Origin of the sequence: Escherichia sp. E2661 (assembly GCF_004745185.1) — a bacterium.
Taxonomy (GTDB): Bacteria; Pseudomonadota; Gammaproteobacteria; order Enterobacterales; family Enterobacteriaceae; genus Escherichia.
Genome location: NZ_PDIG01000033.1, coordinates 1 through 57,671, shown reverse-complemented (window position 1 = coordinate 57,671; position 57,671 = coordinate 1). Strand labels below are relative to the sequence as shown.

The 57,671-nt window shown below is 49.6% G+C and carries 49 protein-coding genes, 1 tRNA gene and 6 pseudogenes (1 of these 56 running past the window's edge); 21 read left to right on the top strand and 35 right to left on the bottom strand.

The window, feature by feature from the left end; all coding sequences use genetic code 11:
• From folC to pdxB, 6 genes are all read right to left on the bottom strand, one after another.
• Nucleotides 1-697: the 5' portion of a bifunctional tetrahydrofolate synthase/dihydrofolate synthase gene (folC, locus tag CRI63_RS16105; RefSeq protein WP_135520090.1), read on the bottom strand. It extends 572 nt beyond the left edge of the window; the window shows 697 of its 1,269 coding nt (coding positions 1-697); its start codon is at nt 695-697; the stop codon falls past the left edge of the window.
• Nucleotides 698-770: 73 nt separating this feature from the next.
• Nucleotides 771-1,685: an acetyl-CoA carboxylase, carboxyltransferase subunit beta gene (accD, locus tag CRI63_RS16100; protein ID WP_064526523.1), complete on the bottom strand. Its 915-nt coding sequence runs from the start codon at nt 1,683-1,685 to the stop codon at nt 771-773.
• 155 nt (nt 1,686-1,840) lie between these two features.
• A complete protein-coding gene (locus CRI63_RS16095) occupies nt 1,841-2,500 on the bottom strand; it encodes a DedA family protein (protein ID WP_000364330.1) in 660 nt (219 codons plus the stop codon).
• 82 nt (nt 2,501-2,582) lie between these two features.
• Nucleotides 2,583-3,395, bottom strand: a complete 813-nt coding sequence (gene truA, locus CRI63_RS16090) for a tRNA pseudouridine(38-40) synthase TruA (RefSeq protein WP_135520088.1) — start codon at nt 3,393-3,395, stop codon at nt 2,583-2,585.
• Complete coding sequence (locus tag CRI63_RS16085; protein ID WP_130207262.1) at nt 3,395-4,408, bottom strand: aspartate-semialdehyde dehydrogenase; 1,014 nt, start codon at nt 4,406-4,408, stop codon at nt 3,395-3,397. Before CRI63_RS16085 ends, truA begins: the two co-directional genes overlap by 1 nt.
• 65 nt (nt 4,409-4,473) lie before the next feature.
• The gene (pdxB, locus tag CRI63_RS16080; protein ID WP_135487474.1) at nt 4,474-5,610 is read right to left on the bottom strand and encodes a 4-phosphoerythronate dehydrogenase PdxB; all 1,137 of its coding nucleotides are present in this window, start codon (nt 5,608-5,610) and stop codon (nt 4,474-4,476) included.
• A gap of 99 nt (nt 5,611-5,709) precedes the next feature.
• On the opposite strand from pdxB, the gene flk reads away from it, so the two are divergent.
• Complete coding sequence (gene flk / locus CRI63_RS16075; protein WP_131162049.1) at nt 5,710-6,702, top strand: flagella biosynthesis regulator Flk; 993 nt, start codon at nt 5,710-5,712, stop codon at nt 6,700-6,702.
• On the opposite strand, the gene CRI63_RS16070 is transcribed toward flk, so the two are convergent.
• Nucleotides 6,699-7,877: an MFS transporter gene (locus CRI63_RS16070; RefSeq protein ID WP_135520086.1), complete on the bottom strand. Its 1,179-nt coding sequence runs from the start codon at nt 7,875-7,877 to the stop codon at nt 6,699-6,701. The genes flk and CRI63_RS16070 overlap by 4 nt on opposite strands.
• 275 nt (nt 7,878-8,152) lie before the next feature.
• The gene (fabB, locus tag CRI63_RS16065; RefSeq protein WP_000817178.1) at nt 8,153-9,373 is read right to left on the bottom strand and encodes a beta-ketoacyl-ACP synthase I; all 1,221 of its coding nucleotides are present in this window, start codon (nt 9,371-9,373) and stop codon (nt 8,153-8,155) included.
• A gap of 158 nt (nt 9,374-9,531) precedes the next feature.
• Here fabB and mnmC point away from each other — a divergent pair, with 158 nt between their 5' ends.
• A complete protein-coding gene (gene mnmC / locus CRI63_RS16060) occupies nt 9,532-11,538 on the top strand; it encodes a bifunctional tRNA (5-methylaminomethyl-2-thiouridine)(34)-methyltransferase MnmD/FAD-dependent 5-carboxymethylaminomethyl-2-thiouridine(34) oxidoreductase MnmC (RefSeq protein WP_135520084.1) in 2,007 nt (668 codons plus the stop codon).
• A gap of 134 nt (nt 11,539-11,672) precedes the next feature.
• Here the strand turns inward: mnmC and CRI63_RS16055 are convergent, their stop codons facing one another.
• The 6 genes from CRI63_RS16055 to prmB are packed head-to-tail and all read right to left on the bottom strand — an operon-like array spanning nt 11,673 to nt 16,219.
• On the bottom strand, nt 11,673-11,948 hold the full coding sequence (locus CRI63_RS16055) for a YfcL family protein (protein ID WP_016262189.1): 276 nt from the start codon (nt 11,946-11,948) through the stop codon (nt 11,673-11,675).
• Nucleotides 11,949-11,981: 33 nt separating this feature from the next.
• A complete protein-coding gene (gene epmC / locus CRI63_RS16050) occupies nt 11,982-12,530 on the bottom strand; it encodes an elongation factor P hydroxylase (protein ID WP_135520082.1) in 549 nt (182 codons plus the stop codon).
• Nucleotides 12,530-13,339, bottom strand: coding sequence for a sulfite exporter TauE/SafE family protein (locus CRI63_RS16045; protein ID WP_064526496.1), 810 nt, complete (start codon nt 13,337-13,339; stop codon nt 12,530-12,532). Before CRI63_RS16045 ends, epmC begins: the two co-directional genes overlap by 1 nt.
• On the bottom strand, nt 13,339-14,163 hold the full coding sequence (mepA, locus tag CRI63_RS16040; protein WP_135520080.1) for a penicillin-insensitive murein endopeptidase: 825 nt from the start codon (nt 14,161-14,163) through the stop codon (nt 13,339-13,341). Before mepA ends, CRI63_RS16045 begins: the two co-directional genes overlap by 1 nt.
• Before the next feature lie 3 nt (nt 14,164-14,166).
• Nucleotides 14,167-15,252, bottom strand: coding sequence for a chorismate synthase (gene aroC, locus CRI63_RS16035; protein ID WP_001353064.1), 1,086 nt, complete (start codon nt 15,250-15,252; stop codon nt 14,167-14,169).
• A 34-nt stretch (nt 15,253-15,286) separates the two neighbouring features.
• Nucleotides 15,287-16,219, bottom strand: coding sequence for a 50S ribosomal protein L3 N(5)-glutamine methyltransferase (gene prmB, locus CRI63_RS16030; protein ID WP_130257452.1), 933 nt, complete (start codon nt 16,217-16,219; stop codon nt 15,287-15,289).
• 165 nt (nt 16,220-16,384) lie between these two features.
• On the opposite strand from prmB, the gene smrB reads away from it, so the two are divergent.
• Nucleotides 16,385-16,936, top strand: a complete 552-nt coding sequence (gene smrB, locus CRI63_RS16025) for an endonuclease SmrB (protein WP_000730806.1) — start codon at nt 16,385-16,387, stop codon at nt 16,934-16,936.
• A gap of 44 nt (nt 16,937-16,980) precedes the next feature.
• Here the strand turns inward: smrB and CRI63_RS16020 are convergent, their stop codons facing one another.
• The 11 genes and pseudogenes from CRI63_RS16020 to CRI63_RS15965 form a co-directional block, all read right to left on the bottom strand.
• On the bottom strand, nt 16,981-17,802 hold the full coding sequence (locus tag CRI63_RS16020; protein WP_135404682.1) for a StfH/YfcO family fimbrial adhesin: 822 nt from the start codon (nt 17,800-17,802) through the stop codon (nt 16,981-16,983).
• 1 nt (nt 17,803) lies between these two features.
• A pseudogene (locus CRI63_RS16015) lies at nt 17,804-18,290 on the bottom strand (fimbrial protein).
• A 41-nt stretch (nt 18,291-18,331) separates the two neighbouring features.
• Entirely contained in the window at nt 18,332-18,811 is a 480-nt protein-coding gene (locus CRI63_RS16010) for a fimbrial protein (RefSeq protein WP_135520078.1), read from the bottom strand.
• Entirely contained in the window at nt 18,808-19,305 is a 498-nt protein-coding gene (locus CRI63_RS16005; protein ID WP_131162052.1) for a fimbrial protein, read from the bottom strand. The genes CRI63_RS16010 and CRI63_RS16005 overlap by 4 nt, the downstream gene beginning before the upstream one ends.
• Nucleotides 19,306-19,320: 15 nt before the next feature.
• Nucleotides 19,321-20,022, bottom strand: coding sequence for a fimbria/pilus periplasmic chaperone (locus CRI63_RS16000; RefSeq protein WP_135387025.1), 702 nt, complete (start codon nt 20,020-20,022; stop codon nt 19,321-19,323).
• A gap of 70 nt (nt 20,023-20,092) precedes the next feature.
• A pseudogene (locus tag CRI63_RS15995) lies at nt 20,093-22,727 on the bottom strand (fimbrial biogenesis outer membrane usher protein).
• A gap of 82 nt (nt 22,728-22,809) precedes the next feature.
• Nucleotides 22,810-23,376, bottom strand: a complete 567-nt coding sequence (locus CRI63_RS15990; RefSeq protein ID WP_130207292.1) for a fimbrial protein — start codon at nt 23,374-23,376, stop codon at nt 22,810-22,812.
• Nucleotides 23,377-24,009: 633 nt separating this feature from the next.
• Nucleotides 24,010-24,495, bottom strand: a complete 486-nt coding sequence (sixA, locus tag CRI63_RS15985) for a phosphohistidine phosphatase SixA (RefSeq protein WP_130216911.1) — start codon at nt 24,493-24,495, stop codon at nt 24,010-24,012.
• Nucleotides 24,496-24,696: 201 nt separating this feature from the next.
• Nucleotides 24,697-26,842 (bottom strand): annotated as a pseudogene (gene fadJ, locus CRI63_RS24435) (fatty acid oxidation complex subunit alpha FadJ).
• Nucleotides 26,842-28,151 (bottom strand): annotated as a pseudogene (fadI, locus tag CRI63_RS15970) (acetyl-CoA C-acyltransferase FadI). The pseudogenes fadJ and fadI overlap by 1 nt, the downstream one beginning before the upstream one ends.
• A 182-nt stretch (nt 28,152-28,333) precedes the next feature.
• Entirely contained in the window at nt 28,334-28,618 is a 285-nt protein-coding gene (locus CRI63_RS15965; RefSeq protein WP_135520076.1) for a YfcZ/YiiS family protein, read from the bottom strand.
• 371 nt (nt 28,619-28,989) lie between these two features.
• On the opposite strand from CRI63_RS15965, the gene fadL reads away from it, so the two are divergent.
• A complete protein-coding gene (gene fadL, locus CRI63_RS15960; protein ID WP_024212665.1) occupies nt 28,990-30,330 on the top strand; it encodes a long-chain fatty acid transporter FadL in 1,341 nt (446 codons plus the stop codon).
• 62 nt (nt 30,331-30,392) lie between these two features.
• Here fadL and mlaA read toward each other — a convergent pair whose 3' ends face one another.
• Nucleotides 30,393-31,148, bottom strand: a complete 756-nt coding sequence (gene mlaA / locus CRI63_RS15955; protein WP_135404678.1) for a phospholipid-binding lipoprotein MlaA — start codon at nt 31,146-31,148, stop codon at nt 30,393-30,395.
• A gap of 293 nt (nt 31,149-31,441) precedes the next feature.
• On the opposite strand from mlaA, the gene CRI63_RS15950 reads away from it, so the two are divergent.
• Both CRI63_RS15950 and CRI63_RS15945 read left to right on the top strand, forming a co-directional pair.
• Nucleotides 31,442-32,374, top strand: a complete 933-nt coding sequence (locus tag CRI63_RS15950; protein WP_130207308.1) for a formate/nitrite transporter family protein — start codon at nt 31,442-31,444, stop codon at nt 32,372-32,374.
• A 75-nt stretch (nt 32,375-32,449) separates the two neighbouring features.
• Nucleotides 32,450-32,524 (top strand) — tRNA-Arg (locus tag CRI63_RS15945).
• Between the two features lie 685 nt (nt 32,525-33,209).
• On the opposite strand, the pseudogene CRI63_RS15935 reads toward CRI63_RS15945, so the two are convergent.
• A pseudogene (locus CRI63_RS15935) lies at nt 33,210-33,871 on the bottom strand (transposase); the annotation flags it as partial.
• A 228-nt stretch (nt 33,872-34,099) separates the two neighbouring features.
• Between CRI63_RS15935 and CRI63_RS15930 the strand changes: the two are divergent.
• The 8 genes from CRI63_RS15930 (at nt 34,100) to CRI63_RS15900 (ending at nt 39,886) form a co-directional block, all read left to right on the top strand.
• Complete coding sequence (locus CRI63_RS15930) at nt 34,100-35,215, top strand: FAD-dependent oxidoreductase (protein ID WP_135520074.1); 1,116 nt, start codon at nt 34,100-34,102, stop codon at nt 35,213-35,215.
• A 5-nt stretch (nt 35,216-35,220) separates the two neighbouring features.
• Entirely contained in the window at nt 35,221-36,258 is a 1,038-nt protein-coding gene (locus CRI63_RS15925) for a glycosyl transferase family 2 (RefSeq protein ID WP_135520072.1), read from the top strand.
• A complete protein-coding gene (locus CRI63_RS15920) occupies nt 36,246-37,013 on the top strand; it encodes an NAD-dependent epimerase/dehydratase family protein (RefSeq protein WP_131162062.1) in 768 nt (255 codons plus the stop codon). The genes CRI63_RS15925 and CRI63_RS15920 overlap by 13 nt, the downstream gene beginning before the upstream one ends.
• A 1-nt stretch (nt 37,014) precedes the next feature.
• Nucleotides 37,015-37,830, top strand: coding sequence for a TIM barrel protein (locus tag CRI63_RS15915; RefSeq protein ID WP_135520070.1), 816 nt, complete (start codon nt 37,015-37,017; stop codon nt 37,828-37,830).
• A 14-nt stretch (nt 37,831-37,844) separates the two neighbouring features.
• Nucleotides 37,845-38,201, top strand: a complete 357-nt coding sequence (locus CRI63_RS15910; protein ID WP_130216894.1) for a multidrug transporter — start codon at nt 37,845-37,847, stop codon at nt 38,199-38,201.
• 5 nt (nt 38,202-38,206) lie between these two features.
• Nucleotides 38,207-38,653: a glycosyltransferase gene (locus CRI63_RS24430; protein ID WP_240782260.1), complete on the top strand. Its 447-nt coding sequence runs from the start codon at nt 38,207-38,209 to the stop codon at nt 38,651-38,653.
• Nucleotides 38,654-38,717: 64 nt separating this feature from the next.
• Nucleotides 38,718-39,026, top strand: a complete 309-nt coding sequence (locus CRI63_RS24425) for a hypothetical protein (protein WP_240782757.1) — start codon at nt 38,718-38,720, stop codon at nt 39,024-39,026.
• A complete protein-coding gene (locus tag CRI63_RS15900) occupies nt 39,023-39,886 on the top strand; it encodes a hypothetical protein (protein ID WP_240782756.1) in 864 nt (287 codons plus the stop codon). Before CRI63_RS24425 ends, CRI63_RS15900 begins: the two co-directional genes overlap by 4 nt.
• Before the next feature lie 1,378 nt (nt 39,887-41,264).
• On the opposite strand, the gene CRI63_RS15895 is transcribed toward CRI63_RS15900, so the two are convergent.
• Nucleotides 41,265-41,507: a YfdY family protein gene (locus CRI63_RS15895; RefSeq protein ID WP_130216891.1), complete on the bottom strand. Its 243-nt coding sequence runs from the start codon at nt 41,505-41,507 to the stop codon at nt 41,265-41,267.
• A gap of 352 nt (nt 41,508-41,859) precedes the next feature.
• On the opposite strand from CRI63_RS15895, the gene lpxP reads away from it, so the two are divergent.
• Both lpxP and ypdK read left to right on the top strand, forming a co-directional pair.
• A complete protein-coding gene (gene lpxP, locus CRI63_RS15890) occupies nt 41,860-42,780 on the top strand; it encodes a kdo(2)-lipid IV(A) palmitoleoyltransferase (RefSeq protein ID WP_064526419.1) in 921 nt (306 codons plus the stop codon).
• A 322-nt stretch (nt 42,781-43,102) separates the two neighbouring features.
• A complete protein-coding gene (ypdK, locus tag CRI63_RS15885) occupies nt 43,103-43,174 on the top strand; it encodes a membrane protein YpdK (protein WP_010723117.1) in 72 nt (23 codons plus the stop codon).
• A 64-nt stretch (nt 43,175-43,238) separates the two neighbouring features.
• On the opposite strand, the gene alaC is transcribed toward ypdK, so the two are convergent.
• Nucleotides 43,239-44,477: an alanine transaminase gene (alaC, locus tag CRI63_RS15880; protein WP_135520069.1), complete on the bottom strand. Its 1,239-nt coding sequence runs from the start codon at nt 44,475-44,477 to the stop codon at nt 43,239-43,241.
• 374 nt (nt 44,478-44,851) lie between these two features.
• Here alaC and ypdA point away from each other — a divergent pair, with 374 nt between their 5' ends.
• From ypdA to CRI63_RS15865, 3 genes are read left to right on the top strand one after another with little or no spacing between them, the layout of a single operon-like run.
• Entirely contained in the window at nt 44,852-46,549 is a 1,698-nt protein-coding gene (gene ypdA / locus CRI63_RS15875; protein ID WP_130207334.1) for a two-component system sensor histidine kinase YpdA, read from the top strand.
• A 14-nt stretch (nt 46,550-46,563) separates the two neighbouring features.
• The gene (gene ypdB, locus CRI63_RS15870) at nt 46,564-47,298 is read left to right on the top strand and encodes a two-component system response regulator YpdB (protein ID WP_135404672.1); all 735 of its coding nucleotides are present in this window, start codon (nt 46,564-46,566) and stop codon (nt 47,296-47,298) included.
• Between the two features lie 12 nt (nt 47,299-47,310).
• Nucleotides 47,311-48,168 (top strand): AraC family transcriptional regulator, encoded by an 858-nt coding sequence (locus CRI63_RS15865; protein WP_130257442.1) that lies wholly within the window; start codon nt 47,311-47,313, stop codon nt 48,166-48,168.
• Between the two features lie 2 nt (nt 48,169-48,170).
• Here the strand turns inward: CRI63_RS15865 and ptsP are convergent, their stop codons facing one another.
• The 6 genes from ptsP to glk form a co-directional block, all read right to left on the bottom strand.
• On the bottom strand, nt 48,171-50,666 hold the full coding sequence (gene ptsP, locus CRI63_RS15860) for a phosphoenolpyruvate--protein phosphotransferase (protein WP_135520067.1): 2,496 nt from the start codon (nt 50,664-50,666) through the stop codon (nt 48,171-48,173).
• A gap of 24 nt (nt 50,667-50,690) precedes the next feature.
• On the bottom strand, nt 50,691-51,728 hold the full coding sequence (gene ypdE, locus CRI63_RS15855) for an aminopeptidase (protein WP_135520065.1): 1,038 nt from the start codon (nt 51,726-51,728) through the stop codon (nt 50,691-50,693).
• On the bottom strand, nt 51,728-52,813 hold the full coding sequence (ypdF, locus tag CRI63_RS15850) for an aminopeptidase (protein ID WP_135520063.1): 1,086 nt from the start codon (nt 52,811-52,813) through the stop codon (nt 51,728-51,730). The genes ypdE and ypdF overlap by 1 nt, the downstream gene beginning before the upstream one ends.
• 15 nt (nt 52,814-52,828) lie before the next feature.
• Nucleotides 52,829-54,076, bottom strand: a complete 1,248-nt coding sequence (locus CRI63_RS15845; RefSeq protein WP_135520061.1) for a PTS fructose transporter subunit IIC — start codon at nt 54,074-54,076, stop codon at nt 52,829-52,831.
• A gap of 21 nt (nt 54,077-54,097) precedes the next feature.
• Nucleotides 54,098-54,424 (bottom strand): PTS fructose transporter subunit IIB, encoded by a 327-nt coding sequence (locus CRI63_RS15840; RefSeq protein ID WP_000038455.1) that lies wholly within the window; start codon nt 54,422-54,424, stop codon nt 54,098-54,100.
• Nucleotides 54,425-54,642: 218 nt separating this feature from the next.
• The gene (gene glk / locus CRI63_RS15835) at nt 54,643-55,608 is read right to left on the bottom strand and encodes a glucokinase (protein WP_130216883.1); all 966 of its coding nucleotides are present in this window, start codon (nt 55,606-55,608) and stop codon (nt 54,643-54,645) included.
• A gap of 204 nt (nt 55,609-55,812) precedes the next feature.
• Here glk and CRI63_RS15830 point away from each other — a divergent pair.
• Together CRI63_RS15830 and ypeC are read left to right on the top strand one after the other, a co-directional pair.
• Nucleotides 55,813-57,071 (top strand): annotated as a pseudogene (locus CRI63_RS15830) (ion channel protein).
• A gap of 114 nt (nt 57,072-57,185) precedes the next feature.
• Entirely contained in the window at nt 57,186-57,512 is a 327-nt protein-coding gene (ypeC, locus tag CRI63_RS15825; protein ID WP_130216879.1) for a DUF2502 domain-containing protein YpeC, read from the top strand.
• Nucleotides 57,513-57,671 lie beyond the last annotated feature (159 nt).

Sequence of the window (57,671 nt, the reverse complement as noted above, 5' to 3'; positions counted from 1 at the left end):
CAGTGACGGAATAATTCCACTCAACGCCACAACGTTGCAACAGTGCGCCTTTCTCCTGTGCTACATCGGCAATGGTGTAAGGCATTTCCGGTTCACCGACGATTGCCGGTTTTTCGCTACGGAAGATCCCCGCTTTCTCACGACCAATGCTTTCACGATCTGGCCCCAGCCAGTCGGTATGATCCAGCGCAATACTAGTCACCACGGCAACATCAGCATCGACAATGTTAGTCGCATCCAGACGACCGCCCAGACCTACTTCCAGAATCACCACATCGAGTTGCGCCTCTTTGAACAACCACAATGCCGACAGCGTACCGTATTCAAAATAAGTCAGAGAAATATCGCCGCGCTCGGCCTCAATCTCGGCAAAAGAAGCCGTATGGGCCGACTCCGCCAGTTCTTTGCCCTGTATACGAACGCGCTCTGTATAACGCACCAGATGCGGCGAGCTGTACACACCCACTTTGTACCCTGCCGCCATCAGAATCGACTCCAGCGTACGGCAGGTCGTGCCTTTACCATTAGTTCCCGCAACGGTAAACACAAACGGTGCAGGTTTAAGGACGCCAAGACGCGCGGCAACCTGGCTGACGCGCTCAAGGCCGAGATCGATAGTTTTACTGTGCAGGTTTTCCAGATAAGAAAGCCACGAAGCCAGAGGCGACGCGGCTTGAAGAGTGCGTTTGATAATCATGGTATCCGCTGATTCGTTACGGGGAGAATAAATAGCAAAAGGGCAGAGCCAGTGGCCCTGCCCTTATCAGTTATCAGGCCTCTGGTTCCTGATCCGGCACCGGTGGCACCACTTCGCCTTCACGCGGCGCATCAGGATTAGGCGCTGGCAGATTCATCAGCTTCGCCAGAATGCTAGCCAGTTTCAGGCGCATTTCCGGTCGACGGACGATCATATCGATGGCGCCTTTCTCGATCAGGAATTCACTGCGCTGGAATCCTGGCGGCAGTTTTTCGCGAACGGTCTGTTCGATAACGCGAGGACCGGCAAAGCCGATTAACGCTTTCGGTTCAGCAATATTGAGATCGCCCAGCATCGCGAAGCTTGCAGAAACACCGCCCATCGTCGGGTCGGTCAGCACGGAGATGTACGGTAACCCGCGCTCCTGCATTTTCGCCAGTGCCGCAGAGGTTTTCGCCATCTGCATCAGCGACATTAACGCTTCCTGCATACGTGCGCCACCAGAAGCGGAGAAGCAGATCAGCGGGCAGTTATCTTCCAGCGCCTGCTCAACGGCACGCACGAAACGAGCGCCAACCACTGAACCCATTGAACCGCCCATAAAGGCGAATTCGAATGCCGCAGCGACAACCGGCATACCGTACAGAGTGCCTTTCATCACCACCAGCGCGTCTTTTTCGCCGGTTTCTTTCTGCGCAGAGGCCAGACGGTCTTTATACTTTTTGGAGTCACGGAACTTCAGCACATCTTTCGGCTCAAGCTCGCTACCCAGCTCCACAAGGCTGCCTTCATCTAACAAGCTATGCAGGCGGTTACGCGCCGACATACGCATGTGATGGTCACACTTCGGACAGACCTCAAGATTACGTTCCAGTTCAGCGCGGTATAAAACCTGACCGCAGCTATCACACTTAGTCCACACACCTTCAGGAATGCTCGCCTTGCGGGTGGGAGTAATGTTGCTTTTAATTCGTTCAATCCAGCTCATTAGGGACCTTTCTGTCTGAACCTGGTTCGATGCCAGTTTTATCTTTGGGGACGCATAATGCCATTTTTGCCCCCAACAGACCATGAATGTTGCACATTAAAACATAACAGCCCGAAACTTTGGATAAAAAAGTGGTCGAACCGCGGAGTTACTTTTTATTTTGCGGCGCGTGCCGCAGCGCGTTTGTGACGAATAAATTCGAAAACCCCAGGCAATATTGAAACAAAAATAATGCCAACAATCATCAGTTTAAGGTTACTCTGAATGAAGGGGAGCGTGCCGAAGAAATAACCTGCGTAGGTAAAAATCAGTACCCACAACAGTGCACCAATCACGTTAAAAGCGGCGAAATGACGATACGACATGTGGCCCATTCCCGCAACGAACGGCGCGAACGTTCTGACGATCGGTACAAAACGGGCGAGAATAATTGTTTTGCCGCCATGTCTCTCGTAAAACTGATGAGTCTTATCAAGATAACTACGACGGAAAATTTTCGAATCCGGATTACTGAACAGTTTGTCACCAAATAACCGCCCAATGGTGTAGTTGACCGCATCACCCACAATTGCAGCAATCAACATCAGTACCACCATCATATGGACGTTGAGATCATTAGTCTCCAGAGATGCCAACGCGCCAGCGACAAACAGCAACGAATCACCAGGCAGGAAAGGCGTTACCACCAGCCCGGTTTCACAGAACAGAATCAAAAACAGAATGGCATAAACCCAGACGCCGTACTCTGCGACCAGCTCCGCCAGATGCACATCAATATGCAAAATAAAATCGATGAGGAAATAAATCAGGTCCATAATTGCCTATGCCTTGTACTCTTCATTTCTCAGGCTGTAACTGCGTTGGCTACAGCCTGAAATTTTTAGAGCATTATTCTCATTAGTCCGCCAGAAACAGCGGGCCCATTGGCGGTTTTGGAAGATCAAATCGGTCAGGGTAATCTACCGCAACCAGATACAGCCCTTCCGCTTTCGCCGTTGCTGCCGCCAACGTTCTGTCCTTTGCCGCTAACAGCTCTGCTATCCAACTCTCTGGCTGGTTGTGGGCGCCTACTTCCATCAGGCTACCGACAATATTCCTCACCATATGATGTACAAAGGCATTCGCTTTGATATCTATCACCACATAAGGACCATGTCGCGTGACGTTAATATGCATAACGTTGCGCCACGGCGTTCGGGACTGGCACTGCACCGCGCGAAATGAGGTGAAATCATTCTCGCCCAACAAGCATTGCGCAGCCCGATGCATCCGTTCGGCATCCAGCGGTTCGTAGAAGTGGGTCACACCTTTACTCAACACCGCCGGGCGCAGCCGATGATTGTAGATGATGTAGCGATAACGGCGAGCCGTGGCGCTAAATCGGGCATGAAAATCATCAGGTACAGCTTTAACCCAACGCACAGCGATGTCACCAGGTAAATTCGCATTTACGCCTAATGTCCACGCGGCGTCTTTGCGCTGCGCGGTGGTTTCGAAATGCACTACCTGCCCGGTGCCGTGTACGCCTGCGTCAGTACGCCCGGCGCAGAAGACGGTGATGGGCTCGTTCGCCACCTGGGAGAGCGCCTTTTCCAGCTTCTCCTGCACACTGCGGACTTCGTTCTGCCGTTGCCAGCCGTAATACCTACTGCCGTCGTACTCAATGCCCAGCGCAATTTTATAAACTGGCGGTTGTTGCTGGTCGGACATTAGTACAGATACTCCTGCACCAGTTTCTCGGCGATTTTCACTGCCATCAGTGCGCCGCCAAAACGGACGTTATCGGCCACCGACCAGAACTGGATTTGCTCTGGAATACCGTAATCATTGCGCACGCAGCCCACAGAAAGATGCGGCGTACCGGAAGCGTCACCCACCTGCGTAGGGAATTCGTTCTCTTCGGAAAGCACAATATCTTCGCCCTGGGTAAAGGCATCACGCGCTTCTTCTGCCGCCAGCGGACGCAGAGCTTCAAAGTTGACCATCTGGGCATGACCGTAAAATACCGGTGCCTGCACGACGCTTGCCGAAATCATCAGCCCTTCGTCCTGCATGATTTTGCGCACTTCATCGACGATACGACGTTCTTCGCGCACGCTACCTTCCCTGTCCGGCAGTAACGGCAGCATGTTGAACGCCAGCTGACGTCCGAAGAAATCTTCTTCGTCAATCGGAATACCGTTGAGCAATTTCGCACTCTGCCCCGCTAACGCATCGACTGCTTTTTTGCCCTGTGCGGAGGCTGAAATCAGGCTGGTAACGCTAATACGCGACAATCCGCCCTGATCGATTAACGGTTTCAGAGAAGCCAGCAGCTGGCTGGTCAGGCTGTCCGGTACGGCGATGACATTACGGTTACGGTAATCAGCAAGTACAAACGGGTTTACTTCCGGCACCACCAGCGGTACGTCGGGTTCGAGAGCGAACAATCCGCTGCTGTCGATAACCAGGCAGCCTGAGTTGGTTGCTTCTTCAACCCAGGTCGCGGTCGCTTCTTTGCCTGCGACAAAAAACGCCAGTTGCGCCTGCGTCCAGTCAAATTCGGCGGCATCCTGCACGGTGATTGTCTTACCACCAAAGCGCAGATGTTCGCCTGCGCTTTCGTTACGTGCCAGTGCATAAATTTCCCCAACCGGGAACTGACGTTCAGCCAGCGTTTCAATCAGGGCTTCGCCCACAGCGCCAGTTGCGCCCAGGACGGCAATGTTCCAGCCTTCAGACATGGTGGTTTACTCCAGAAAATGCAAAGCTCCCTGCCTATGTTACAGCAGAGAGCATGAAGAAGAGATTAACGAGCCGGATGATGAACGGCGTTAAAACCCAGTTTACACAGTAATGCCGCCGCGCTGGCGTCATCACAGATCACATACAGAGACGACCATTCGCGGCGCTCAAGGTAATTTTTGCGCAGTTTATCGAACTCACCCGGTATTCCGGCGACTTTACGCAGCGGTGCGTCGTCGCGGCGCACATCATACACCAAATGCACCAGCCTTTTTAGCGTCGGCTGATCGAGCGGACCATGCAGCGTGATGCGGCCAAACTCCGGCGCGGGCAGTAAAGTATCCAACGCCACGTGCTGTTCATGACCAATAAACTTGCTGTAAGCTTCAAACACTTGCGTTGTGCCGCGAGCTTTACCTTCGAGGGTATAGCCCGCGATATGCGGCGTGCCGATATCCACTTTTTGCAGCAGCTCGACGTTGAGTTCTGGCTCGCCTTCCCAGACATCCAGCACCACGCTTAACTTCTGACCTTCATTCAGGCAGGTCAGCAGTGCGGTATTATCGACAACGGCACCACGGCAGGCGTTAATCAGAATTGCCCCCGGCTTCAGGCTGCGAATCAGTTTTTCATCCGCCAGATGCCGCGTTTTGTACGGACCGTCTTTAAAGAGTGGCGTATGGAAAGTCAGAATGTCTGCTTGCGCGACCAGTTCATCAAGAGGACGGAAATCCCCCTCATCCCCACGATCGGCGCGTGGTGGATCGCAAAGTAATGTTTTGATCCCCCACGCTTCCAGCCGTGCCTGTAACCGTCGCCCGACGTTGCCGACGCCCACGATCCCCACGGTACGCTCGTGCAGTGAAAATCCATCGCGTTCAGCAAGCATCAGCAGTGACGAGAAAACATATTCCACTACCGCAATCGCATTGCAGCCGGGTGCAGCAGAAAACCCAATTCCCGCCTGCTTTAACCACGCTTCATCGACATGGTCCGTCCCCGCGGTCGCGGTGCCAATAAATTTTACCGGTTTTCCTGCCAGCAAAGATTCATTCACTTTCGTGACCGAACGCACCATCAAAGCATCTGCATCATCCAGTTCAGCAACTGGAATTGGACGCCCCGGAACCGCTTTCACCTCCCCCAGACGACTAAATAATTCGCGGGCATAAGGCATATTTTCATCAACAAGGATTTTCACGTTTGTGGTACCTGTATGAGAACGAGAGTTAACCGGACAAGTGTGCCATAATCTCGCGGCCAGGCATACTTGCGATGATTTCAGGTATAAGGATACGTAATGATACAACCAATTTCCGCCCCTCCTGGGCAACCACCGGGTCAGGGGGATAAACTGTCGTCTGGCGCAGGCAATCAGCCTTTATCCAGCTTGCAACGTACAGTGCTGGAAAGTTTGATAACCAAAGTGACTTCGCTGACGCAACAGCAGAGCGCGGAATTGTGGGCTGGTATAAAGCACGACATCGGTCTGCCGGGCGATTCACCGTTACTTTCACGCAATTTCCCCGCCGCAGAACAAAACCTTGCACAACGTTTACTGGCCGCGCAAGAAAGCCATTCTGTCCGCCAGCTTTTGGCGCAATTGAGCGAGTACTTACGGCTGGGGAATAATCGTCAGGCGGTCACAGATTACATTCGTCATAACTTTGGTCAGACGCCGCTGAATCAACTCTCACCGGAGCAATTAAAAACCGTCCTGACGCTGTTACAAGAAGGGAAGATGGTTATCCCGCAGCCGCAACAGCGCCAGGCGACCGATCGCCCTTTGTTACCGGCAGAACACAATACGCTTAAGCAACTGGTGACTAAACTCGCGGCGGCAACAGGAGAACCCAGCAAACAGATTTGGCAATCTATGCTGGAACTTTCTGGGGTAAAAAATGGTGAGTTGATCCCGGCCAAAATGTTTACCCACCTGGTTACCTGGTTGCAGGCACGCCAGGTGTTAAGTCAGCAAAATACACCGACGCTGGAGTCGCTTCAGATGGCGCTAAAACAGCCACTGGATGCCAGCGAGTTGACAGTATTATCGAGCTATGTTGAGCAAAAATATGGCCTTTCTCAGCATTCAGCCCTGACTTCCGCGCAGGCCGAGGATATCCTCAACCAGCTTTATCAACGGCGGGTGAATGGGATTGAACCGCGAGATATTCAACCGTTGCTCAATCCCTTTACGCCATTCATTAACACGATGCAAGAAATGGCCATGCGCCCCAGCCTGTGGATATTGCTGACCGCCATCATCGTGATATTGGTCTGGTTATTGAGTTAACCACGACGAAATGACAGTATCGTCACGATAATCCCCAGCACCGCCGATATCGCCCCGGCAAGGAATACCGACGAGTAGCCAAATGTGGTCGCCAGGACACCTGCCAGTGGCCCGGAAACACCGAGGGCGATATCCTGAAACGCCGCATAACCGCCGAGCGCAGTACCGCGAACCTGAGACGGAACGCGCTTAACCACTTCCACACCAAGCGCCGGGAAGATAAGTGAACACCCTGCCCCGGTTAACGCCGCACCAGCTAACGCCACCCACGCGCCAGGCGCTTGCCAGAGCAGCAACAAACCTACCGTTTCGACAAGCAAAGAGACAATCGCCACTTTCACGCCGCCAAAGCGGTCTGGCATCCAGCCGAACATCACGCGCATCACGACAAATGCGCCGCCAAATGCGGTGAGTGTAAAACCTGCCATCGCCCATCCTTTGCTGGCAAAGTAGAGCGATACAAAGGTTCCGATAACCGCAAAGCCAACGCCCTGAAGCGCCAGACCAAGACCCGGTTTCCAGATAAGTCCGACAACGCTCCACAGCGATGGACGTTCTCCCGCCATTGCCGGTACTTTGCGGACTGTGCCGTTACAAGCCCACGCCAGTAAAGGTAATGCCATTGACGTAAGCGCCAGTGCGGCAAAACCGTAATGGCTATGAATCAACAAACCAAGCGGTGCGCCCACCGCCAGTGCGCCATAAATCGCCATCCCGTTCCACGACATCACTTTGCCTGAGTGTTTCGGCCCGACAATGCCCAATCCCCAGGTCAAAGCGCCCGTCAGCAACTGGCTTTCGCCAAATCCAAGAATCAAACGTCCGACGACCAGCAGGGCAAATTTAATCGGTGCGGAGACAGGCAAAAGCGCCGCCAGCAGCAGCGCGCCGCCAGCCAGACCACAGGCGAACATACCCTGAAGCGCCGAACGTTTTGCACCATATTGATCGGCCAGCCGTCCGGCGTAGCCACGCGTCAGTACCGTAGCCAGAAACTGAATGCCGACGGCAATCCCGACCATGGTGTTGCCATAGCCCAGTTCATGATGAACAAACAGCGGGATAACCGGCAACGGCAGCCCTACGGTCATGTAGGTGAGAAAAACCGCAAAAGCGATGCGGAAGAGCGAAAAATTAGCAGAAGATCGTGTTTCTGTTTGGCTTACAGCAGTCATGCATTACTCCAGAATGCAGCGCAAGGCGAGGAGTCTCCCCGTCTCATCTCTCTGGTTTTCAGGGTTACGGTGCGTTGGCAGGATTTAACGCGTACGTCTTTTCAGAAGGAAATCGACAAAGCCGGAAGTTTGCCTGGAACAGGCGGCGATTGTCAATGATGTGAAAAAGGGAACCATCGGGTTCCCTTATTCTTTAGTGCCGGAGGCAGCATTGGCGCGTAACGTCGGATGCGACGCTGGCGCGTCTTATCCGACCTACTCCGACCTACTCCGAATTAATCTTTCAGCTTACGCATTACCAGCGTGGCGTTGGTGCCGCCGAAGCCGAAGCTGTTAGACATCACGGTGGTCAGTTCGCGATCGGTCGTTTCGGTCACGATGTTCAGACCCGCAGCCTGCTCGTCCAGCTCTTCAATGTTGATGCTCGGGGCGATAAAGCCGTGTTCCAGCATCAGCAGAGAGTAGATAGCTTCCTGTACGCCAGCAGCGCCCAGAGAGTGACCGGTCATTGCTTTGGTTGCAGAAATCGCCGGGCTCTTATCGCCGAACACTTCACGGATAGCCGCCAGCTCTTTCACGTCGCCAACCGGAGTCGAAGTACCGTGGGAGTTCAGGTAGTCGATTGGGGTATCAACACCGTGCATCGCCATCTTCATGCAGCGCACTGCGCCTTCGCCAGACGGAGCAACCATGTCTGCGCCATCAGACGTTGCACCGTAGCCAACGATTTCAGCGTAGATATGAGCACCACGTGCCAACGCGTGTTCCAGTTCTTCAACCACCACCATACCGCCGCCGCCAGCGATAACGAAACCGTCACGGTGAGCGTCATAAGTACGGGAGGCTTTTTCCGGGGTGTCGTTGTATTTGGTAGACAACGCGCCCATTGCGTCGAATTCGCAGGCCATTTCCCAGCACAGCTCTTCGCCGCCGCCAGCAAACACGATGTCTTGTTTGCCCAGTTGGATCTGCTCTACTGCGTTACCGATACAGTGTGCGGAAGTGGCACACGCGGAGCTGATGGAGTAGTTAACGCCGTGGATTTTGAACGGCGTGGCGAGGCAGGCAGAAACGCCAGATGCCATCGCTTTAGTGACCACATACGGGCCAACCGCTTTCAGGCCGCGCGGGCCGCGCATTGCGTCAGCGCCGAACACCTGGAAACGCGGAGAGCCGCCGCCGGAACCTGCAATCAGGCCAACGCGCGGGTTATTCTGGTAAGCTTCCGGGGAGAGGCCAGCATCTGCAATTGCCTGCTCCATAGAAAGGAATGCATAAATGGATGCGTCGCTCATAAAGCGCACAACTTTGCGGTCAATGAGGCCAGTGGTATCCAGTTTTACGTTGCCCCAAACGTGGCTACGCATGCCGGAATCCTTCAGCTCCTGAGAGAAAGTGATCCCTGAGCGTCCTTCACGCAGAGATGCCAGGACTTCCTGCTGGTTATTACCGATGCTGGAAACAATGCCCAGGCCAGTAATCACTGCACGTTTCATTCAATACCTCTGTAAGTCGCACATAGAGTAAGTTTCGAATGCACAATAGCGTACACTTGTACGCCGAACAAGTCCGATCAGCCAATTAATAGAGAAATTTGCGCAGCCTGGCACACATCGCTAAGATCGAGCCACCGCCTGTAAGACGAGTAACTTACGTGAAACACTACTCCATACAACCTGCCAACCTTGAATTTAATGCTGAGGGTACACCTGTTTCCCGAGATTTTGACGATGTCTATTTTTCCAACGATAACGGACTGGAAGAGACGCGTTATGTTTTTCTTGGGGGTAACCAATTAGAGGCACGCTTTCCTGAGCATCCACATCCTCTGTTTGTGGTAGCAGAGAGCGGCTTCGGCACCGGATTAAACTTCCTGACGCTGTGGCAGGCATTTGATCAGTTTCGCGAAGCGCATCCACAGGCGCAGTTAAAGCGCCTCCACTTTATAAGTTTTGAGAAATTTCCCCTCACTCGTGCTGATTTAGCGCTAGCGCACCAACACTGGCCGGAACTTGCGCCGTGGGCGGAACAGCTTCAGACACAGTGGCCTTTTCCCCTGCCCGGTTGCCATCGTTTATTGCTCGATGAAGGCCGCGTAACGCTTGATTTATGGTTTGGCGATATAAACGAACTGACCAGCCAACTGGACGATTCGCTAAATCAAAAAGTAGATGCCTGGTTTCTGGACGGCTTTGCGCCAGCGAAAAACCCGGATATGTGGACGCAAAATCTGTTTAACGCCATGGCACGACTGGCGCGTCCGGGCGGCACGCTGGCGACATTTACGTCTGCCGGTTTTGTCCGCCGCGGTTTGCAGGAAGCCGGATTCACCATGCAAAAGCGTAAGGGCTTTGGGCGCAAACGGGAAATGCTTTGTGGGGTGATGGAACAGACATTACCCCTCCCCTGCTCCACGCCGTGGTTTAATCGTACGGGTAGCCGCAAACGGGAAGCGGCGATTATCGGCGGCGGTATTGCCAGCGCGTTGTTGTCGCTGGCGCTATTACGTCGCGGCTGGCAGGTAACACTTTATTGTGCGGATGAGGCCCCCGCGCTGGGTGCTTCCGGCAATCGTCAGGGGGCGCTGTATCCGCTCTTAAGTAAACACGATGAGGCGCTAAACCGCTTTTTCTCTAATGCGTTTACTTTTGCTCGTCGGCTTTACGACCAATTACCCGTTAAATTTGATCATGCCTGGTGCGGCGTCACACAGTTAGGCTGGGATGAGAAAAGCCAGCATAAAATCGCACAGATGCTGTCGATGGATTTACCCGCAGAGCTGGCTGTAGCCGTTGAGGCTAATGCGGTTGAACAAATTACGGGCGTTGCGACAAATTGCAGGGGTATTACTTATCCGCAAGGTGGCTGGCTGTGTCCAGCAGAACTGACCCGTAATGTGCTGGAACTGGCGCAACAGCAGGGTTTGCAGATCCATTATCAATATCAGTTGCAGGATTTATCCCGTAATGATGATTGTTGGTTGTTGAATTTTGCAGGTGATCAGCAAGCGACGCATAGTGTAGTGGTACTGGCGAATGGGCATCAAATCAGCCGTTTCAGCCAAACGTCGTCTCTGCCAGTATATTCAGTTGCTGGTCAGGTCAGCCATATTCCGACAACGCAGGAACTGGCAAAACTGAAACAGGTGCTGTGCTATGACGGTTATCTCACGCCGCAAAATCCGGCGAATCAACACCATTGTATTGGTGCCAGTTATCACCGTGGTAGCGAAGAGACGGCATACAGTGAGGAAGATCAGCTGCAGAATCGCCAGCGATTGATTGATTGTTTCCCGCAGGCACAATGGGCGAAAGCGGTTGATGTCAGTGATAAAGAGGCGCGCTGCGGTGTGCGTTGTGCCACCCGCGATCATCTGCCAATGGTAGGCAACGTGCCTGATTATGACGCTACACTCGTGGAATATGCGTCGCTGACGGAGCAGAAAGATGAGGCGGTAAGCGCGCCGATTTATGACGATCTCTTTATGCTTGCTGCTTTGGGTTCGCGTGGTTTGTGTTCTGCCCCACTGTGCGCCGAAATTCTGGCGGCACAGATGAGTGAAGAACCGATCCCGATGGATGCCAGTACGCTGGCGGCGTTAAATCCGAATAGGTTATGGGTGCGGAAGTTGTTGAAAGGTAAAGCGGTTAAGGCGGGGTAATCTGCTTTGGCATTGTTTGTCGGATGCGGCGTAAACGCCTTATCCGACCTACGTGTGACTACGTGTGACCTGTAGGCCTGATAAGACGCTGTAAGCGTCGCATCAGGCATGGTGCTCCAGACGCCAACGACTTACTACTGTGACGCCTGCTGAAACAGGTGTTCCCACATATCGGTTACCAGCGCCTGGTCACGCGGCGACAATTCACCAGCACCAATGGCTTTTTCCAGACTCTGGCTAACGGTCGTATGCACCGCCTGAGCGGAGTGGTCATCACCACTTTCCAGTTCTGCGATAGCTAATGTCAGGTGGCCACGCAAATACCCACTGGCAAACAACTCATCATCACTGGCATGGTCAACCATACCGTCGATTAATGCCAGAATGCGTGATTCAAACTCCGCGATCATCTTCTTTCCTCATTGTAAAACGTGGCGCTGGCTTCAGTTGAGCGCTTCCGGCCACGGGAACTGTTCCGCCGTAATTTCCGGCGTGTGATAATAATTTTGTAGTGCTTTAATTAAGCGTGCCGGACGTTCTGGAATACCGTTAGCCAGATAATCCATCACCTGCGCATGTACTCGCCGTTGAAACACCACGCGATCCGGTTCGAAATCCCCTTCCAGATTGTCGCAACTGACGTTAAACGGATATCCCGCCGCCACGCAGAACAACCAGTCCAGCGCCTGCGGCTTCACTTCAACATATTCAAACTGACTTTGCGTTTGGGCATCGCGTCCGTCCGGGCAATACCAGTAGCCGAAATCAACCAGTTCACGGCGTGCTTTCCCGGCAATACACCAGTGCGAAATCTCGTGGATGGCGCTGGCGTAAAAGCCATGAGCGAAGACGATTCGGTTATACGGTACTTCCGCATCAGCAGGAAGATAGATCGGTTCGTCGTCGCCTTTAATCAGACGGGTATTAAATTCATCGGCAAAGCAGCCATTAAAAATTTCAATCAACTGCTCGTAGTGGTGTGTACTGTTCATTAGTTCATCCCCAACCAGTGGAGGATCTCCTGTCCGTGGCTATCATAAAGTAATTTGGCACTCATCACCGCTGAGACGATAACGATCATCGGGCGGATCAGCTTTTGTCCTTTGCTCAACACCAGTCTTGAACCCATACGCGCGCCGAGGAACTGCCCCACCAGCATCACGAATCCTGTCGCCCAAATCACCTTGCCGCCGAGAATAAACAGCAGCAAACCGCCAATGTTCGACGTTGCGTTGAGTAATTTGGCGTGAGCGGTGGCTTTGGCGAGGTTAAAACCGCACAGCGTAACGAAGGCCAGTGCGTAAAACGAACCGGCAGCCGGGCCAAAGAATCCGTCATAAAAACCGACGCAACCACCGGCAATTAACGCGAAAGGAAGGCCGTACATCCGGCGCTGGCGATCTTCTTCACCCAGCTTTGGCATCAGCAAGAAATAGAGGCCGATGCAAATCACGAGGATGGGCAATATCTGCCGTAATATATCGGCCTGAACATATTGCACCAGCAGTGCGCCACTCATTGAGCCGACAAAGGTCATGGCGATATTAAGTTTCTGATCGCTTAAACTAACCACTTTGCGGCGAATAAAGTAGATAGTGGCGGAAATAGAGCCACCGCAGGCTTGCAGTTTATTGGTTGCCAGCGCGTTAGCGGGAGACATCCCCGCCGCCATCAATGCCGGAATGGTGAGTAACCCACCGCCACCGGCAATCGAGTCGATAAATCCCGCCAGCATGGCGACAAAAAAGAGAACTCCCAGCAACAGCGGGGAAACCATAAACAGGCTATTAAACGTTTCCATTAGATCACGTGCTCATCCAGTAGCGCCTGGCAGGAAGGCGGCAACGGAGGCGGTGTCTTCTTCTCAGGCTTTGTTGTTCCCGGTTTTGGAGGTTCAAACCAGCTTTGCAGTTCTGCCCCGCAGCCATCGCCCGGTGGCGGTAAAGGTTGATCTTCACACTCCAGGCTATCGGCAGGACAACGTAATCGTACATGCATATGCGCGCGATGCTGGAACCAGGGTCGCACTTTGCGCAACCAGTCGCGATCGGTGCCCGCATCAAGGCAAAGTTGTTGTTTAATCGCCGGATTAACAAAAATGCGCGTGACGTCTTTGTCCTGGGCGGCGAGTTTGATCAAGCTGAAAATTTCTGGCTTCCACAGCGTGGAGACAACGTGTTTACCGTCGCGGGAAACTAAGTCCAGTGCTTGCGGGCGCAAGAGCTGCGCGGAGGTCCAGCGTGTTTTCGGCAGTTGCAGGAAGATATCGACATCCAGTCCGGTCTGGTGGCTGGCGTGACCGCCGTTGAAACGCCCACCAGCGGGCATCCCCATATCGCCAATCAACACCGTACCCATGCCCAGATTGCTCACCTGGCTACTCAGGCGCTGGATAAACATCACCAGGTCCGGGTGACCGAAATAGCGACGCTGATCGGTACGCATGACCTGATAATGTTCGGACTGTATTGGCAACGTGTCAGCGCCGACGATACAACCATTGGAAAAACTGCCTATCGATTGTGCGCTACCCGGCACAGGTTGGGTTATTTTTTGCCACGGCGTCGCTGCCAGGCAGGCGCTACTGGCAAGCAGGGCCAGCAGCGCAATCGCGGTTTTGTTCATTTTTTACCAGCGTGGAATATCAGTCTTCACATCGGCATTTTGCGCCCGTTGCCGTAACAGGTGATCCATTAAAACGATCGCCAGCATCGCTTCAGCGATCGGCACTGCGCGGATCCCGACACAAGGATCGTGACGACCTTTGGTGATCATCTCAACTTCTTCGCCAAAGCGGTTAATGGTGCGCCCCGGCACGGTAATGCTGGAGGTCGGTTTCAGCGCCATATGGGCAATGATTTGCTGCCCGCTGCTGATACCGCCAAGAATGCCGCCCGCATGGTTGCTCTGGAAACCGTCTTTGGTGATTTCGTCACGGTTCTGGCTGCCGCGCAGCGCCACCACGTCAAAACCATCACCGATTTCCACGCCTTTCACCGCGTTGATGCTCATCAGCGCATGGGCGATGTCGGCATCCAGGCGGTCAAAGACCGGCTCGCCAAGTCCGGCGGGGACGCCACTGGCAACAACGGTGACTTTCGCGCCGATGGAGTCGCCCTCTTTTTTCAGTGCGCGCATCAGTTCATCTAAGGCTTCGATTTTGTCCGGGTCCGGGCAGAAGAACGGATTTTGCTCGACCTGCGACCAGTCTTTGATTTCCAGCGGAATGTCGCCCATCTGGGTCAGGCAGCCGCGGATTTCAATGCCAAATTTCTCGGCGAGATATTTTTTGGCAATAGCCCCTGCCGCCACGCGCATGGCGGTTTCACGGGCGGAAGAGCGTCCACCGCCGCGATAGTCGCGCAAACCGTATTTTTGTTCGTAGGTGTAATCGGCATGGCCTGGACGGAAAACGTCCTTAATTGCGCTGTAATCCTGAGAACGCTGGTCGGTATTTTCTATGAGTAGGCCAATGCTGGTGCCGGTGGTCACACCTTCAAAAACACCGGAGAGAATTTTGACCTGATCCGGCTCGCGGCGCTGGGTGGTATAGCGCGATGTCCCAGGGCGGCGGCGGTCAAGATCGTGTTGCAGATCCGCTTCCGTCAGCGGAATGCCTGGCGGAACACCATCGACGATGCAACCGAGCGCCAGCCCGTGCGATTCGCCGAAGGTGGTTACGCGAAAGAGTTGTCCAATTGTGTTTCCAGCCATCACGGCTCCGTTATTGTTGTGTTTGCGTGTTTATTTAATCTTTATAAATCGCGAAATGTTCACGTGCGGCAATAAGCTGCGCTTTGGTGAGCATAAACACACCGTCGCCGCCGTTATCAAACTCCAGCCAGGTGAACGGAACATCCGGATATTGTTCCATAAGATGTACCATGCTGTTGCCGACTTCACAAATCAGCACACCATCATCAGCAAGATAATCTGCCGCGTTACCGAGAATGCGGCGCGTCAGTTTCAGGCCGTCGGTACCAGACGCCAGGCCCAGTTCCGGCTCGTGACGGTATTCATTTGGCAGGTCGGACATATCTTCCGCATCGACATACGGCGGGTTGGTGACGATCAGGCCGTACTGCACTTTCGGTAAATCACGGAACAGATCGGAACGAATCGGGATGACGTTGTGGATCAGACCGTGTTCTTCGATGTTCTGTTCGGCAACCGCCAGCGCGTCTGGAGAGATGTCCACCGCGTCGACTTCCGCTTCCGGGAAAGCATAAGCGCAAGCAATAGCGATGCAGCCGCTCCCGGTACACATATCTAAAATATGCTGCGGTTGTTTACTGATGAGTCCGGCAAATTTATTGTTGATCAGTTCACCAATCGGCGAGCGCGGCACCAGCACGCGTTCATCGACGTAAAATTCATGGCCGCAGAACCACGCTTTGTTGGTCAGATAAGCCACCGGAATGCGTTCGTTGACGCGGCGGATCACGCGCTCAACAATGCGGTGTTTTTCGCTGGAGGTCAGACGCGCATTGCGCATATCTTCCGGAATATCCAGCGGCAGGTAGAGCGAAGGCAACACCAGCTGTACGGCTTCATCCCACGGGTTATCGGTGCCGTGACCGTACCAGATATTTGCCGCGCTGAAGCGGCTAACCGACCAGCGCAACATGTCCTGAATGGTTTGCAGCTCATTTACTGCTTCATCAACGAAAATTTTATCCACGTATTCCTCCAGGGCATGATCGCAATAATTTCGGCGGCTAGTTTGCCATGAAGATGACGATAAATCAGCATTCACGCGCGGTGAGTGAGGAAAAATACGTTTAAAACGATCGATTGCGCGACGAGTCGGGTAAACTGTAGGGAAATTAGAAATAGAGACACATCAATGAAAAAGAAAACAACACTTAGCGAGGAGGACCAGGCTCTGTTTCGCCAGTTGATGGCGGGTACTCGCAAGATAAAGCAAGATACGATTGTCCATCGACCACAGCGTAAAAAAATCAGCGAAGTGCCGGTTAAGCGGTTGATTCAGGAACAGGCAGATGCCAGCCATTATTTCTCAGATGAGTTTCAGCCGTTATTGAATACCGAAGGCCCGGTGAAATATGTACGCCCGGATGTGAGTCATTTTGAGGCGAAGAAGTTGCGCCGTGGCGATTATTCGCCGGAGCTGTTTTTGGATTTACACGGTCTGACTCAGCTACAAGCCAAACAGGAACTAGGCGCGTTGATTGCCGCCTGCCGCCGTGAACATGTATTTTGTGCCTGCGTGATGCATGGACACGGTAAGCATATTTTGAAGCAACAAACACCACTGTGGCTGGCGCAACATCCGCATGTGATGGCGTTTCACCAGGCACCGAAAGAGTACGGTGGTGATGCGGCGTTGCTGGTGTTGATTGAAGTGGAAGAGTGGCTGCCGCCGGAGTTGCCCTGAATGCTGAACCGGATACGACATAAACGCCGTATCCGGTTTGGTCACTACAACATATTCAGCACATACTGGAATCGGCAAGTGGAATCTATAGGTTGTGGTGTAGTGGTATCGACACGTACCACAATATCGTGCAGTTGCTTGTCAGTTATCGCATGTCGGTTTGGTATGGTTGTCACTTTGTTATCGGTACAACCATATGACGTAAAAGTGATCATTTGCGATACAAAGCGACAATATGCGCCACGATCGTCAAATTGGCTACCATCACACAACTTGCCATCCTTCATCAAAAAGGTGGGGAGTGTATTTTCGATTACCCCTCCAGTGGATTTCAATGATAATAGCTTGCTACGTACTACCGAATTTGGGCTCCATGAAACATCATAAGGGTCTAAAGGAATCGGCGGACATGTGGAGTTAAAAGTCGATGGTCCCATATAAACAACACCACTTCTTCTTGATTGTGATTTGATATTACTGGTCACTATCCAGGGACAGCCACCAGGATCTCCTTCAACGATGATGTCCATGATCACCTTGTTACAAGTAAATTCTCCCGATGCCGGCAGCCCTGGACAATTCGATGGATCAATAGATTCCCCACTTTTCACATTAATTTTGGGGGCTGGCCCTGGCCCATTCCAGGAGATATTCGGAATATCTCCGACCAGAAGAGTATAACCATCCCGGTGATATTCTCCCTGATATACACCTGATGAGGTTTGAACATTAAGTTCATACCAGGTTGAGGTATTAAAGTTACCGGCATAACCCATGTCGGTGTGCATATCACGAAACGTTATTGATGCCATCGCGGTAGGTAACATCAATACAAGTAAGCAAAAAAAATAGCGTAATTTTTTCATTTTAAAGGTACTCAAACGTTGCGGTTAGCTGAGCGGTAAAATTACCGGGAGTCACATCACGACCGCTTTTTGCCTGTAACCAGGCGCGAAAAGTTAGGCTATTGCTGCCATTATTAAGTACAAAGGTCGCACCAGTAGTACTGTTGATGGCGACAGGTGTGCCGTCGTTTTTTTTCCATAACTATACCTACTCCCTGCGCACCCGATGACGCATCCAGCGCCAGAATACCCGGCTGTTCGCTATCTTCTGTGCCGGTCAAGGTTACCTTTACGTTGTATGAGGTTGGCCCCTTACAGTCTTTCAGTTGAAAAACTACAGGCTGGCGGGCCGACTGCCCGGCGACCATTAAATCTTGTGTACTCACCGTAGGAAACTGCACTTCTGCCAGCAATCCTTGTGTCTCTACTGGCGTACAAGTTTTATTCAATAGATTACCGTAAAAATGCAGGTTATCAGCCGCCTGCACCGGCGCTACACAGATCAGCATTAAGCTCCCCAGCAGCGTTGCGAGAACATATTCTTGTGTTTTCATTGGTAATCCACCTGTAGCGTGGCATACGCGGAAAATGCTCCGTCTCCCAACACCGCGCCGCTGGCTTTCACCGGTACCGCCTTGAGTATTGGGGGGCTGGCAGGATCAATACTCAGAGGTTTATCCAGCTCAAACGGACTGCCATTTTGTTGCATTTCAATGCCCAGGTCGGTAACGCTGGTCTGGACTGCCGACGTATTGTAATTGGTGGGAGTCCCCTTCCAGGTCAGAGTCATCTCCCAAACCGCATCACGAACTCCAGAATCACAGGTGATCTCATAGGGTACAGTCTGACGAAAGTTAACACCGTCAATGTCATTAATAAGGATGTCGCCAAAATCCACTTCAATGGTTTTCCCGCCGCTAATGGTACAAACTGGCGGTGATACCAAAGTTCCGTGAAAAGTAATGTCTGGTGTCGCCGCCTGTACCACGCAACAGCAACCACAAATCACAAAAAAAACGAGTCGTTTCATTGGTAATCCACCACCATCGTCATACTGGCGTTAAATTCCGATGCCGCGAGTGATACACCGCTCTCTTTTACTGGCACCGCTTTCAGTTTCGGTTGGCTGTTGATGTTGAAAGGCGTCCAGTTGTTTTCGCCAATCGGAAACAGCGAATTATCAGACGCACTTTCAATTCGAATCCCAAATCCAGAAATTCCTGTACTCAACACTGTTTCGCCATTAATCGTGGTAGTCGTTCCCTTAAACTGCATTTGCAGGTCGTCACTTAGACTTCCCTTACAGTCCAATTTGTACTCAGCATTCATGCGATAGTTGGTGCCATTGATCTTTTTGATGATCACATCACCAAACTCCACAGCACTACCCGTTACTGAACAAGGTGGCGGAGCATCGACCAGCACCCGCAATATCAGATCAACGGATTTCGATTCTCCGCCTGCCGCAGGATGGCTCACCACACCAAAAACCAGCAGTAATTTAACCAGAAACATCTTTCTCATCGGATTCTCCTGGAATCAGCCTTTGCTGCTTAGTTCTTCATCCACCAGGCAGGCACTACCGCTACAGCGGAAAAAGAGCGGCATACGCGCACCATAGTCGTTGACATAGGTCAGCACTGGTGTGCTATCCATTTTCACGTTTAACGGGGCGTTGGTTTTGGGCGGCATGACTAATGGCGAGAAACCCGCCGCTGGATTGCCATTTTTCTGCGTACTGGCGTTGCTGATGATGACGTAATACGCCGTTGGGTTATTGACGGTAAATTCCTGGCCGCTGCGGGTTAGGGTCACTTTATGCTGCCAGGGAGTTTGTGTGCTGCTTTTTTCCAGTGCCTTAGGACGCCAGAAAAGTTTGATACGTGTCTGCAGAGCAATTTGCAGCGTGTTAGCTTTATTCGATTTAGGCGGGATCTCGCGAACGTTAAAGTAGAACATCGTTTCGCGATCGGCAGGCAATTTGTGGATATCTGGCAATCCCTGAATTTTCACCTGACCGTTCATCATCGCATCAATACGCTGTACAGGAGGTAAAACAGCTAATGGTGAACTCACCTTGTTACCCTTTTCATCTTCAATCCAGCTTTGCGCCAGGTAAGGAAGTTTAGGATCGTTATTACGTAGGGTAACACTAATAGATTTGTCACTTTCGTTAAAAATCAAACGGGTACGATCGGGCGTCACTGAAGCCTGTGCGTAAAAACTTGCAGCCGCCGCCATCAACGTCAATGTAGTGACGATCTTTTTTGAAGAGATATGTTTAGACATGGATCATTCCTTAATCACGTTATTAATTCGATGAAACAGACATTGGTGGTTCCATTGGTGTCACCTGTTGTGTCTGCTCCTGAATGACGGGCTGAATATCATGTGATATTGCGGGAGCACTTCCCCCAATTTGCTGGCATGGCAACAGCAAGCCATTGAAGAGATCATCCGGTAGCGGGTCCGGCAGACTGATATCGCAGTGGGATTCTCCCTCCCAGGATACCGTCATGCGTTCACCTGGTTTACGCCCGCCAGATAGACATTACCTTCATCATCAACCAGACCAACTTGCTGTTTATTAACATTTTTCACTTCCGCACCAAATGGCGGATGACTACCATCCTGCAATCGCAATACCGCCATTGCTTTCTGCCCACTGATCACAGCAAATTTACGATAACCAATGGCACCTTCCGTTAGCGTTGCCTGTACCACCGACTGGGTGGCCTCAGCATTTTCTGGTAGGTTATTCAAATCGATATAAGCCTGATTACGGTAATAATCGTTAACATCGGCCACTACGGCTTTACCAAACATGTTGGTATAAACAGCGGCACCGTTGCCTTCTACTGGCACATTGGCAACGCCATCGGCATCAATCAGCAAACGTGTGCCGCCCATGTTTTGCGTGCGATGCAGCGCGCCGCCGTGGGCAGTCAGCGTTGCCCCGCCCTGTAAAGAAATACCCGCGGAAGTGTATTGCCCTTCATGATAGTTGGCACTCAGGTCAACTTTTGCCATCGTGCCATCATGGCTGTAATAGCCATCCACACTGGCGTGGTTTTCACTGGTGCCTGCACTCAGCGTATAGTGGCTGGCATCATCAATTCGATGGTACAAACTCGCCTGACTGCTGTCGGCACCGCTGCCATAGTTGCCGTTGTAACTGATGGTGCTGCTGTCGCCCCACGGCAGGCTTAAGGAAAGATAAATACCTTTATCGGCGTTGTTATCGTATTCATAGCGATAACCGGTCAGAGAAACGCTCATGTTTCTGATACTTCCCATATTGAAATAATGAGAAAGCATCATGTTGTAGTTGGTTTGATCCTCGCGGTCCCAGTAGGTGTGGTGGGAATAGTTGAGATAGACCGAAACACGCGCATCCCTGAAGTTCTGGTTGTAAGTGACCGTATACATCTCTTTGTCGTTACCTGTGCGCGCCCGATCGGCGTTGTTGGCATCCAGGTATTCGCTCATGGTCATGTAGTTTTTTTCAGAGAAGCGATATCCGGCAAAGGTCACACGGCTGTTGAGTTCATCAAAATCTTTGGCATAACTGACACGATAAGAGTTACCATCCAGCGTTTTGTTGCCGTATACGCTGTTGTCGTCAAAACGAGTACGGGAGTGGGTAACGTCAAACGCTAACGCGCCGAACAGTGCCAAATCGCGCCCAAGTCCAATTGCTGCTGATTGATAGTTTTCATCCGCTAACGCGCCGCCGTAAAGTGACCAGCCATTGGCGATCCCCCATGACGCTTCGCCTCCTGAGAAGAAACTCCCTTCGACGTGATGATCCCAGTTTTGCGGGCGCCCCATCGACACTTTATATCGCACCTGACCCGGTCGGGTCAGAAACGGCATGGAAGCCGTGCTGACGTCATATTCCTGCACCTGACCGTTTTGTTCTTCGATGCGGACATGCAGCGTACCAGATACCGAATCACCAATATCCTGAATACGGAACGGGCCTGCGGGGACCTGGGTTTCATAAAGGACGCGTCCCATTTGCGTTACGGTCACTTTCGCAGAGGTATGTGCGACGCCGGAAATATCCGGAGCGTAGCCGCGAAGGTTTGGCGGCAACATTTGATCGTCGGTGCTGATGCTACCGCCAATGTAGCTAAAGCCATCAAAAATATCGGAGTTGAGGTAATCTTCACCCAGCGAAAGTTTGGCTTTTAATGACGGCAAGGCGCGCCAGGCGTAATAACGGCTCCACTCCCAGTTTTTTGCGTGCCGCTATCGTTAGCATCACCATCATCGTTACTGCGGGTATGCTGATAGTCGCTCTGCCAGTCGGCACGCAGACGCCACGGGCCAAGGTTAACGCCAACCGTACCATTACCGCTGATATCGTTAGTATCATCCCCACCCTCTTCATGCCGGGTCTGGGCGTTGATACTGTAATCGGCAATAAGACCGGGAATACCTTCATCCCAGCGTGAAGGCGGATCCCATTCACTATCGGTATATTCAAGATAAGCCTGCGGCAAAGAAATCACGAGAACTGACTGGCTTAAATCACCAGTAATTTCCATGCCATTTAGCGGTTCAGTATTCAGACACTGACCATCACGAATCCATTGCAAATTCTTCGTGATATCTTCTTTAAAGCCTAACTGAGCAACCAGTTCAGGCGGTAAGCAGGCATACGATTTATCAGGATTGTTTTCGACTGCGTACCAGTAGATATCGTATTCATCAGGTAAGGATTGGTTATTTACATGAACCTGTAAATTATATTTACCCGGCTCAACATAACCTTTTTGGGAAAAACGCCCCAAATCAATTTTGGTATTCCCTTTTAACTCCAGAAATCGGGCATCAAACTGAATGGTATCATCTGCCAGGGCATAAAATGGACTTCCGGAAATTGCCAGAGCAATCCACCACGAAAGCCCCCGTAAACGGAGAAAAGAATGTTCGGGCATTTACGTATCCATCCGTAATTATTATATTTTAATTATCTTTTATTTAAAAACCCCATAACTTTACAGTTATGGGGGAATCACATTAGAGATACGTGATCTGGAACGTTGTTAGCGTTTCAAACGGAGCCGGAGTTGGTGTTACCGCAGCAGTTTCACCTACTAACCAGGCTTTAAATTTCAGCGTTTGTTTCTGTTTGCCTTTACCCGTTGAACTGTCCATTGCGATGGCCTGATCGATACCTTTGCCCAGGTCATAGCCTTTACCACGCTGGTCGCCAATCACCAGACTTACGTTTGGAACTTCGGTGCCATTATCCAGGTTAGACAGGGAGTAATTATTTGGATTACCGGAATATGGATTACCGGTAAATGTCGTGGTCATCGTTGTTTCAGTATTGAAATTGCAATCCTGTAAACGAATCTGGAAATCCTTTGGTGTGGTAGTTTTGCCACCCGTTAAAGAACCGGTACCGATGCTCCCCATATCCACTTCCAGCTTATGGTCATCAGGAACAATTGAGCACGGAGAGTCTTCAATTATACCGAAAAATCTCACTGTACCGTTGTTCCCTGCGGCTACGACCGATGCTGAAGTCAGCGCCCCCATAAGCATTGCTGTGGCGACGGCTGCTTTTACAAACTTACTCATTATTTGTCCTTAAATCATAAATAATTAAAATGTCAGCCAACTGACATATTAATACTGAATATAATAACTTTCAGTGTAATTTGCAGTGGCTTATAACCCACCATTGAATAGGATTTCTGAGGTCACGTGAGATGATATTCTTTGGCGTGGCGAGCATGTTGATATTATAGAGCGCGTGACACAATTTAAATTTACTAACAACAATATTTAGAAATATTTAAATGATTAACAAAATAAATAACATTTTGAGAATTTCCCTGGAATTACGTGATAAATGACTAAAATATGGTATAAACACATCATGGAGTGAATGATTAAAGAAGCAAAAAACAACCAACAACAAATAACACGATTGTATTTTTATTTTTTGCCGATACAATATTAAAACACTATAATTAATATAAAATCAAGACCAAAAAATATCTCTTTTCTACTCTCTTATTCTGCGTTCACAGTGGTTAACTATGGAAATAAAATACAAGAAAAGGTAATGAATATTTCTAGATGTAACTTTATGCAAATCGGCGATTAAACGCTAAAAAGATGCCATTTGCATCGTTATTGGGAGAATTTCAATAAGGTATGAACAATTCAGGCCCGATAGCTTGCGCCATCGGGCACTTTACGATCACATCAGATTGCTTTTGCCATTTTCAAATTACACGGGCTCATCTGCCAGTTGAACTCGCCTTTTCCGCTTTCATCAAGCGTTACGCTGGCAATAGCCGAAGTGGTAAACATAGGCGGCGTTTCGCCCGGACATAACTCGGCAACCAGATACCCGACTAACGGTAAGTGGGAGATAACCAGTACCGAAGCAACACCTTCGTTGGTCAGCGCCTGTAAATATGCACTGACCAGCCCTACATCGCCGCAGGGCGTCAACTCCGGCAGAACTTCCACGTTGGAAGGCAGGTTCATACAATCACCTACTTCCTCCAGTGTTTGCTCGGCTCGCAGGAACGGGCTCACCAGAACACGTTCGACTTCCACTTTTTGACCTTTCAACCAGTTCGCCATCAGGCGAGATTCGTCACAACCGTTAGTGGTCAGAGGACGAACCGAATCACTGGCGGCATCGAGGGCTGCGTCGCCGTGACGCATGATAAAAACTTGCATATTGCACCGCTTTTGTTAACCAGATTCACCCGCCCCGTTCATCTGAAACCAGAGAAACAAGGCGGTGGCCGGCATTGTGCCTTATCCATTCACCGAATGAAACGCTGTTTTTTACCTCAATGGCGCAAGTATAGTCAACATGCGTTTACATTTTGACCAACCCTCCGCCATTCAGCGCGGATTCATATAGCTTTGACCCTTTTATTGAGGGTCAGTTGCACTTGTTTTCCAAAAACTTTCCCCGCGCTCGCTCATCTCTAATAAACGCTTGCAAGGGGTAAAACGAGAACCATACTGCGTGGCCAGTCGTTGCATTGTTGCAACGACTTCCCCCGCGCCGAGAGCATCAATATATCGGAACGGGCCACCAAGAAACGGTGGGAAGCCTATTCCAAATACCGCGCCAATATCCCCGTCACGCACACTTCGGATAACCTGCTCGTCCAGACAACGTACTGCTTCATTCAGCATCAACATCACACACCGTTCAGCAACCTGCGGTGCGGAGAGTCGCCCCTGCCCTTGTACACCAATTAGCGGGTAAATGGCGGGATCGACCTGTTTTTTGCTTTTACGCCCTTTTTGGCCATAAAGATAGAAACCTCGGCCATTTTTTCTACCTTTGCGATCATCATTCAAAATTGAAGAAACAACATTTGCAGGCGCGCTAAAAACGTTCTCCATAAGTTGCTTCCAGTACAGGAATAATTTTAGTCCCGGTATCAATTCCTACCTCATCCAAAAGTTGGATTGGCCCCACCGGAAAACCAAATTTCACCAGCGCGGCATCAATGTGCTCTACCCGTTCACCTTCGGTCAGCATGCGGATAGCTTCATTAATGTAAGGCGCTAAAATGCGATTGACGTAAAACCCGGCTTTGTCACGCACGACAATTGGCGTTTTGCCCTGTTTTTTCGCCAGTTTTACCGTAGTGGCGATGGTTTTCGCCGATGTACCCGCATGAGGAATGATTTCAACCAGCGGCATTTTTTCCACCGGACTGAAGAAATGCAGGCCGATAACTTGCTCTGGTCGCGTGGCGTGAGCGGCGATATCGCTAATCGGTAAAGAGGACGTGTTCGAGGCAAAAATGGTATGAGAAGCGCAGTTTTGCTCCACTTCCGCCACCATCTGCTGTTTTAATTCGAGATTTTCAAACACCGCTTCAATAATCAGATCTCGATGGGCAAAGCCACGGTAATCCGTCGTCCCCGAAATTAAAGCCAGTTGCTTGTCGCGTTCGCTGGCTTTGAGATGACGACGGCGCACTTTACCCTCCAGCTGCTCCCAACTGTATTTCAGCGCATGATTTATGCCCTGGGCATTGATATCTTTAATTCTTACCGGCAGACCCGCTTTACAGGCAGTAACGTAGGCAATTCCACCGCCCATCAACCCGCCGCCTAAAATCCCCACGCTGTTTAATGGCGCAAGAGGAGCATCACTGCCGGGATCTTTCTTCACTTCAGTACTGGCAAAAAAGATATTGCGCAGCGCCTGCGATTGCGGCGTCATCGCCAGTTCACCAACGCCCGAGCTTCGGCGTCATAGCCACTGCTGGTCCCCTGCGCTAAACCGGTTTCAATAACGTCAAGAATGCGTTTTGTCGCTGGATAGTTACCCTGAGTTTTTTGCTCTGTTTTCTTGCCTACCATTTTGAACAACAATGCACGACCTAACGGCCCCGCCAGAATACGCTCGCGTATAGGTAGAGGGCGGGAAGATGGACGATCCTGCTTTGCCAGCTCAACAGCGGCTTCCAGCAAAATGGAGTGCGGAACGACGTCATCCACCAGCCCCAACTTTAATGCCTGTTTCGCCCGAAGTTGTTTTCCGGTGAGGATCATCTCTAATGCTGTGCTGACACCTGTCAGGCGTGGCAAACGCTGAGTTCCGCCTGAACCGGGCAATAATCCAAGCTGAACTTCCGGCAAGCCGAGCACAGTTTTAGGATCGTCAGTACACACGCGGCCATGACATGCCAGCGCCAGCTCCAGCCCGCCACCCAGGCAAGCGCCGTGAATAGCGGCAATAACCGGAACAGGCAGAGCATGAATCTCCGCCATCAACTGTTGGCCCTGCCGCGCCAGTGCTTCCGCTTCTTGCGTCCGTTTTGCAGTTACCGATCATGTTGATGTCTGCGCCAGCAATGAAGTTATCTGGTTTAGCGGAGACAAACACCACGCCGCGCAACTCTTTGTTTTCGCGAAGTTGCTTAATAATGGCGCGCACCTGCGAGGCAAATTCCGCCTTCAGGGTATTCATTTTCTCGCCGGGAACATCAATGGTGATAATGGCAATGTTGTCCAGACGGACGCTGAGGGTAAACGCTGATGCCATTTCCATTATTCCGCCTCCACAACCATTGCCGCGCCAAGCCCGCCTGCGGCACAGGCAGTCACCAAACCAAACCCACCGCCGCGACGCCGCAGTTCATGTAAGGTCTGGGTAATCATCCGTGCGCCGGTAGCCGCAAAGGGATGACCATAAGCAATCGAGCCGCCAAGCACGTTAAATTTGCTATCGTCAACTTCGCCAGTGGCATGTGCACGCCCCAGTACGTCGCGAGCAAAACGTTCGCTGCCAAGCAACTGAATATTGGCCAACGTCTGGGCGGCAAACGCTTCGTGCATATCAATCAACGTCAGATCGGCCATTGTCAAACCAGCACGTTCCAGCGCCAGCGGTGTTGACCAGGCCGGACCGAGCAGCATGTCTTGCCAGACATCAATAGCGGTAAATGCGTAGCTGCGCAGATATCCCAGCGGCACCAGCCTAATTCTTTCGCCCGGGATTCAGTCATCAGGATCACCGCTGCCGCGCCATCGGTCAGCGGCGTACTGTTTGCCGCCGTTACCGTTCCGTGTTTGCGATCAAACGCCGGGCGCAGCTTTGCGTAATCGGCAAGCGTGGAATTGCCGCGAATATTATTATCTTCCGCAAGAGGCTGTTTATAAGGCGGGATATAAGCGGTCATGACTTCTTCTTTTAATTTACCTTCTGACCACGCCTGGGCGGCACGTTGATGCGAACGGTGGGCCAACGCATCTTGCTGTTCACGGGTGATGCCGTACGTTTTCGCCATTTGTTCGGCGGTGTCGCCCATCCGTAATCCAGTGGAGTATTCCGCCACTGCCGGAGGCACCGGCATTAAGTCACGCAAACGTAAGCGAGAAAAAAGTTTCAGGCGCTGACTCATGGTTCGAGCTTTGTTGGCATCAACCAGCACGCGCGCCAGTTTTTTACTAACGCCAATTGGCAATACGGAAGAGGAATCTGCCCCGCCGGCAATCCCCGCTCGAATAGTTCCCGCCATCAGGCTTTCTGCAACGTTTGCAACCGCCTGGAAACTGGTAGCGCAAGCGCGGCTGACGCTGTAAGCATCGGTATGCACATTCATTCCAGTACCGAGAACAATTTCACGCGCAATGTTGGGCGCTTCCGGCATTTGCACAACCTGACCGAAGACCAGTTGCTCAATCACTTCTGCGGGAATTTCGCTGCGTGCCAGCAATTCGCCTACGACCATCTTCCCCAAATCAACAGCAGGAATGCCATGAAAAGCCGTCGCCTGGCGGGCAAAAGGCGTACGTAACCCGCTAACGATGGCGATACGATCGCCCTGACGGGTAATCAGCGGTAAAACCTGACCCATAACACTCCCCTGTAAAAAAAAAAGACATAAAGTGGTCTGACCTGATCATAGTCTTAACCATTTTTTTACATTTAGCCAAGCGGAGAAAAGGGAAAGTGGGAGCTATGACACAGTGAAGACAGGAGAAAGAAAAGAAAACGCCTCTGCCTGTTGCTGGCAGGGGCGTACGTACCCGAGAGGAATTAACGCAGACCCAGCTGGAAGATCAGCATTTCAGCTTCGCAGGCAAAAGTGAAATCGATATCCAGGCGCACACCGTCAGACTCTTCAGTGAAAGTCGGGGTGATTTTGCACGGTTCGGATTCCACGCTACGGGCTTTTTCAGTCAGCGCCGCCAGCGTTTGTTCTGCTTCTGCGCGGTGTGCAAACACGCGGCTGTAAGACGCGGTGCAGTCGGAGTTGTCCATAATGGTGCCAACATCCATACAGCAGCAAACCGGGGTTTCATCAGCACTACATTTACTCATCGTTGATTTCCTCTGTATGTGCACCTAAGGTGCCAGATAAACGTTGCGGATATTTTACGCTTCTGAAAAGTGCCACTCCAGTTGTTAATTCTGCAAAATCGGATAAGTGACCGAAATCACACTTAAAAATGATCTAAAACAAAATTCACCCAAATCTATGAGTGCGCCACCTCCAAATTTTGCCAGCTGGATCGCGTTTCTTAGATCATATTTGAAAAAACATAGAAACATACTTGCAACATTCCATCTGGTCCGACCTATACTCTCGCCACTGGTCTGATTTCTAAGATGTACATCAGACCCTACACTTCGCGCTCCTGTTACAGCACGTAACATAGTTTGTATAAAAATAAATTATTGAGGTTATGGTCATGAGCCAGAAAACCCTGTTTACAAAGTCTGCTCTCGCAGTCGCAGTGGCACTTATCTCCACCCAGGCCTGGTCGGCAGGCTTTCAGCTAAACGAATTTTCTTCCTCAGGCCTGGGCCGGGCTTATTCAGGGGAAGGCGCAATTGCCGATGATGCCGGTAACGTCAGCCGTAACCCCGCGTTGATTACCATGTTTGACCGCCCAACTTTTTCAGCGGGCGCGGTTTATATTGACCCGGATGTAGATATTACCGGACATTCTAATTTAACCGGTCAGAGTGCAAATGCTAAAAATATCGCGCCGACAGCGTGGGTACCTAACCTGCACTTTGTCGCGCCTATTAACGATCAGTTTGGTTGGGGAGCGTCAATAACTTCCAACTACGGCCTGGCTACGGAATTTACCGATAACTACGCGGCTGGTATCTATGGCGGTAAAACCGATCTGCAGACAATCAACCTTAACCTTAGCGGGGCTTATCGCCTTAACAATAGCTGGAGTTTTGGTCTTGGTTTTGATGCTGTTTACGCCAAGGCAAAAATTGAGCGTTACGCAGGTTCGCTGGGGCCTTTGTTGTCTCAACAGTTGATTGCCCAGGGTGTACCCGCTTCATTAACCAATGGTATTAATACTCCGGACTCTCAAATTGCTCATCTGAAAGGTGACGAATGGGGCTTTGGCTGGAACGCGGGTATTCTTTATGAACTGGATAAAGATAACCGTTGGGGCCTGACATATCGTTCAGAAGTTAAAATCGACTTCGAAGGGGATTACAAAAGCTCCATTAACCCAAATCTGAACAATATTTTGGGTAACATGGGCTTACCATATGGCACGATGGGTGCAACCCAAAATGGGTCCCTGACGCTGAATTTACCTGAGATGTGGGAGATTTCTGGTTATAACCGTGTTGCGCCGCAGTGGGCAATTCACTACAGCATGGCCTATACCAGTTGGAGCCAGTTCCAGGAACTGAAAGCGAAAGGCGATAGTGGTCAGACTCTGTTCTATAAAGATGAAGGATTCCGGGACGCATATCGTATCGCGTTGGGTACAACCTACTATTACGATAAAAACTGGACCTTCCGTACCGGTATCGCTTATGACGACAGCCCGGTTCCGGCAGATAAACGTTCTATTTCCATTCCTGACCAGGATCGTTTGTGGTTAAGTGCTGGGTTAACCTACGCATTTAATGAAGATGCATCCATTGACGTTGGCGCATCTTATATGCATGGTCAGAAAGTGAAATTCACCGAAGGTGAAGGAGCGGCAGCTTATTCCTTCGAATCTGAAGGTAAAGCCTGGCTGTTCGGTACTAACTTTAACTACGCGTTCTAATAACACGTTTAGTTTAATAACAAAAAAGGTGAGTTTTTCAACTCACCTTTTTTATTGGCTTCTTATTCAGAATCGATATCTTTTAAATCATCCTGAATCGCTTGCGCATTCGGGTTTTCCTGCAGTTTGAGTTCTCCGCCATTGGCGATGAAATCATGACGCTGGAAGTACGCCTCGCGCACCATGACGTAAGGATCGGACGACTGACGAAGCAGGCCATCAGAATCCAGCAGTTGCGCACGCGTTTCGATACCTTCAAGCGTCCATTTACCTACCGACATCGGCCAGGTCAACCACGAAAGCACTGGATAGAGGCCATCAGCCATATCACCGCCGTCATCACGCAGCGTGAAGCTACCGTAGAACGGTAACTGAACATAAGGCCCATACCCCACGCCATAGTGACCGAGCGTGCTACCAAAACGGTGAGGTTCCGTTCGTTGCAGTTTCGGATTCGCCATCCCTGCAACATCAATAAAACCGCCCATCCCCAAAATAGTGTTCAGGAAAAAGCGGGTAAAGTGGACCATCCCCTGATAAGGGTCGCCCTGCAGGAAGTAGTTAACCATCACTGCAGGTTCTTCAAGGTTGCCAGTAAAGTTGCTTAACCCATTACGTGCCGGTTGCGGAACATAATCACGCCACACGACAGCCACCGGTCGAACCACATACGGGTCTAACACATTGAAGTTAAAATTGTACATGGTGCGGTTGAACCCTTCTAACGGGTCAGAACGCCCTTGCTGATCTGTTCCGGAACTCGCACACCCCACCAGAAGCGTAGTTCCCAGAGCAAGCGCCGACAGGCGAAGCTTCATAAATGTCTCCCTGTTTTTTTTATGGCTTATGCAGTTTGCCATCCATGACGGAACGATACCGTATCCGCCTGTTTAGGTGTGGGCGATTGTAACAGCACGTCAAATGATGTCCATACGCCCTGTTTTGCTGATTTGATCATAGCCTGGTAATCACCGCCCTGTAGGCTACTTGATTCTATAGAAACAGAAAAAGGCAAACGTTGCCTTTTATTCATTTTCAGAGTAACTCCCGCCAGTTGCGAGCAAAAAAGCCGCTACGCTTTAGCTATACGTGCTAATCAAGAGAACTCACCATGGATAACGATAAAATTGATAAACACAGCGACGAAATTGAAGTCGAGAGTGAAGAAAAAGAGCGCGGAAAAAAAATTGAAATAGATGAAGATCGGCTCCCTTCCCGGGCAATGGCTATCCACGAACATATTCGTCAGGACGGTGAAAAAGAGCTGGAACGCGACGCAATGGCGCTACTGTGGTCAGCTATTGCAGCAGGTCTGTCGATGGGTGCATCGCTACTGGCAAAAGGGATATTTCATGTCGAACTGGAAGGTGTGCCAGGGAGTTTCTTGCTGGAGAATCTCGGTTATACCTTTGGTTTTATTATCGTTATTATGGCGCGCCAGCAATTATTCACCGAGAATACAGTTACTGCGGTACTGCCCGTAATGCAAAAACCGACAATGGGCAATGTTGGTTTATTGCTGCGACTTTGGGGCGTTGTTCTGTTAGGTAATATTCTGGGAACGGGTATTGCGGCGTGGGCTTTTGAGTATATGCCTATTTTTGATGAAGAAACCCGCGATGCGTTTGTCAAAATCGGCATGGATGTGATGAAGAACTCGCCCAGCGAGATGTTTGCCAATGCGATCATTTCCGGCTGGCTAATAGCTACTATGGTATGGATGTTTCCGGCGGCGGGTGCGGCAAAAATAGTAGTGATTATTTTGATGACCTGGCTTATCGCCCTGGGAGACACCACTCATATCGTTGTCGGTTCCGTAGAGATCCTCTATCTGGTATTTAACGGCACACTACACTGGAGCGATTTTGTCTGGCCATTTGCGCTTCCCACTCTGGCGGGAAACATCTGTGGCGGCACCTTTATCTTCGCGTTGATGAGTCATGCGCAAATTCGCAACGACATGAGCAATAAGCGAAAAGAAGAAGCGCGTCAGAAAGCAGAACGTGCGGAAAACATTAAGAAAAATGATAAAAATCCGGCATGAGTGGCGAGCGTTTAAGCAATCGAGCGGCAGTGTACTTACCCCGCAGTCCATTAGCGGGTATACTCATGCCGCGCTGTCCTCTTAGTTAAATGGATATAACGAGCCCCTCCTAAGGGCTAATTGCAGGTTCGATTCCTGCAGGGGACACCAGTATCAGTTCGCCCCATCCGTACCAGTCCGCAAAATCCCCTGAATATCAAGCCTTCCGAATCCACCGTTCGTCATGGTCCGAGTCAGATCGTAACAGCCGCACTCCATGACGGGTAAAAAGTGGATAAAGTTATTTTACCCACCGGATTTTTACCCATGCATACCGTTAAACAGATTGAAGCAGCAAAGCCGAAAGAAAAACTGAGGTGGCTGCCCCATCGCACTCTTTATCCTGCTTGCCGCAAGTTGGCAGAAGTCAGCAACGCGAGCGTGATGGACGCTGCTGTCCAGGTGTTTCGCATACATGTCAAAACACCTTCGACGGGCAGTGCTTACATATCACTGCCCGTTACTTCTGCACGGCCTGTCAGATCACGTAGGCCGTGGTGACTTTTTCAACCCACAGAGGCGGATTTGTTCTTCAGCCTTTCAGCACTCAACCTTGAGGATCATCCTGGCTTAGTGATCTCGCCTCAATCCCCGTTGTCAGCGGGTTACATCACCCTGCGGGCATGCCGCAGGTCACTGCCGCTCAGGTTCTCCACCGTCACACCCGGTGGAATTGTTGGGTTTCTCATCATGAGTTACCGGTTCAATATTCCAGACAGACTCATGGTTTATTTGAGCCTCCATGCTCGCCCTGAACTCCGGGCACACTATACGTCACGTCGCCACATCACACTTAATTTGGCTCTGTCACGGCGAACTGCCGTTCAAGATAGTTAGGGATAGCAACATGTTCATGACCGCCATGCCTGTACCGGTGAGTCGGCTGCTGGCAACTGACCAGTCCCAACTCTTTCATAAGTCTGTCAGCAAGCCAGCGCCCCATCTGATAGCCTCTTTGGGTTGCCATTGTGGCAATGCTTCTTGCTCCTGCCGAACAGTGGCTGATGCTATGTAGCTCAAGTACCTGACTGCGTAATACAGCCCGTCTGCCGTCTGGTTTTTCAGGACGGTTTTTCCAGTATTTATAGCTACAGCGATGAACCCCGAACACGTGGCAGAGAGTGACCACAGGATAACGCCCCCCTGAGTTTCCTGATTATCGAGAACTGCTCAGGGAGTCCGGCATTAAATGCGCGGTAGCCTTTTTTAATATTTCTTTTTCCATTTCAATTCGTTGTAGCTTTTTCTTTAGCTCACGTATTTCGATTTGTTCCGGAGTTATCAGGAAGTCTGTTTGTGTTTTTCCCTGACGCTCATCACGCAGTTGTTTGCCCCATCTTGTCATCGTGGAAAGGCCAACATCCATAGTTTGGCGGCATCTGCCACTGTGTAGTTCTGGTCAACAACCAGTTGAGCGAGTTCATGTTTGAATTTAGGACTAAAATTTCTTCTTTTCATTTGTGCACCTGTATTGTTCTGAGGTGCGCATATCACCGCTGTTCAGCTGAACAAATTCAATAAACCACTAAAAATTCACAATAGACTTTCATTCATCCCATGAATTAAGTATTATCTTAATTTTAAGGATAATCTAAAAACATAACTGCGCTGCGGTTAAATTTTTTAAGCCCAAACTTACCAATGTTAATACTTCTAGTTTTAACGTATTTTTCGGAGATTACGATTATGGGGGGTAAAAATATTGCAATCGCAGGAGGCGGTTTTTTTGGTTTGTATCTGGCAGAACAACTTGCATTGAAGGGTTGTAAAGTTACAGTTTATGAGAAAAGTCAAGAACTCATGTCCCGTGCATCCTATGTTAATCAGGCTCGAGTGCACAATGGCTATCATTATCCACGCAGCATCTTGACAGCGTTACGCTCTCGTATCTCTTTCCCCCGTTTTGTTACTGAATTTCGCGACTGCATTGAAGATGATTTTGCCAAATATTACCTTGTTGCAGGTGCGTTAAGTAAAATAACAGGTGCACAATTTAGCCGATTTTGTCAACGTATAGGTGCTGAATGTGAAGATGCTCCTCCGTCAGTGAAACGTTTGATTAATCCTGTACTTATCGATGCGGTGTTTACCACCCGTGAGTATGCATTTGATTCCCATAAACTGCGTAATACAATGCTACAACGGCTTTCAGCGGCAAAAGTTACTATTGTAACGGACGCGGTTGTTGAAAAAGTTAGCAAATCTGGTGAGGGGTTAGAGGTAATCACAACAATATCTGGACAACCAGATATTAGCTATGTTGATCATCTTTTCAATTGTACTTATTCAAGAATTAATTATCTCTTGAATGGTTCTGAGCTTACATTAATTCCCCTTCGTCATGAAATGACGGAAATGTGCCTTGTAACTGTTCCAGATGAGCTAAAAAAAATGGGGTTAACACTAATGTGTGGTCCATTTTTTTCTGTTATGCCATTCCCACCAGCTCAACTACATTCCTTCAGCCATGTTCGATACACACCCCATTACCAATGGAATGACAGACCAAATGAACCTTACGAGGATGCATATAGAAAGTATGAACTGAATGAACAGCATTCAGCCTGGGGGCATATGATAAGAGATGCCACGCGTTATATCCCTTGTTTGAGTGAATGCCAATATCAAAGCTCTATCTGGGAAGTAAAAACAATCCTTCCACGAAGTGATAGCGATGATTCTCGCCCAATTTTATTTCGCCCGAATTATATATTGAAGGGGCTTCACTGCGTGATGGGTGGGAAAATTGACAATATTTATGATGCTCTACATGAAATAGAACGCGTGATCGAGTTGAGTTGATAAAAATGAAAAGTGAATCTTTTGTATCAGTCGTTATTGTCATTCCAGACCACTTGAATGATATCTATACTCCTTTATCTAAACTTGCCTCACTTCTGGATACGCTATACAGTGATTACGAATTAGTCGTTATAGCACCGGGGTTAGACAGTACTAGTGCACAGGTAGAAGATCGTGTGTTGAAGGATATTCCTTGTGTACGAATAATCCAGCTATCCACTCCCGTATTTCATGATGTTGCGTTAGCGGCTGGATTAGAAAGTGCTATTGGTGATTTTGTTGTTTTATGGAATCCACTGGCCGATCCGGTAGAAGTCGTACCTCAAAGTGTTAACAAATGTCGTGAAGGTGCCGATGTCGTAATTGGTGTCTCGAATAGCGTTCGTTCACTACGTTATCGGATACTTCGTCGACTCATGAATGTTGCATTGCGCACCATAGATTATGAGATTCCTTCTAACTCAACGGGGTTACGTTGTTTAAGCCGTCGCGCTGTAAATGCCGTTACTCGAATCGGTCGATTTCACCACCAATTCTATCTTCGTATTCACAAAACCGGCTATCCAGCCGAAGCCCTCATCTACAAACCTCTGAAACAATCAGAGGGCGCCGGGGTAGTAAAATCATTGCATCGATTGATGCACTTGGTAATATTTAACTCCACGAAGCCGCTACGTTGGATGTCTATTCTCGGTTTCGGCGGAAGTCTTGCAGGTTTTCTATTTGCTTGTTATAGCGTGTTAATCCATCTGTTCAGTGGGCTTGTTGTTGAAGGCTGGACAACGTCTATATTAGTTGTAACTTCATTATTTATAATTCAGTTCGTCATGATGGCTTTTTTTGGCGAGTATTTGGGACGCCTGCTGGATGAAAGCAACTCACAGGCAGAGTATGCAGTGGTTTATGAACGAACAAGTGACGTCATGGTTAATACCGATAGGTTTAATGTTATGCACACTTCTCTGCCATTAGAGTCTAATTATGTACAAACTGGTCGTGATGGTTTAACACCACAGGCTATGGGGGAAGAATGGACGCATTGATTGGATATACCGGTTTTGTCGGTACAACTTTATTAAGACAACGTCGTTTCGATGCACTATATCGCTCAACCAACATCGACGAAATTGTTGGAAAAACATTTGATACTGTAGTTTGTGCCGGTGCCCCTGCACAAAAATGGCTTGCAAATAAAGACCCTGCCGACGACATAAAAAAAATCAATAACCTAATTGAAAAATTAAAAACCATATCTTGTCAAAAATTTATTTTGATTAGTACTGTGGATGTATTTAAAGATCCAGTTAATGTTGATGAGACTACATCAATCGAAACAGAAGGATTACATGCTTATGGTGCACACAGATATTATTTAGAACAATTTGTTAGCAAACAATTCCCTGACAATCTAATTATACGATTACCAGGCCTTGTTGGGCCAGGTCTCAAAAAAAACATTATCTATGATTTTTTGCATAAAAATAATATTTTACAAATCGAAAGTCGTAGTGTTTTTCAATTTTACCCGATGATCAACTTGTGGTATGACATTAACATTGCGCTACAACATAAATTATCACTTGTACATTTGACTGCGGCACCAATAAGCGTCGCTGATATAGCACAACATAGTTTTGGCTTCGAGTTTTGCAATCACATTCAGGATAAACCTGGATATTACGATATGAAAAGTTGCCATAGCCACCTATTTACTAACGATCATGACTATCAGTATAACCGTCGTGAATCATTGATGGCAATACGCGCTTATGCACAATCTGAAATAGGCAGTAATTAAAATGAGACTTTCAATCTCAGGTTTGGCCTGGAATATAACCAATGATGATTCTATCTGTCACCTACTACATTCCAGACAGATTGATGCAATAGATATTGTCCCTGGGAAATACTTCCCCAATCCGTTAGATGCTAGTGAACGCGAAATATTTGCCGTTCGTAATTACTGGCATGACAATGGAATTTCATTAGTTGGTATGCAATCATTATTATTTGGAACCCAAGGGTTAAATCTTTTTTCAACCAACGAAGTACAAAAAAAAATGTTGGTTCACTTACAGGCTATCAGTCGTATTGCTGCTGGTTTAGGAATTCCAGCATTAGTGTTTGGATCACCTAAAAACCGCGACCGACAGGGATTATCAGATAGTATCACTCTTGAAACTGCAATAAATTTCTTTAATCATCTTGGTGATATTGCACGGCAAGAAGGCGTTTATTTTTGCCTTGAACCTAACCCAGTCTGTTACGGGGCAAACTTTATGATTGACAGTGCTGAAACTGCTTTTGTTGTTCGGCAAGTAAATCACCCAGCAATTAAAATGCAGCTGGATACTGGTGCCATCATAATTAACAAAGAAAATATTAATGATATCCTTCAGCAAGACGCTGACATTATAGGTCATATTCATCTCAGTGAACCAGATCTGGCTCCTTTAGGCTGTAGTGGTGCGAACCATACACATATTGCTAATGCTCTCTATCACGCATTACCGAACTCTATTGCAACAATCGAAATGCTCGATCCACAAAATAAGCATTCGCTTTCCTCTATTGAGGATGCTCTTGATTTCGCAATTTCTCATTATCGCCAGTAGAAAGGGGGAATAGCATGAAGTGGCTCATTTTAATTCTTGGCATATTTTCTAATGCCTCGGCCAGTGTTCTTATAAAATTAGCAATAACCCCTCCCAGAAGGCTCCCAAGTCTGGCTGAACCTCTTGCCGCGCTTGCAAATTGGCCATTATGGTTAGGGATATTTCTATATGGAATTGCCTTTTTGTTATATGCTGTTACACTGGCATTTTTACCTTTGAATGTAGCACACCCAATACTGACCTCTGGTGCAATTGCCTGTGTCGCATTATTCTCTGTCATTATTTTCCGCGAACCAGTTTACTGGTCTACCATTACTGGAATTCTGTTGGTGATGAGTGGTGTCGCCCTTATTACCCTTAAAGTTAAGTAAACATTATGACTGAATTCATATCTCAAACACTTCGCGCCAAATGGCAAGTCCCTGCCTACGAAAACCAAATGTGGCTTGGTAAAAAACACAATTATTGCGTCGTTATCCCCGTAATTAACGAAGGCAATCGTATACATAACCTATTAGCAAGAATGGCTGCCATAAATGTATCAACTTATGCGGATATAATTATTGTTGATGGTGGTAGCACCGATGGTTCTCTGAATCCCAATATCCTACAGGAAAAAGGCGTTCGTGGTCTAATACTGAAAACAGCACCGGGTAAGCTAAGCGCACAGCTAAGATGTGCCTATGCTTTTGCTCTTGAGCGAGGTTATGAAGGCATTGTGACTATTGATGGAAATGACAAGGATGATCCTGTAGCTATTCCACAATTTATCACAGCTCTAAAAAAATGGTGTACATTTCGTCCAAGCGTCTCGTTTCCTTAATGGTGGTTTAGCAGAAAATACTCCTCTCACCCGAGATATTGCAATACGTTTTATCCATGCGCCTATGCTTAGTTTCTTTTCAGGATTTAAATGGACAGATACCACTCAAGGATTTAGGGGTTATAGTAGTAAAATGTTGCTTGACGAGCGTGTTGCACCGTTCCGAGATATTTTCTCATCTTATGAACTACTGGCATATCTTTCATACCGAGTCCCACAACTTGGTTATCGTTGCTTAGAAATTCCGACCATTCGTCGTTATCCTAAAGGTGAAATACCTACAAAAATAAATGGAATCAAAGGAAATTTTTCCGTATTGATTGTCTTATTTAAAGCGTGTTTTGGATTTTATAATCAGAGAAAAGAAAAATGAAAAATATAAACATCAGCAGTTATATTATTTTAATAATATTTGGCATGCTAATTTTGGCTATGCGTTATACGACTCCAATCATCAACCCTTGGCTTTATGCGGAAGATGGCGTCTGGGTTGCTAATGCATTGAATCATGGTTGGCTAGAAACCTTCATTAATGCCAGAGAAGATTATTTTGTATTCTTTAATATTTTCTTTTTGTTTGTATCAACATCAATCAGCAGTATTATAAGCGGGAGCCCATTATTACTTCTTCCGCAATCCCTGGCTATAGTATCGTATTTTTTCTATAGTCTAATGGCCGTTATGGCTTTTCATTTAATCATTAAAATATCCAATCCATTATTTTCTATTTTAGCATACTTCATAGCTCTCTTATTGCCTTTAGGTCATTCTCAATCTGAAAATATCGGTCATTTGCTACAAATTGGTTTTTATATGCCAGCTATAGCGAGTGCTCTTATTATACAGAGAGAGTACGTCAATAAAAAAATTGCCAAAATTATTATTGACATAATGATCTGGTTAACTGCCGCAACAAACCCAGTCGTATTTATAATTGTAGGGGTTTATTATTCCTTCAAGTTATTGAATGTTAAAAATAAATATATTTTAATTAAGGATATGCTACCTTTAGCAATATCCATGGTCATATTAGCTTTATTTATACTTCCTCGAATCAACGGTTCTGGTGGACTTGGTGACGCTGGCTACAACCCTAATAACATTATTGAAATGGTAACGGCTCGACTGCTACTTTATCCATTTGTATTTCCGTGGTACGAAAAATTAAATGATTCAATATCGATAACCCTATCATTTGTATATATTTATTTTTTGTACAACAATTATTTTTAAAACTAAAGATATAACAATAAAAAGACATTTACTTACTTTAGCGATCGCACTTTTTTATCTGTCTTGTTTCGACTGTTTTTGGTAGAATCGGTCTTAGCGATCTCCTGAATAACTATCAAACTACATTTCCAGATAGATATTTTGTAGGAACAAACTTTCTCTCTATCTTATTGTTCATAGCATGTTTATCTCAATGTAATTTCTCAAAGCCAATCAGTTATTTATCTTATTTTATTTCCGGAGTGTTATTGTGTATTTATATTGTGAATGCAGACATAATATCAGAAAGTGAAATGGCGAAGAAAAACATTTTTTTTTTAAATGATCATTTTTATTATTCAATATGTCACGCTGAAAAAAATTGATAACGCAAATTCAGCCATACAAATCAAACCAGCAAACTGGGTTATGATTGTTCCAACAAAATTAATTAGCGAAATTCACTGCCACTAAAGTATTGCATGATTTATGCCCCGAAGCAGGGGCTTTAATTTTACTGGTCACTTAATACAAATGACCAGAAACTTAGCGATTCTTTTTTTAGCCGATACAGACTCAGAACTTCTTTTTACTTTCCAGATTCAGCTCTTGTATCGTCTTAACTGCTTTGTCCTGATAACGGTCATCTTCCTGTATTTTATATTGAATGGCATCCAGACAGACGATAGAACTTTTCCAGTGGACGTTGTTGCCACTGGTTTAACTCAGAAATGGCCTTATTTGTCATGGCGATGATGGTCATAGCGGGCACGCTTAAAGCATATAAATCTTCAATCTCACTGCAGAGACCCTGCAGCGTCCCCCAAGCACAACAAGAGAATGATAATCCGTTCGAGCTTATCGGGGAACGTTATCTGGCGCCTTTTCACTAATTGGGAGTCAACCGAGTGATTAGAGTCGCGTGACGTAGTCCATTCGAAACTGCCCGTTGTGGCTTTAATAATCTTTTACTGGAACCGTTTTTAGATCTGGCTTCCAACTACTGAACCAGACGAGAGCCAAATTCCGCAGTCAATGCAGCTGAGGTTAACTGTTCGATTAAATGGTCTAAAATGCCGTCTTCATCCGTTAGCTCCGGACTGAAGCACCTAAGGGTTTTATCAAAATCGAAGGGCCGGTACATACGTCATTCCTTTCTGAATGCAATTTACTGAAATGCCATAGAATTTCTAACACTCTCTTTTTTCGTGTTTGTACACAATTCTATGCAAAGACCTTTTATCGGAAATGACGTAAAAACGGCCACTAACTCAACAATAACGATCATGTCCAGCCGATTGCTCTAAAGTGGCATTATATGTTCACGAAATGGATGGTCACAGGTGAACAATCTCTTCAGTTGGTGCTCTGAACACCTGCCATTAAAATTTTCGCTCCACTACCGCCTTCCATACCCCACCATAAAGCGAATCATCAATCCGCAGGCTGGTGCAAGAAACATAAATATTCCCGTGACCAACTCATTGCCACTGGTTAACCACATCGTGGAGTAATAAATGAGTGCGGCAAGGATGACCATGCCGAAGAATGAAGAGACAGCAGAAACTACATTTAATACCTGACCGATATATCCGCTAACGCAGACGATACACAGGGCGAGAAACATCCATAAATAAATCATAGCTCAACCTCCTGCCGTGCTAAAAAAACGTGTTACTTCAATTACTCCAATAGTAAGACAATTCTTAACCACTGGCAATTTCAGCAAAATATTAATAAAAACAATACATTATCGATATGACTATAAATCACTGAAAAATATTCACTTGAGCAATAAATAATCACTAGCTGAAAATAATCAGCTAGTGATAAAATAGAAATACCGCATTCATGCTCCTCGTGGTTATGTCCTGACTAGTCTTTACACTCTTTACAGGAACCATTGTCGTACATGATGGCCCAATCAATTGAGTGTACCGCTGTAGACATGGAATCTTCTGCGATACAACAATTCGTATCTACAGAAGGTAACTATGTTTCCACAATGCAAATTTTCCCGCGAGTTCCTGCATCCTCGCTACTGGCTGACGTGGTTTGGTCTTGGCGTACTCTGGCTTTGGGTACAACTTCCTTACCCTGTTCTGTGCTTCCTTGGCACGCGTATCGGCACAATGGCCAGACCGTTCTTGAAACGTCGCGAATCCATTGCCCGCAAAAACCTTGAGCTTTGTTTCCCGCAGCTTTCCTCCGAAGAGCGCGAGAAGATGATTACCGACAACTTTCGCTCGCTCGGAATGGCGTTGGTAGAAACCGGAATGGCGTGGTTCTGGCCAGATCGTCGCGTGCGTAAATGGTTTGATGTCGAAGGGCTGGATAACCTGCAACGCGCGCAAATGCAAAATCGTGGCGTGATGGTTGTCGGTGTGCACTTTATGTCGCTGGAGTTGGGTGGCCGCGTAATGGGGCTTTGCCAACCGATGATGGCAACTTACCGTCCGCATAATAATCAACTGATGGAATGGGTACAAACCCGTGGTCGCATGCGTTCCAATAAAGCGATGATCGGTAGAAATAATCTGCGCGGCATTGTCAGTGCACTGAAAAAAGGTGAAGCCGTATGGTTTGCACCTGACCAGGATTATGGTCGTAAAGGTAGCTCCTTCGCGCCGTTCTTTGCGGTAGAAAATGTTGCTACAACCAATGGCACCTACGTTCTCTCTCGCCTCTCTGGCGCAGCTATGCTAACTGTGACGATGGTACGAAAAACCGATTATAGCGGTTACCGTCTGTTTATTACGCCAGAAATGGAAGGCTATCCGGCTGATGAAATTCAGGCCGCCGCCTATATGAACAAAATTATTGAGAAAGAGATTATGCGCGCACCAGAGCAGTATCTCTGGATCCATCGCCGCTTCAAAACGCGTCCGGTGGGTGAAGCCTCGTTATACGTTTAACAAATAACCCAGGCTTTTTCCCTCCTCAGATAAGCCATAATAACATCATGGTTTTTATGGCTTTTTTCTTAAGATTTTTCCCTTCGCTGAATCGTGAATTATTACTTCCAGAAATCAATCTGTCGCCGATATGCGACACTCGTAAGTTACTAAAAGTAAATAAGAAAATGCCACTTGTTTCGATTTAGTTTTAGGCGTACATTAGCGCCGTCTCGAGCCAATATGCTCAGAATTCTGAGGTGATGCCCGCGGGTGTCAGCTCACTGTAACAGGTGTAATGAAGTCATTCAGGCGTAACAGTAATTACGCGGAGAGATGTAAAGTGAAATATTTCTTTATGGGCATTTCTTTTATGGTCATCGTTTGGGCCGGTACTTTTGCCCTGATGATCTAAAAGTAAACTGCGAAACGAAAAACAGGAGCCATCAGGCTCCTGTTTGCATTTCTGGCGATGGTGTTTATTCCGCGTTTTCGTGAATATGTTTGCTGCTGGCGGGCAGTAAGCCGTCAGCGCGGAACATCGCTTTAATTCCACGAATCGCCTGACGAATACGGTCGCAGTTTTCAATCAGCGCAAAGCGTACATGCGTGTCGCCGTAGTCACCAAAGCCGATGCCGGGTGAGACACAAACCTTCGCTTCGTTAAGCAGCTTCTTGGCAAATTCCAGCGAGCCCATTGCCGCATACGGTTCCGGGATTTTCGCCCAGACATACATCGAGGCTTTCGGCATTTCAACCATCCAGCCCGCTTCATGCAGCCCTTTTACCAGCACATCGCGACGACGCTTATACTGTTCAGCAATATCACGCACACACTGCTGATCGCCTTCCAGCGCCGCGATGGCGGCAACCTGTAATGGCGTAAAGGTGCCGTAATCGTGATAGCTTTTGATGCGCGCCAACGCGCTGACCAGTGTTTTATTGCCGACCATAAAGCCGATACGCCAGCCCGCCATATTGTAGCTTTTCGACAGCGTAAAGAACTCGACCGCTACGTCACGTGCGCCCGGCACCTGCATGATTGACGGCGCTTTCCAGCCATCGTAGACGATATCCGCATAGGCCAGGTCATGGACCACCAGTACATCGTAGCGTTTCGCCAGCGCCACTACTTTTTCGAAAAACTCCAGTTCCACGCATTGCGCGGTTGGGTTTGACGGGAAGCCAAGGATCATCATCTTTGGTTTCGGATAACTTTCACGAATAGCGCGTTCCAGTTCGTTGAAGAAATCGACACCTTCCACCAGCGGCACTGAGCGTACCTGCGCCCCGGCAATCACCGCGCCATAAATATGAATGGGGTAGCTTGGATTCGGCACCAGCACGGTGTCACCGTGATCCAGCGTCGCCAGCATCAGGTGCGCCAGCCCCTCTTTCGAACCGATGGTGACGATGGCTTCTGATTCCGGGTCGATTTCAACGTCGTAACGTTCCTGATACCAGCGGGAAATCGCGCGACGTAACCGAGGAATACCGCGTGAGGTGGAGTAACCGTGTGTGTCCGGTCGCTGCGCCACAGTACATAATTTTTCGACGATATGCGGCGGAGTCGCACCGTCTGGGTTACCCATGCTGAAATCGATAATATCTTCACCGCGCCGACGCGCAGCCATTTTCAGTTCAGCGGTAATGTTAAAAACGTAGGGCGGGAGACGATCAATGCGCGTAAAGCGACGTTCAGGGCGAGTGTCAGCCATAATTTCCTCAGATTAACGTTAGCGCCCGGACCGTCCGAGCGACGCTGCCACGATGGTGGCTGTTTTGAAAATAGCCTGATTAATTTCTGTCTGTCCAGCGTTTTGGAAAATTTTTATCAATGCGAAAAAAGAGGAACAAAACCTTAAAAACAGGAAAGTCAGATTCGCCAACAAGAAATTATCACCCATTGTATTAACAATATAATTTCAATAAATTTACCTATTAGCTTGATGCTGACAAGAGATGTATTGCCAGTACACCATTTATCTTTCAATCCCCTTTTAAATTTGTGGTTTTTCCTCAAAAGTAGCGCACTGGTCATCAGCCTTCAGGTTACCTATCATAGAGGTTTAAACCTTATTCAGAGTCACCCGTGCACGAAATATTCAACATGCTGCTGGCGGTCTTCGATCGGGCAGCGCTAATGCTTATCTGCCTGTTTTTCCTCATTCGTATCCGCCTGTTTCGCGAGCTGTTGCACAAGTCGGCGCACTCAGCGAAAGAGCTGCTCGCTGTTACCGCCATTTTCTCGATGTTCGCCTTGTTCAGCACCTGGTCCGGCGTACCGGTGGAAGGTTCGCTGGTTAACGTGCGTATTATTGCGGTGATGTCGGGCGGGATTCTGTTTGGCCCGTGGGTAGGCATTATTACCGGGGTAATTGCGGGTATTCATCGTTATTTAATTGATATCGGCGGCGTGACGGCTATCCCCTGCTTTATCACCAGTATTCTGGCGGGATGCATCTCTGGTTGGATCAACCTGAAAATCCCTAAAGCACAGCGTTGGCGCGTCGGTATTCTCGGCGGCATGCTCTGTGAAACGTTGACCATGATTCTGGTGATTGTCTGGGCGCCGACCACTGAGCTGGGGCTGGATATCGTCTCCAAAATCGGTATCCCGATGATCCTCGGCAGTGTCTGTATCGGCTTTATTGTGTTGCTGGTACAAAGTGTTGAGGGCGAAAAAGAGGCCAGCGCCGCGCGGCAGGCCAAGCTGGCGCTGGATATCGCCAACAAAACGCTGCCTCTGTTTCGCCATGTCAATAGCGAGTCATTACGCAAGGTCTGCGAAATTATCCGCGATGACATTCACGCTGACGCGGTGGCAATCACCAATACCGATCATGTGCTGGCGTATGTCGGCGTGGGCGAACACAACTATCAGAATGGCGATGACTTCATTAGCCCGACTACCCGCCAGGCGATGAATTACGGGAAAATCATTATTAAAAACAATGATGAAGCCCACCGCACACCAGAGATTCATTCCATGCTGGTGATCCCATTGTGGGAGAAAGGCGTGGTGACCGGAACACTGAAAATTTACTACTGCCACGCGCACCAGATTACGTCATCATTACAGGAAATGGCGGTCGGTTTGTCGCAAATCATCTCTACCCAACTGGAGGTTTCTCGCGCCGAGCAGCTACGGGAAATGGCAAATAAGGCAGAGCTTCGCGCCCTGCAAAGCAAAATTAATCCCCATTTTCTGTTTAACGCTCTGAACGCTATTTCATCGTCGATTCGTCTGAATCCAGACACTGCTCGCCAGCTAATCTTTAATTTGTCGCGCTATCTGCGCTATAACATTGAATTAAAAGACGATGAGCAAATTGATATCAAAAAAGAGCTATACCAAATTAAAGACTATATCGCCATTGAGCAGGCCCGCTTTGGTGACAAGCTGACGGTTATCTATGATATTGATGAAGAGGTGAATTGCTGTATTCCCAGTCTGCTGATCCAGCCGTTGGTGGAGAACGCCATTGTCCACGGTATTCAGCCTTGCAAGGGAAAAGGGGTTGTCACCATCAGCGTTGCGGAGTGCGGTAATCGGGTCCGTATTGCGGTAAGAGATACCGGGCATGGCATCGATCCAAAGGTGATTGAGCGGGTCGAAGCGAATGAAATGCCGGGCAATAAAATCGGCCTGCTGAATGTGCATCATCGCGTGAAGTTGTTATATGGCGAGGGGCTGCATATCCGCCGCCTGGAACCAGGAACGGAAATTGCGTTTTACATTCCTAACCAACGCACCCCTGTCGCCTCACAGGCTACGTTATTGCTTTGAGCCGGAGTGATATTGTGAAAGTCATCATTGTTGAAGACGAATTCCTGGCACAACAGGAACTTAGCTGGCTTATTAAAGAGCACAGCCAGATGGAGATTGTCGGCACCTTTGACGACGGTCTGGACGTGTTGAAGTTTTTGCAGCATAACCGCGTCGACGCCATTTTTCTGGATATCAATATTCCGTCGCTGGATGGCGTGCTGCTGGCACAAAACATCAGCCAGTTCGCCCATAAGCCGTTTATTGTGTTTATCACCGCGTGGAAAGAACATGCGGTGGAAGCGTTTGAACTGGAGGCGTTTGACTACATTCTCAAACCGTATCAGGAGTCACGGATTACCGGGATGCTGCAAAAGCTGGAAGCCGCCTGGCAGCAACAACAAACCAGCAGTACGCCCCCTGTGCCGTTAACGCGTGAGAATGACACCATCAATCTGGTGAAAGATGAACGCCTCATCGTGACGCCGGTCAATGATATCTACTACGCCGAAGCGCACGAGAAAATGACCTTTGTCTATACGCGGCGTGAATCTTATGTGATGCCAATGAACATCACCGAGTTTTGCAGCAAACTGCCGTCGTCGCACTTTTTCCGCTGCCATCGCTCGTTTTGCGTCAACCTGAACAAAATCCGCGAGATAGAACCGTGGTTTAATAATACCTATATTCTGCGGCTGAAAGATCTGGATTTTGAAGTGCCAGTCAGCCGCAGCAAAGTTAAAGAATTCCGCCAGTTAATGCATCTGTAATCGGGAACTTTCATGAAAGCAGCAGGCTTGCCCGCCGATCAACAATTTTTCGCCGATCTGTTCAGCGGCCTGGTGCTTAACCCGCAACTGCTTGGGCGCGTCTGGTTTGCCTGCCAGCCCGCCTCGCTGCCGGTGGGTAGTTTATGTATTGATTTTCCCCGACTGGATATTGTGCTGCGCGGCGAATATGGCAATCTGCTGGAAGCAAAGCAGCAGCGTATGGTGGAAGGAGAAATGCTGTTTATTCCGGCGCGCGCGGCTAATTTACCGGTCAACCACAAACCGGTAATGCTGTTAAGCCTGGTGTTTGCGCCGACCTGGCTGGGGTTATCGTTTTACGATAGCCGCACCACGTCGTTGTTGCATCCGGTTCGCCAGATCCAACTTCCCAGCCTGCAACGCGGCGAAGGTGAAGCAATGCTTACCGCCCTCACCCATCTCAGCCGTTCGCCACTGGAGCAGAGTATCATTCAACCGTTGGTGTTAAGTTTGCTGCATCTTTGCCGCAACGTGGTCAACATGCCACCGGGCAATTCGCAACCGCGCGGCGATTTTCTCTACCACAGCATTTGTAACTGGGTTCAGGATAACTACGCCCAACCACTCACCCGCGAGAGTGTGGCGCAGTTTTTTAATATCACGCCCAATCATCTGTCAAAACTGTTTGCGCAGCATGGGACGATGCGTTTTATCGAGTATGTTCGCTGGGTACGAATGGCAAAAGCGAGGATGATTTTGCAAAAATATCATCTGTCGATTCATGAAGTGGCGCAGCGTTGCGGGTTTCCGGATAGCGACTATTTTTGTCGCGTTTTCCGGCGTCAGTTTGGTCTGACGCCGGGAGAGTACAGCGCACGTTTTCAGGGCTAACTTCAGAAGGTTAATTCCGTTTCCAGCAGCGTCAGAATACTTTGTGCATCTTGCGCGGCAAACAGCGACTGGCGGAAGTTTTTATTCATCAGTTTACGCGCCAGCTGCGAGAAGACTTTCACATGATTCATCCCTTCGTTAGCACCCAGCGTCAGCATGATCACCAGTTCGACTTCGCCCATTTCTGACTGCCAGTCAACCGGTTTCACCAGCCGGGCAATGCTGATACTAGAATGACGGATCCACTGAGATTTAGTGTGCGGGATCGCCACGCCAAAACCGACGCCAGTGGTAACAATCTCTTCCCGCTGCCAGACATCTTCTTCCAGCTCGAACGGATGTTCAGTACGCCCGTTAACGCCGAGGTTGCCGCACAGAAACTGAATCGCCTGCTCTTTATTGCTAAAGTCCTGATCAACAAAGATATTCTCCAGCGCCAGCAGTGGGCGAACGTCTTCTTCCGGCGTAAACGCGGTGAGTAACGCTTCAATTTCCTGCGCGCTGCGGCATTCACATGCCTGACGCGCCAGTTCCCGACACGCTTCGCTATCCAGTTGACGAAGCTGGCTTTTCACCGCCGGAATGCGTGGGCTACTCATGCTTAACTCGTCCAGGTCCAGCCCAAGCAGAAGCGGCAGATAACGGCTTTCACCGCCCAGTTCACCGCAAATACCTACCCATTTGCCCCGCTGATGCGCAGTGGTAACTATCTGCTGCAACATGCGCAGAAACGATGGCGAGATCGGATTATATAGCGGCGATACGCGCGGGTTATTACGATCGACCGCATACAGATACTGGGTCATATCGTTGGAGCCGATACTGAAGAAATCGACCTCATCGCAGAAGTGATCGATGATGTAGCACACCGACGGCACTTCCACCATGATCCCCAGCGTAATCGTCTCTGCATGACGCAGGCCATCGCGCTTAAGCTCAACGATCGCTTTTTGGATCTCACCTTTCACCCATAAGATCTGATCAAGGCTGTGGACCATCGGGATCATCAACTGGGCGTTGCCGAAACTGGCAGCGCGCAAAATCGCCCGCAGTTGAGTGCGGAACAGGCCAGCAAATTCCGGATAAATACGTACCGCGCGATAGCCGAGGAACGGGTTCTCTTCCTGGGGAATGTTGAGGTAAGGAATACTTTTATCACCGCCGATGTCCATCGTGCGGAAGATAATCGGTTTGTCGCCCGCCGCCAGTAATACCTGCTGGTAGGCTTCAAATTGCTCCTGTTCGTCCGGCGCGCTGTCACGATCCATATAGAGCATTTCGGTACGGAACAGCCCGACGCCTTCCGCGCCGTTAGCAAACGCGCCTGGGGCTTCCAGAGCAGTGCCAATATTCGCCGCAATATCAATACGCTTGTTATCACGGGAATAGGCCAGCTGCGCGGCGGCCTGCGCCTGTTGCTGCTGGCGTTTATCCGCCAGTGTCTGCGCAACCTGATAATAACCACTCACCGCGTCATCAGGATTTACCGCCAGTACGCCGCACTGGGCGTCAAGCACCGCCGGTTGTCCGGCATAACGGGCAATCGCATCCAGCGGCAGACCGCTAAGAACGGGGATCGCCGAGGCGCGGGCCAGAATCAGGGTATGCGAGGTGCGCCCGGTTTTCTCCAGAATCATGCCCGCAAGATTTTTCAAATCGAGGCTCAAAAACTGGCTTGGGGTTAAATCTTCAGCCACCAGAATGGTCGGTTTTTCCAGCACCAGATTATTACGCGGCTTCAGTTCCGGCCAGGTGATATGCAGCAACTGTTCGCTAATATCACGAATGTCGCTGACCCGCTCGCGCAGATAATCGCTGGCAGAGGCAGAAAGCTTGTCGCAAACCTGCTCCATATTGCTGATGATCGCCGCTCCCAGCCCCTGATGCTGTTCTGTCATCAGGCGACGGATATTGCCCGCGAATTCATCATCCTGAATCAGCGACAAATGGGCGCTTAGGATGGTTTTGCTTTCGCCGTCGCGCTCGCGCAGCTGCTGGTTCAGTTGCTCGGCAAGCGTTGCCAGGCTGTGTTCCAGCCAGGTGGAGTCTTGCGCACTAGCCGGGATTGCCCGATAACTGTCGAGGCTGTTGCTCTGTAACAGAGTCAGCGTACCCACGCCGACGCCGCTTGCCAGCACATTGCCGTACAGTAAATCAGGATTCAGGCGGCTTAATGAACGCGGCAGTGGATGCGCCGTCAGTTCTGCCTGCGTCGGCTGGACGCTGTCGCTGTCGATAAAGCGAACCTGGATGTACTCTTCCAGCACGCGCCGCGCCTGCTCTTCATCGCTGCCGCTAATGTTCAGGCTGCAACTGTCATTAAATAAGGTGCCGGTGCCAATCAGCGCCAGCGAACTTTTGGCATCCGCCTTCGCGTTCTGGCGATGGTTGATGAAGGTGATTTCGCTTTGCCACTGGCTGCACTGTTCTTTAAGTTCCCACGCCGGACGGGCATGAAGACCGTTAGGCAAAGGACAGAGAAATTGAATCGTTAGCATAACCGCTCCGGGTTAATCAGGAGATCATCTGAAATCCGTCAGTTGAACAACCGTCTCACGGGTAAGACGTTGAATAAGGGCAGATAAAAGCTGCTGCATCTGCAAAATGTCGCGGCAGTCGGCAATCGATGCGGCGCAATGTCCATGGCGGGTTGCTGGCCCCATCACCACTGTGGGTACGCCAGTGCCAGTTAAGTGCACCGCCCCACCGTCCGTGCCACCGTTACTGAACATATCCGCCTGTAACGGCACGCCAATTTCTGCCGCCACGGTTTCGATCCAGGCGGTGAGTTTTGGCGGCGCAATCAGCGACTTGTCGCTTAACACCAGCATCGGCCCGTTACCAATCTGGCGATGGTTAGCCGCGCCATAATCAAAGTTTTTCGCCCAGCAGGCGGTATCGAGCACAATAGCGACCTCCGGCGACACCGCACGGGTGGCAGTTTGCCCGCCGCGTAAGCCCACTTCTTCGCTGGAACTTGCCACCAGCCACACTTCCGCAGGCAGTTCAGCGTCGTGCAGCTCGCGCAGCAAAGTCACCAGCAGGTAGCAACCGAGGCGATCATCAAAGGCTTTCCCCATCACCCGCTGGTGAGGGAGAACCTGAAAAGTAGTATCAAACGTGACGCGATCGCCTGGACGAATTCCCGCCTGCATCACTTCGTCATACGAGCGCGCACCAATGTCCACGCGCATGGCGCTGACATCATTCCCCTGCCGGTCGCCATCAAGCAGACCGGGAATTTTGCACTCTTCACGGGTAGTGATCCGCACCGACTGCAGCTGGCGGGCAGCCATGCGCACGTTGCCAACCGGCAGCACATCAATCGCCCCTTCGTGGGAGATGCTGCGCACCATAAATCCCACTTCATCCATATGCGCACAGATCATCACCTTCGGACCTGTCGATTCATTGAGGCGGATCAGCACCGATCCCAGACCGTCAAATCGCACTTCTTTTTGCAGGCGATCCGCTTCTTCCAGCAGGATCTGCCGCACTTCCTGTTCCGAGGAGGCGATCGCATCTGCCTCGCTCAACGCTTTTAATAGCGATAAATCCATTATGCCTCTCCCGTGAGCAACACTGTTTTCGGCATGGCGTAGAGCACTTCTGCGCCTTGCGGGGTGACCAGCACAACATCTTCGATGCGCACGCCCCCTTGCCCTGGCAAATAAATCCCCGGCTCCACGGTCAGTAACATGCCTGGCTGTAGCGTCGTGGTGTCCCGCGGTGAAAAGCGCGGATCTTCATGTACTTCAATGCCGATAGCATGACCGGTGTTATGACCGAAATAGTCGCCATAACCGGCTTCTGTAATGACCCGGCGCGCGGCATCGTCAACCTGCTGGCAGCGCACGCCGGGGCGAATCGCGGAGATTGCCGCCAGCTGTGCTTGCAGGACAATCTGATACACGTCAAACAGCGGGTGAGATTCGGCGCTCACCCCTTCGCCATTCACCAGCAAGGTGCGCGTCATATCAGAGCAGTAACCCTGATACAGCGCACCGAAATCGAGAGTGACAAACTCGCCTGCTGCAACAATCTTGTCGCTGGCTTTACCGTGCGGCAGCGCCCCACGCCAGCCGCTGGCGACAATGGTGTCAAAAGAGGCTTTTTCTGCGCCCTGCTGGCGCATAAACCACTCCAGTTCAGCGGCTATCTCGCATTCGCTCATCCCCGCCTGAATAAAGCGGCGAATATGCTCTGCGCCACGATCGGCAATCCCACAGGCGAGGCGGATTTTCTCCACCTCTTCTGGCGTTTTGATTTGCCGCAGCACATCCGGCGTGGCGCTTACCAGCTTCGCATTGAGTTCAGACTGCCAGCGGTGCGCGGTTTCCCAACTCACCTGCTGGCCTTCAAAACCGAGCGTTTGCAACTGCTCATCGGCAATGATTTGCCTGACGATGGTGGCAAGCGTGTGCATCGCGTCGAGCAAATGCAGCTGGTAACCTTGCGTGCGGGCTTCTACATCCGCGTAATAGCGCGAGTCCACCAGAATGTGCGCACTCTCACGGCTAATCACCACATAACCTGATCCGGTGGAGATCCCCAGATGCGGCTGTTTGTTCTGCCGTGAGGAGAGAAGCACCGCATCCAGTTGTTGCGCCTTAAGCCAGTCGCGCAGCGAAGCGAGTAATGTCATCTGGATTTTTCCTTCTTACAGGCTATCGATTAACAATTTGCCTTTGCGGAACATCATCAGACGCAGGAACACCACCATCAGTGCAGTAATGATTGCTCCCAGCGCGATCCCCGCCATATAGACGCCCAGATTAGTGACCAGCGGCCACGCCCAGATAGCGGATTCCGGGAACCATTGCACTGCACCCAGCCAGACAGCAGCGGTGGAACCGACAATCGCGCCAACCATATAGGACGGAATGGCGGTGATGGGGCTTTCCAGCGCAAACGGAATCGCACCTTCACTGATCCCCATAAACGCCAGGAACATCGCGGTTTTACCCTGCGGATAAAGCTGGGCGTTGAACAGGCGTTTGCCGGTTAAACGACGGTCGATAATGGTCGCCAGACCCAGACCAATCGGCGGAATAACGATAGCGATAGAACGCGCGGTGACTGGTAATACATGGTCAGTGGTAAAGCTGAAGGCGACGAAACCAGCTGCTTTGTTGATTGGACCACCCAAGTCGATTGCGGTCGCCGCAGCAATGCCCATTGCGTACATCAGCGCGCCCTTCTCACCTGCGGCAGTCAGCACGGTACGGATACCGCCGTTGATCCAGCCACCAAATGGGGTGATGACGTAGTACATCGCCAGCATGACAAAAATGGCGGAAAGAATCGGTAGCAAAAATGTGGTTTTGAACGCTAACAGGAAATCCGGTAACTGGATTTTCTGGTTCATCCATTTCACGAGGTAACCCGCGACGATAGAAATAATCAGCGCACCAATGAAGGTAGACGGGACTGGTGAAGAGGTCGCCCACTGCATAGTGCTGGGATCAAAGTTCAGCAGTTGCGTGGGCTGGGTAGACATCAACCCGCCGATAAACCCAGCCGGGAACGCCAGTTTTCCGCCAATAGAGTTCGCCACAAAAGCGGCAAACATCGGAATGGCAAAGCCAAACAGCACGCCGCCAAAGGACTGCGACAGCCAGGCAAATTTCAGTAAGGAGAGGTCGAAACCGGAAAATTTCCCGCTATTAAGAGCATCCATAATGCCGATGTCTGCGGGAATTTTAAGCCAGCTATAAGCAATCAGCTGGCTGAAAGCGAGGATCACACCGCCCATAATTAAGGTCGGCACCATGCGTGAAATCCCTGACATCACATGCTGCGGGAGTTCACCACAGAAGCTGGTTTTAGAGGCCTGCGGATTCTTAACTGCCGCTGCCGCACCGGATGCGCCAGGCACAACGGTTGCACTGCGTTTTTTAATGGCCATAATAATTATCCCTGTCGAATATTACTGTTGTTCAGCGGCAATCATCTCTTCGATTTCTTTGATGATGCCCGCAGCGTTTTTAATTGCGTCCTGCAAAGTGATTTCATAAACGTCGCGTGATTCGAAACGTTCGTTATCTTCTGGTGTTACTGCCACGGAATGAATGATGATGGTCGCTTCGGCGATATCCTGCGCCGTCAGGCGGTTCTGGATACCATCCGCGCCCTGAGTTTCAATTTTCACTTCATAGCCGGCTTCCACCGCCGCTTCTTCCAGCGCCTGGGCGGCCATAAAGGTGTGAGCCAGGCCCATTGGGCAGGCACATAAGGCAATCAGTTTCTTACTCATCGTTATTTCCTCGTTCGTTTATAGTTGACGAATGAAATTATGAACGTGCAAAACAAATTGCCGTTACCAGATAAATAATGCATTTACTGGAGAATTAATCCCGTAGTGCGGAAGTGTGACGCAGGTCGGCCTTGTGAGGAGACACAAAGAAAAATTGAATTAACTGTTTGATTTAAAAGATTATCGGGAGAGTCACCTCCCGATATGACAGGAAGGATTTACAGAATGTGGCCTAAGGTCTGGCGTAAATGTGCACCGGAACCGAGAAGCCCAGGGTTATCGTGCACAATTAAATAGACCGGAATATCATGAACATAATCTTTAAAGCGCCCTTTGTCTTCAAAAGCGGCACGGAAACCGGAGGCTTTGAAGAACTCAAGGAAACGCGGAACGATACCGCCCGCAATATAGACGCCGCCAAATGTTCCGAGATTGAGCGCCAGATTGCCGCCAAAACGCCCCATAATGACACAAAACAGTGACAACGCGCGGCGGCAATCAGTGCAACTGTCGGCCAGCGCGCGTTCGGTAATATCTTTTGGCTTGAGATTTTCCGGCAGGCGGTTGTCCGCTTTCACAATCGCGCGATACAAATTCACCAGTCCAGGGCCAGAGAGCACGCGTTCAGCCGAGACATGGCCAATTTCCGCGCGCAGTATTTCAAGGATAATGGCTTCTTCTTCACTGTTTGGCGCAAAATCAACGTGACCGCCTTCACCAGGCAGGCTTACCCAGCGTTTATCGACATGGACCAGATGTGCAACCCCAAGCCCTGTCCCGGCACCGTACACCGCGACAGGTTTACCTTCAACCGGTTCTGCGCCGCCAAACTGGATCAGATGCTCTTTTTTCAGCATCGGGATCGCCATCGAAACCGCCGTAAAATCGTTAATAATCTCCAGGTGGCTAAAACCGAGATTCTTTTTCATTTCGGCAATCGAAAACGCCCAGGTGTGGTTGGTCATTGCCACCCAGTCACCGGTAATTGGGCAAGCGATGGCGATGCAGCCATCTTTCACCTCGACTTTATGCTCTTCAAGATAAACGCGAATGACCGCTTCCAGGCTGGGATAATCAAGCCCTGAATAGGTTTTAGCCTGCGAGATTTCACCACTGGCAATATCACACAGAGCAAGACGTGCGTTAGTACCGCCCACATCACCGACTAATGCATACTTTGTCATTCTTCAACTGCTCCGCTAAAGTCAAAATAATTCTTTCTCACACTGTAAGTTCATGGGGGCATAACAACAACGCCGTAGAGGCGGGCTCCCTGTAAATATCGATCTAGGTCACACATTTACTTTATCGTTTCAGCACCAATTGCAGCGATGTCTTTATGCAAGCTGGGCAAACTAAATATCTGAACCCGCATAAAGGAATAGAACATGCTCCATCCGCGAGCCAGAACCATGTTGTTATTATCGCTCCCCGCTCTGGCAATTGGGATTGCGTCCAGTCTTATTCTGATGGTGGTAATGAAAATCGCCTCGGTATTACAGAATCTGCTCTGGCAACGACTGCCGGGAAGTCTGGGGATAGCCCAGGATTCACCGCTCTGGATCATCGGAATTTTAACGCTGACAGGGGCTGCTGTTGGGCTAGTCATCCGTTTCAGCCGGGGTCATGCCGGGCCGGATCCTGCCTGTGAAGCGCTGATTGGCGCGCCCAGTCCCCCCCTCTCGCGCTACCAGGACTGATCGTAGCATTAATTCTCGGTCTTGCGGGCGGCGTCAGTCTTGGGCCGGAACATCCCATTATGACCGTCAATATCGCCCTCGCGGTGGCGATTGGCGCGCGTCTGTTACCACGAGTGAACCGGATGGAGTGGACTATTTTAGCCTCTGCAGGCACCATCGGCGCACTGTTTGGCACTCCTGTTGCGGCGGCGTTGATATTTTCGCAAACCTTAAATGGCAGCCACGACGTTCCACTTTGGGATCGTCTCTTTGCGCCGTTAATGGCAGCGGCGGCTGGCGCACTAACCACCGGATTGTTTATCCATCCTCATTTTTCGCTGCCCATTGCTCATTACGGACAGATGCAGTTAGCAGACATCATCAGTGGTGCAATTGTGACGGCGATCGCCATTGCGGCAGGTATGGTTGCAGTGTGGTGTTTCCCACGGGTGCACGCGATGATGCATCAGATTAAAAATCCGGTCCTCATGCTGGGGGTTGGCGGCTTTATTCTCGGTATTCTGGGTGTTATTGGTGGGCCTGTTTCGCTATTTAAAGGGCTGGACGAGATGCAGCAGATGGTGACAAATCAGGCTTTCAGCACCAGCGATTACTTATTGCTGGCGGTAATCAAACTTGCCGCCCTGGTCATTGCCGCCGCCAGCGGGTTTCGCGGCGGGCGAATCTTCCCGGCGGTATTTGTCGGCGTAGCGTTAGGTTTGATGCTGCATGCGCACGTTCCCGCCGTTCCAGCGGCCATTACCGTTTCCTGCGCGATTCTCGGCCTCGTACTGGTGGTAACGCGCGATGGCTGGCTAAGTTTGTTTATGGCGGCGGTCGTTGTACCTGATTCCACATTGTTACCGCTACTGTGTATCGTCATGCTTCCGGCATGGTTATTACTGGCAGGTAAACCGATGATGATGGTGAATCGTCCAAAACAACAGCCACCCCACGATAACCTTTAGCAAAAAATGCTCTCCCTTATGATTTAAGAGTTATGGCGATGAAACGGGGCTTTACCTCCCCGTAATATTGCGTTAACAGGCCGCTGACGGCTTCGATCGTGAAGGAGAATAACAATGTTCAGGTCACTGTTTCTGGCGGCCGCCCTGATGGCATTTATCCCGCTTGCAGCAAACGCAGGTGAAATTACCTTACTGCCATCAATTAAATTACAAATTGGCGATCGCGATAATTATGGTAACTACTGGGACGGCGGCCACTGGCGCGATCGTGACTACTGGCACCGTAATTATGAATGGCGTAAAAACCGCTGGTGGCGTCATGATAATGGCTATCACCGTGGCTGGGATAAGCGTAAAGCGTATGAGCGTGGCTATCGCGAAGGCTGGCGCGACCGTGATGATCATCGCGGAAAAGGCCGTGGACATGGGCATCGTCATTAAACACATTCGCTAATGGAGCGCAATGCCTGATGCGACGCTTGCGCGTCTTAGCAGGCCTACAAACCCACTTCATTTAACGCGTAGGGCGGATAAGGCGTTTTACGCCGCATCCGCCAGTGGTGCCTGATGCGACGCTTCATTCAACTACAGCCACCATCG

Coding starts and splice junctions, on each gene's coding strand:
- CRI63_RS15930 (WP_135520074.1), top strand. CDS start 34,100: ATGGGGGGTAAAAATATTGCAATCGCAGGAGGCGGTTTTTTTGGTTTG.
- CRI63_RS15910 (WP_130216894.1), top strand. CDS start 37,845: ATGAAGTGGCTCATTTTAATTCTTGGCATATTTTCTAATGCCTCGGCC.
- fadL (WP_024212665.1), top strand. CDS start 28,990: ATGAGCCAGAAAACCCTGTTTACAAAGTCTGCTCTCGCAGTCGCAGTG.
- alaC (WP_135520069.1), bottom strand. CDS start 44,477: ATGGCTGACACTCGCCCTGAACGTCGCTTTACGCGCATTGATCGTCTC.
- CRI63_RS15950 (WP_130207308.1), top strand. CDS start 31,442: ATGGATAACGATAAAATTGATAAACACAGCGACGAAATTGAAGTCGAG.
- CRI63_RS15915 (WP_135520070.1), top strand. CDS start 37,015: ATGAGACTTTCAATCTCAGGTTTGGCCTGGAATATAACCAATGATGAT.
- CRI63_RS15925 (WP_135520072.1), top strand. CDS start 35,221: ATGAAAAGTGAATCTTTTGTATCAGTCGTTATTGTCATTCCAGACCAC.
- CRI63_RS16000 (WP_135387025.1), bottom strand. CDS start 20,022: ATGGCGGCGGCTGCAAGTTTTTACGCACAGGCTTCAGTGACGCCCGAT.
- CRI63_RS16070 (WP_135520086.1), bottom strand. CDS start 7,877: ATGACTGCTGTAAGCCAAACAGAAACACGATCTTCTGCTAATTTTTCG.
- CRI63_RS15865 (WP_130257442.1), top strand. CDS start 47,311: ATGAAAGCAGCAGGCTTGCCCGCCGATCAACAATTTTTCGCCGATCTG.
- CRI63_RS16055 (WP_016262189.1), bottom strand. CDS start 11,948: ATGATCGCGGAGTTTGAATCACGCATTCTGGCATTAATCGACGGTATG.
- fabB (WP_000817178.1), bottom strand. CDS start 9,373: ATGAAACGTGCAGTGATTACTGGCCTGGGCATTGTTTCCAGCATCGGT.
- CRI63_RS16010 (WP_135520078.1), bottom strand. CDS start 18,811: ATGAAACGACTCGTTTTTTTTGTGATTTGTGGTTGCTGTTGCGTGGTA.
- CRI63_RS15965 (WP_135520076.1), bottom strand. CDS start 28,618: ATGAGTAAATGTAGTGCTGATGAAACCCCGGTTTGCTGCTGTATGGAT.
- sixA (WP_130216911.1), bottom strand. CDS start 24,495: ATGCAAGTTTTTATCATGCGTCACGGCGACGCAGCCCTCGATGCCGCC.
- lpxP (WP_064526419.1), top strand. CDS start 41,860: ATGTTTCCACAATGCAAATTTTCCCGCGAGTTCCTGCATCCTCGCTAC.
- CRI63_RS16045 (WP_064526496.1), bottom strand. CDS start 13,339: ATGGAAACGTTTAATAGCCTGTTTATGGTTTCCCCGCTGTTGCTGGGA.
- glk (WP_130216883.1), bottom strand. CDS start 55,608: ATGACAAAGTATGCATTAGTCGGTGATGTGGGCGGTACTAACGCACGT.
- CRI63_RS15990 (WP_130207292.1), bottom strand. CDS start 23,376: ATGAGTAAGTTTGTAAAAGCAGCCGTCGCCACAGCAATGCTTATGGGG.
- aroC (WP_001353064.1), bottom strand. CDS start 15,252: ATGGCTGGAAACACAATTGGACAACTCTTTCGCGTAACCACCTTCGGC.
- CRI63_RS16085 (WP_130207262.1), bottom strand. CDS start 4,408: ATGTCTGAAGGCTGGAACATTGCCGTCCTGGGCGCAACTGGCGCTGTG.
- CRI63_RS15920 (WP_131162062.1), top strand. CDS start 36,246: ATGGACGCATTGATTGGATATACCGGTTTTGTCGGTACAACTTTATTA.
- CRI63_RS16020 (WP_135404682.1), bottom strand. CDS start 17,802: ATGAAAAAATTACGCTATTTTTTTTGCTTACTTGTATTGATGTTACCT.
- CRI63_RS24425 (WP_240782757.1), top strand. CDS start 38,718: ATGCTTAGTTTCTTTTCAGGATTTAAATGGACAGATACCACTCAAGGA.
- CRI63_RS16095 (WP_000364330.1), bottom strand. CDS start 2,500: ATGGACCTGATTTATTTCCTCATCGATTTTATTTTGCATATTGATGTG.
- CRI63_RS24430 (WP_240782260.1), top strand. CDS start 38,207: ATGACTGAATTCATATCTCAAACACTTCGCGCCAAATGGCAAGTCCCT.
- mepA (WP_135520080.1), bottom strand. CDS start 14,163: ATGAACAAAACCGCGATTGCGCTGCTGGCCCTGCTTGCCAGTAGCGCC.
- mlaA (WP_135404678.1), bottom strand. CDS start 31,148: ATGAAGCTTCGCCTGTCGGCGCTTGCTCTGGGAACTACGCTTCTGGTG.
- CRI63_RS15840 (WP_000038455.1), bottom strand. CDS start 54,424: ATGAGTAAGAAACTGATTGCCTTATGTGCCTGCCCAATGGGCCTGGCT.
- CRI63_RS15900 (WP_240782756.1), top strand. CDS start 39,023: ATGAAAAATATAAACATCAGCAGTTATATTATTTTAATAATATTTGGC.
- truA (WP_135520088.1), bottom strand. CDS start 3,395: ATGTCCGACCAGCAACAACCGCCAGTTTATAAAATTGCGCTGGGCATT.
- ypdE (WP_135520065.1), bottom strand. CDS start 51,728: ATGGATTTATCGCTATTAAAAGCGTTGAGCGAGGCAGATGCGATCGCC.
- ypdF (WP_135520063.1), bottom strand. CDS start 52,813: ATGACATTACTCGCTTCGCTGCGCGACTGGCTTAAGGCGCAACAACTG.
- CRI63_RS16005 (WP_131162052.1), bottom strand. CDS start 19,305: ATGAGAAAGATGTTTCTGGTTAAATTACTGCTGGTTTTTGGTGTGGTG.
- ptsP (WP_135520067.1), bottom strand. CDS start 50,666: ATGCTAACGATTCAATTTCTCTGTCCTTTGCCTAACGGTCTTCATGCC.
- accD (WP_064526523.1), bottom strand. CDS start 1,685: ATGAGCTGGATTGAACGAATTAAAAGCAACATTACTCCCACCCGCAAG.
- epmC (WP_135520082.1), bottom strand. CDS start 12,530: ATGAACAGTACACACCACTACGAGCAGTTGATTGAAATTTTTAATGGC.
- ypeC (WP_130216879.1), top strand. CDS start 57,186: ATGTTCAGGTCACTGTTTCTGGCGGCCGCCCTGATGGCATTTATCCCG.
- smrB (WP_000730806.1), top strand. CDS start 16,385: ATGAAAAAGAAAACAACACTTAGCGAGGAGGACCAGGCTCTGTTTCGC.
- CRI63_RS15845 (WP_135520061.1), bottom strand. CDS start 54,076: ATGGCCATTAAAAAACGCAGTGCAACCGTTGTGCCTGGCGCATCCGGT.
- CRI63_RS15895 (WP_130216891.1), bottom strand. CDS start 41,507: ATGATTTATTTATGGATGTTTCTCGCCCTGTGTATCGTCTGCGTTAGC.
- flk (WP_131162049.1), top strand. CDS start 5,710: ATGATACAACCAATTTCCGCCCCTCCTGGGCAACCACCGGGTCAGGGG.